General features: G+C 66.0%; 50 protein-coding genes and 2 pseudogenes (2 of these 52 only partly in view). 20 read left to right on the top strand and 32 right to left on the bottom strand.

Translation table 11 applies throughout. The features are described from left to right. Both Q5Z10_RS20040 and Q5Z10_RS20035 read right to left on the bottom strand, forming a co-directional pair. A protein-coding gene (locus tag Q5Z10_RS20040; protein WP_303637089.1) for a hypothetical protein crosses the window boundary here: on the bottom strand, positions 1-66 show its 5' portion. The gene continues 252 nt to the left of window position 1, outside the view; the window shows 66 of its 318 coding nt (coding positions 1-66); its start codon is at positions 64-66; its stop codon lies beyond the left edge, outside the window. Positions 67-186: 120 nt separating this feature from the next. Next, entirely contained in the window at positions 187-795 is a 609-nt protein-coding gene (locus Q5Z10_RS20035) for a hypothetical protein (RefSeq protein WP_303637088.1), read from the bottom strand. 278 nt (positions 796-1,073) lie between these two features. Between Q5Z10_RS20035 and Q5Z10_RS20030 the strand changes: the two genes are divergently transcribed. The 4 genes from Q5Z10_RS20030 (at position 1,074) to Q5Z10_RS20015 (ending at position 7,013) form a co-directional block, all read left to right on the top strand. Beyond that, positions 1,074-2,585: a sigma 54-interacting transcriptional regulator gene (locus Q5Z10_RS20030; protein WP_303637087.1), complete on the top strand. Its 1,512-nt coding sequence runs from the start codon at positions 1,074-1,076 to the stop codon at positions 2,583-2,585. A gap of 236 nt (positions 2,586-2,821) precedes the next feature. Next, positions 2,822-3,757: a ComEC/Rec2 family competence protein gene (locus Q5Z10_RS20025; protein WP_303637086.1), complete on the top strand. Its 936-nt coding sequence runs from the start codon at positions 2,822-2,824 to the stop codon at positions 3,755-3,757. A gap of 353 nt (positions 3,758-4,110) precedes the next feature. Then, positions 4,111-6,429 (top strand): TonB-dependent receptor, encoded by a 2,319-nt coding sequence (locus tag Q5Z10_RS20020; protein WP_303637085.1) that lies wholly within the window; start codon positions 4,111-4,113, stop codon positions 6,427-6,429. Between the two features lie 209 nt (positions 6,430-6,638). Continuing rightward, positions 6,639-7,013: a hypothetical protein gene (locus tag Q5Z10_RS20015; protein ID WP_345783973.1), complete on the top strand. Its 375-nt coding sequence runs from the start codon at positions 6,639-6,641 to the stop codon at positions 7,011-7,013. Here the strand turns inward: Q5Z10_RS20015 and Q5Z10_RS20010 are convergent. Next, positions 7,010-11,356, bottom strand: coding sequence for an AAA domain-containing protein (locus Q5Z10_RS20010; protein WP_303637083.1), 4,347 nt, complete (start codon positions 11,354-11,356; stop codon positions 7,010-7,012). The genes Q5Z10_RS20015 and Q5Z10_RS20010 overlap by 4 nt on opposite strands. A 96-nt stretch (positions 11,357-11,452) precedes the next feature. Next, positions 11,453-11,725, bottom strand: a pseudogene (locus tag Q5Z10_RS20005) (magnesium chelatase subunit ChlI family protein); the annotation flags it as partial. 364 nt (positions 11,726-12,089) lie between these two features. On the opposite strand from Q5Z10_RS20005, the gene Q5Z10_RS20000 reads away from it, so the two are divergent. Together Q5Z10_RS20000 and Q5Z10_RS19995 are read left to right on the top strand one after the other, a co-directional pair. After that, complete coding sequence (locus Q5Z10_RS20000; protein WP_303637082.1) at positions 12,090-12,662, top strand: hypothetical protein; 573 nt, start codon at positions 12,090-12,092, stop codon at positions 12,660-12,662. A 50-nt stretch (positions 12,663-12,712) separates the two neighbouring features. Next, positions 12,713-13,270 (top strand): hypothetical protein, encoded by a 558-nt coding sequence (locus tag Q5Z10_RS19995; protein ID WP_303637081.1) that lies wholly within the window; start codon positions 12,713-12,715, stop codon positions 13,268-13,270. A gap of 320 nt (positions 13,271-13,590) precedes the next feature. Here the strand turns inward: Q5Z10_RS19995 and Q5Z10_RS19990 are convergent, their stop codons facing one another. From Q5Z10_RS19990 to Q5Z10_RS19975, 4 genes are all read right to left on the bottom strand, one after another. Beyond that, the gene (locus tag Q5Z10_RS19990; protein WP_303637080.1) at positions 13,591-15,096 is read right to left on the bottom strand and encodes a YifB family Mg chelatase-like AAA ATPase; all 1,506 of its coding nucleotides are present in this window, start codon (positions 15,094-15,096) and stop codon (positions 13,591-13,593) included. A 145-nt stretch (positions 15,097-15,241) separates the two neighbouring features. Further along, positions 15,242-15,730: a cold-shock protein gene (locus Q5Z10_RS19985; protein ID WP_303637079.1), complete on the bottom strand. Its 489-nt coding sequence runs from the start codon at positions 15,728-15,730 to the stop codon at positions 15,242-15,244. A 46-nt stretch (positions 15,731-15,776) separates the two neighbouring features. Beyond that, positions 15,777-16,133, bottom strand: a complete 357-nt coding sequence (locus tag Q5Z10_RS19980; protein WP_303637078.1) for a hypothetical protein — start codon at positions 16,131-16,133, stop codon at positions 15,777-15,779. 469 nt (positions 16,134-16,602) lie between these two features. Then, entirely contained in the window at positions 16,603-17,463 is an 861-nt protein-coding gene (locus Q5Z10_RS19975) for an OST-HTH/LOTUS domain-containing protein (protein ID WP_303637077.1), read from the bottom strand. A gap of 320 nt (positions 17,464-17,783) precedes the next feature. Here Q5Z10_RS19975 and Q5Z10_RS19970 point away from each other — a divergent pair, with 320 nt between their 5' ends. Next, on the top strand, positions 17,784-18,356 hold the full coding sequence (locus Q5Z10_RS19970) for a DUF998 domain-containing protein (protein WP_303637076.1): 573 nt from the start codon (positions 17,784-17,786) through the stop codon (positions 18,354-18,356). Between the two features lie 293 nt (positions 18,357-18,649). Here the strand turns inward: Q5Z10_RS19970 and Q5Z10_RS19965 are convergent, their stop codons facing one another. The 5 genes and pseudogenes from Q5Z10_RS19965 to Q5Z10_RS19950 all read right to left on the bottom strand — a co-directional run bounded on the left by Q5Z10_RS19965 (position 18,650) and on the right by Q5Z10_RS19950 (position 23,197). Then, positions 18,650-19,384: a hypothetical protein gene (locus Q5Z10_RS19965; protein WP_303637075.1), complete on the bottom strand. Its 735-nt coding sequence runs from the start codon at positions 19,382-19,384 to the stop codon at positions 18,650-18,652. Between the two features lie 199 nt (positions 19,385-19,583). Further along, positions 19,584-19,904 (bottom strand): annotated as a pseudogene (locus Q5Z10_RS21455) (nitronate monooxygenase); the annotation flags it as partial. A 183-nt stretch (positions 19,905-20,087) separates the two neighbouring features. Continuing rightward, positions 20,088-20,981: an arginase family protein gene (locus tag Q5Z10_RS19960; RefSeq protein WP_303637074.1), complete on the bottom strand. Its 894-nt coding sequence runs from the start codon at positions 20,979-20,981 to the stop codon at positions 20,088-20,090. A 25-nt stretch (positions 20,982-21,006) separates the two neighbouring features. Further along, entirely contained in the window at positions 21,007-22,146 is a 1,140-nt protein-coding gene (locus tag Q5Z10_RS19955) for an alkene reductase (RefSeq protein ID WP_303637073.1), read from the bottom strand. 154 nt (positions 22,147-22,300) lie between these two features. Next, a complete protein-coding gene (locus Q5Z10_RS19950) occupies positions 22,301-23,197 on the bottom strand; it encodes a LysR family transcriptional regulator (RefSeq protein WP_303637072.1) in 897 nt (298 codons plus the stop codon). Between the two features lie 147 nt (positions 23,198-23,344). Here Q5Z10_RS19950 and Q5Z10_RS19945 point away from each other — a divergent pair, with 147 nt between their 5' ends. Next, positions 23,345-24,538 (top strand): MFS transporter, encoded by a 1,194-nt coding sequence (locus Q5Z10_RS19945; RefSeq protein ID WP_303637071.1) that lies wholly within the window; start codon positions 23,345-23,347, stop codon positions 24,536-24,538. Between the two features lie 52 nt (positions 24,539-24,590). Here the strand turns inward: Q5Z10_RS19945 and Q5Z10_RS19940 are convergent, their stop codons facing one another. Then, positions 24,591-25,514, bottom strand: coding sequence for a LysR family transcriptional regulator (locus Q5Z10_RS19940; protein WP_303637070.1), 924 nt, complete (start codon positions 25,512-25,514; stop codon positions 24,591-24,593). Between the two features lie 99 nt (positions 25,515-25,613). On the opposite strand from Q5Z10_RS19940, the gene Q5Z10_RS19935 reads away from it, so the two are divergent. Then, complete coding sequence (locus tag Q5Z10_RS19935) at positions 25,614-26,303, top strand: DsbA family protein (RefSeq protein WP_303637069.1); 690 nt, start codon at positions 25,614-25,616, stop codon at positions 26,301-26,303. Between the two features lie 178 nt (positions 26,304-26,481). Here Q5Z10_RS19935 and arr read toward each other — a convergent pair whose 3' ends face one another. Next, positions 26,482-26,916: an NAD(+)--rifampin ADP-ribosyltransferase gene (gene arr / locus Q5Z10_RS19930; protein ID WP_303637068.1), complete on the bottom strand. Its 435-nt coding sequence runs from the start codon at positions 26,914-26,916 to the stop codon at positions 26,482-26,484. A gap of 125 nt (positions 26,917-27,041) precedes the next feature. Beyond that, positions 27,042-27,293: a ubiquinone biosynthesis accessory factor UbiK gene (gene ubiK / locus Q5Z10_RS19925; RefSeq protein WP_012512353.1), complete on the bottom strand. Its 252-nt coding sequence runs from the start codon at positions 27,291-27,293 to the stop codon at positions 27,042-27,044. Positions 27,294-27,429: 136 nt separating this feature from the next. On the opposite strand from ubiK, the gene Q5Z10_RS19920 reads away from it, so the two are divergent. Beyond that, the gene (locus tag Q5Z10_RS19920) at positions 27,430-27,768 is read left to right on the top strand and encodes a P-II family nitrogen regulator (protein ID WP_079223976.1); all 339 of its coding nucleotides are present in this window, start codon (positions 27,430-27,432) and stop codon (positions 27,766-27,768) included. A 108-nt stretch (positions 27,769-27,876) separates the two neighbouring features. On the opposite strand, the gene Q5Z10_RS19915 is transcribed toward Q5Z10_RS19920, so the two are convergent. From Q5Z10_RS19915 to Q5Z10_RS19905, 3 genes are all read right to left on the bottom strand, one after another. Continuing rightward, the gene (locus tag Q5Z10_RS19915) at positions 27,877-28,686 is read right to left on the bottom strand and encodes a S1 family peptidase (protein ID WP_303637067.1); all 810 of its coding nucleotides are present in this window, start codon (positions 28,684-28,686) and stop codon (positions 27,877-27,879) included. 94 nt (positions 28,687-28,780) lie between these two features. After that, complete coding sequence (locus Q5Z10_RS19910; protein WP_303637066.1) at positions 28,781-29,359, bottom strand: hypothetical protein; 579 nt, start codon at positions 29,357-29,359, stop codon at positions 28,781-28,783. Positions 29,360-29,589: 230 nt separating this feature from the next. After that, positions 29,590-30,249: an RIO1 family regulatory kinase/ATPase domain-containing protein gene (locus tag Q5Z10_RS19905; protein ID WP_303637065.1), complete on the bottom strand. Its 660-nt coding sequence runs from the start codon at positions 30,247-30,249 to the stop codon at positions 29,590-29,592. A gap of 439 nt (positions 30,250-30,688) precedes the next feature. Here Q5Z10_RS19905 and Q5Z10_RS19900 point away from each other — a divergent pair, with 439 nt between their 5' ends. Next, positions 30,689-31,594, top strand: coding sequence for an aspartyl/asparaginyl beta-hydroxylase domain-containing protein (locus Q5Z10_RS19900; RefSeq protein ID WP_303639234.1), 906 nt, complete (start codon positions 30,689-30,691; stop codon positions 31,592-31,594). A gap of 114 nt (positions 31,595-31,708) precedes the next feature. Here Q5Z10_RS19900 and speE read toward each other — a convergent pair whose 3' ends face one another. Further along, on the bottom strand, positions 31,709-32,563 hold the full coding sequence (gene speE, locus Q5Z10_RS19895; RefSeq protein ID WP_303637064.1) for a polyamine aminopropyltransferase: 855 nt from the start codon (positions 32,561-32,563) through the stop codon (positions 31,709-31,711). Positions 32,564-32,760: 197 nt separating this feature from the next. On the opposite strand from speE, the gene speA reads away from it, so the two are divergent. Both speA and Q5Z10_RS19885 read left to right on the top strand, forming a co-directional pair. Then, positions 32,761-34,650, top strand: coding sequence for an arginine decarboxylase (speA, locus tag Q5Z10_RS19890; RefSeq protein WP_303637063.1), 1,890 nt, complete (start codon positions 32,761-32,763; stop codon positions 34,648-34,650). Between the two features lie 43 nt (positions 34,651-34,693). After that, complete coding sequence (locus Q5Z10_RS19885; protein ID WP_303637062.1) at positions 34,694-35,014, top strand: DUF6122 family protein; 321 nt, start codon at positions 34,694-34,696, stop codon at positions 35,012-35,014. Between the two features lie 141 nt (positions 35,015-35,155). Here the strand turns inward: Q5Z10_RS19885 and Q5Z10_RS19880 are convergent, their stop codons facing one another. The 3 genes from Q5Z10_RS19880 to Q5Z10_RS19870 are packed head-to-tail and all read right to left on the bottom strand — an operon-like array spanning position 35,156 to position 37,421. Beyond that, the gene (locus tag Q5Z10_RS19880) at positions 35,156-36,475 is read right to left on the bottom strand and encodes a sensor histidine kinase (protein ID WP_303637061.1); all 1,320 of its coding nucleotides are present in this window, start codon (positions 36,473-36,475) and stop codon (positions 35,156-35,158) included. Next, positions 36,472-37,131: a response regulator transcription factor gene (locus tag Q5Z10_RS19875; RefSeq protein WP_303637060.1), complete on the bottom strand. Its 660-nt coding sequence runs from the start codon at positions 37,129-37,131 to the stop codon at positions 36,472-36,474. Before Q5Z10_RS19875 ends, Q5Z10_RS19880 begins: the two co-directional genes overlap by 4 nt. Further along, complete coding sequence (locus Q5Z10_RS19870) at positions 37,131-37,421, bottom strand: PepSY domain-containing protein (RefSeq protein ID WP_303637059.1); 291 nt, start codon at positions 37,419-37,421, stop codon at positions 37,131-37,133. The genes Q5Z10_RS19875 and Q5Z10_RS19870 overlap by 1 nt, the downstream gene beginning before the upstream one ends. 151 nt (positions 37,422-37,572) lie before the next feature. On the opposite strand from Q5Z10_RS19870, the gene Q5Z10_RS19865 reads away from it, so the two are divergent. Then, positions 37,573-38,007 (top strand): PepSY domain-containing protein, encoded by a 435-nt coding sequence (locus Q5Z10_RS19865; RefSeq protein WP_303637058.1) that lies wholly within the window; start codon positions 37,573-37,575, stop codon positions 38,005-38,007. A 152-nt stretch (positions 38,008-38,159) separates the two neighbouring features. On the opposite strand, the gene Q5Z10_RS19860 is transcribed toward Q5Z10_RS19865, so the two are convergent. From Q5Z10_RS19860 to Q5Z10_RS19850, 3 genes are all read right to left on the bottom strand, one after another. Beyond that, a complete protein-coding gene (locus Q5Z10_RS19860) occupies positions 38,160-38,651 on the bottom strand; it encodes a hypothetical protein (RefSeq protein ID WP_303637057.1) in 492 nt (163 codons plus the stop codon). Positions 38,652-38,775: 124 nt separating this feature from the next. After that, on the bottom strand, positions 38,776-39,984 hold the full coding sequence (locus tag Q5Z10_RS19855) for an NAD(P)/FAD-dependent oxidoreductase (protein WP_303637056.1): 1,209 nt from the start codon (positions 39,982-39,984) through the stop codon (positions 38,776-38,778). Positions 39,985-39,996: 12 nt separating this feature from the next. Beyond that, positions 39,997-40,491, bottom strand: coding sequence for a lipocalin family protein (locus Q5Z10_RS19850; RefSeq protein ID WP_303637055.1), 495 nt, complete (start codon positions 40,489-40,491; stop codon positions 39,997-39,999). A gap of 185 nt (positions 40,492-40,676) precedes the next feature. Between Q5Z10_RS19850 and Q5Z10_RS19845 the strand changes: the two genes are divergently transcribed. Together Q5Z10_RS19845 and Q5Z10_RS19840 are read left to right on the top strand one after the other, a co-directional pair. After that, positions 40,677-40,925, top strand: a complete 249-nt coding sequence (locus tag Q5Z10_RS19845; RefSeq protein WP_303637054.1) for a hypothetical protein — start codon at positions 40,677-40,679, stop codon at positions 40,923-40,925. Positions 40,926-41,079: 154 nt separating this feature from the next. After that, entirely contained in the window at positions 41,080-43,482 is a 2,403-nt protein-coding gene (locus Q5Z10_RS19840; RefSeq protein ID WP_303639233.1) for a DUF3772 domain-containing protein, read from the top strand. A gap of 537 nt (positions 43,483-44,019) precedes the next feature. On the opposite strand, the gene Q5Z10_RS19835 is transcribed toward Q5Z10_RS19840, so the two are convergent. Beyond that, on the bottom strand, positions 44,020-46,125 hold the full coding sequence (locus Q5Z10_RS19835; RefSeq protein ID WP_303637053.1) for a phosphoglycerol transferase I: 2,106 nt from the start codon (positions 46,123-46,125) through the stop codon (positions 44,020-44,022). Positions 46,126-46,390: 265 nt separating this feature from the next. After that, positions 46,391-48,082: an ABC1 kinase family protein gene (locus Q5Z10_RS19830; protein ID WP_442758962.1), complete on the bottom strand. Its 1,692-nt coding sequence runs from the start codon at positions 48,080-48,082 to the stop codon at positions 46,391-46,393. 203 nt (positions 48,083-48,285) lie between these two features. Between Q5Z10_RS19830 and Q5Z10_RS19825 the strand changes: the two genes are divergently transcribed. After that, complete coding sequence (locus Q5Z10_RS19825) at positions 48,286-49,212, top strand: DUF808 domain-containing protein (RefSeq protein ID WP_303637052.1); 927 nt, start codon at positions 48,286-48,288, stop codon at positions 49,210-49,212. A 72-nt stretch (positions 49,213-49,284) separates the two neighbouring features. Here the strand turns inward: Q5Z10_RS19825 and Q5Z10_RS19820 are convergent, their stop codons facing one another. Further along, positions 49,285-50,823, bottom strand: coding sequence for a GGDEF domain-containing protein (locus tag Q5Z10_RS19820; RefSeq protein WP_303637051.1), 1,539 nt, complete (start codon positions 50,821-50,823; stop codon positions 49,285-49,287). 105 nt (positions 50,824-50,928) lie between these two features. On the opposite strand from Q5Z10_RS19820, the gene Q5Z10_RS19815 reads away from it, so the two are divergent. The 3 genes from Q5Z10_RS19815 (at position 50,929) to Q5Z10_RS19805 (ending at position 52,740) form a co-directional block, all read left to right on the top strand. Further along, positions 50,929-51,564 carry an NAD-dependent epimerase/dehydratase family protein gene (locus Q5Z10_RS19815; RefSeq protein WP_303637050.1) on the top strand — a complete coding sequence of 212 codons (636 nt, stop codon included), beginning with the start codon at positions 50,929-50,931 and terminating at the stop codon, positions 51,562-51,564. Further along, positions 51,564-52,271 carry a helix-turn-helix transcriptional regulator gene (locus Q5Z10_RS19810; protein ID WP_303637049.1) on the top strand — a complete coding sequence of 236 codons (708 nt, stop codon included), beginning with the start codon at positions 51,564-51,566 and terminating at the stop codon, positions 52,269-52,271. Before Q5Z10_RS19815 ends, Q5Z10_RS19810 begins: the two co-directional genes overlap by 1 nt. 82 nt (positions 52,272-52,353) lie before the next feature. Then, the gene (locus Q5Z10_RS19805; protein ID WP_303637048.1) at positions 52,354-52,740 is read left to right on the top strand and encodes a VOC family protein; all 387 of its coding nucleotides are present in this window, start codon (positions 52,354-52,356) and stop codon (positions 52,738-52,740) included. Between the two features lie 117 nt (positions 52,741-52,857). On the opposite strand, the gene Q5Z10_RS19800 is transcribed toward Q5Z10_RS19805, so the two are convergent. The 3 genes in view from Q5Z10_RS19800 to Q5Z10_RS19790 are tightly spaced (at most 1 nt apart) and all read right to left on the bottom strand, a layout consistent with a single transcriptional unit that may run on beyond the window. Beyond that, the gene (locus tag Q5Z10_RS19800; RefSeq protein WP_303637047.1) at positions 52,858-54,243 is read right to left on the bottom strand and encodes a dihydrolipoamide acetyltransferase family protein; all 1,386 of its coding nucleotides are present in this window, start codon (positions 54,241-54,243) and stop codon (positions 52,858-52,860) included. Further along, a complete protein-coding gene (locus tag Q5Z10_RS19795) occupies positions 54,240-54,593 on the bottom strand; it encodes an SH3 domain-containing protein (RefSeq protein ID WP_303637046.1) in 354 nt (117 codons plus the stop codon). Before Q5Z10_RS19795 ends, Q5Z10_RS19800 begins: the two co-directional genes overlap by 4 nt. Position 54,594: 1 nt before the next feature. After that, positions 54,595-55,503, bottom strand: partial view of an alpha-ketoacid dehydrogenase subunit beta gene (locus Q5Z10_RS19790; RefSeq protein WP_303637045.1) — the 3' portion only. It continues 159 nt past the right edge of the window; only the last 909 of its 1,068 coding nucleotides appear in the window; its start codon lies beyond the right edge, outside the window — the gene reads right to left on this strand; the stop codon is at positions 54,595-54,597.

Genomic DNA, 55,503 nt, shown 5'->3' with positions numbered 1-55,503 from the left:
AATGGTGAAGGTTCCGGGCCCGGTGCGGTCCCAGTAGACGCAGATGCTGGCACCGTCGTGTGGCATCCACATCTGCGGGGGAAGGACAGGCGGCTTGCAGAAAGAACAGTTGGACATGTCGGCAGGCTCACGAAAGCGGACTGCATCGGAAAAACGGGACGGAGCGCACTCCGTCCCGTGCGGGGGTCAGGCCTTGCTCAGGGCGTATCCCTTCCACTTCGAGCCGGTGACCGTCAGCACATCCCCTTCCAGAACTTCGGTCTGGGTGATGCTGATCTCCTCCTGCACCAGGCGCTGGCCCTTGTAGGTGAACTGCGAAACCACCGCCACGTACAGACTGGCGCGCACGTCCTCCATGAACAGACCGCCCGGCCAGATGATCTGCGGCTCATAGATCGCATCCTGGCCACGCAGGATCGACGCTTCCACGCCGATGCTGTAGTTGTTCTTCACGCGCACTTCGTTCAGCACCAGATCGTTGAACGACTGGTTGATGACTGCCCCGTTCGCGCGCCGATCCTGCGACATCACGCTGTCGATGGTGAAGGCGGCCGAGGTTTCGGCGAAGGCCACCGGCTTGGCCGACGTGTCCAGGTGCTCCGGACGGCTCGGGTCGTTGGAGTAGCGCGCGTGCAGGCTGAAGTCGTCGGGCACTTCGACGATGGAGCTGCCGCCCGGCGGCGGCGCTGCGATCTGCCAGGCGATGGTGGCCAGGGTCGGGTTGTTCACCGGCTTCTGGAAGATGGCCAGACGAACGACTTCGGCGGTGTTGTTGACCAGTACGATATTCGACATGAGCTGATTCCTTTTCCTTGGGTGAGTGAAGTGAGGTGCGTCTGCGCCTCGGGGATTCCCTGATCAATTTCCGTGCCAACTTTTCAGCCCACCCGGATCGTGGGTTTCAGCGGGAATATGCCTGCTTGGGGCCTGTCGGTCATGTCGGCCGACACGTCCGACATGTCGGAAACTGCGATCCTCCCCGCAGTCGCACCGGCAGACCTCGGTTACGATCCGCAACTTGGACGAACGGGGGCGGGGACATGCGGTCGAACAGGAAGGATCGGGAAGCCACGGTGGACACACCTGCCGATGTACTGGCAGCGCAGCCACGGAAGCTGCTGGGCCTTACCGTGCTGTGGCATCCGCAGCGCCAGCGCATCGGCGAACAGGCCGTGCTGATGTTCGACGGCGACCGTTGCGAGGTGCACCGCAACGAACCCGATTTCCAGCGTGCGGGCAGTGACGTGGGGCAGGCGCTCGATCACCAGAGCATCTCGCGTACGCCGATAGGGTTGCGCCGCAACCGCGATGGCAGCATCACCTTGCAGCGCGGTGCCAGCGGCATGCATTTCGAGGTGGATGGCAACGTGGTGCCCCCCGATGCCGCTACGGACGTGGTGCTGAGTGAGCAGCGCCTGGCCAACGGTGTGGTGCTGCGCCTCGGCAGCAGCGTGCTGCTCTGCCTGGGGCACGTCGGGCTGGTGCCATCGCCGCAGCGCGACAGCGCGCTGGCCGGTGTCGGTCAGGCGATGGCCCGCGTGCGTTCGGCCATCGCGCAGGTGGCCAGCACCGACCTGCCCGTGTTGATCCTGGGCGAGACCGGCACCGGCAAGGAGCTGGTCGCGCGGGCGATCCATGCCGCCAGCGCCCGCGCTGGGCAGGCACTGGTCAGCGTGAACATGGCCACGCTGGGCGAATCGCTGGCGGCTGCCGATCTGTTCGGTGCGTGCAAGGGTGCCTACACGGGCGCCGTGGGCGCACGCAAAGGTTTGTTTGCCGAAGCGCATGCGGGCACCCTGTTCCTGGACGAAATCGGTGACACGCCGGCGCAGGTGCAGCCGATGCTGCTGCGCGCACTGGAGACCGGCGAATACCGGCCGCTGGGCAGCGCACGCACAGAACGTGCGGATGTGCGGCTGATCGCCGCCACCGACAGGGACCTGTCTTCGGCAGGCTTCAACCAGCCCCTGTTGCGCCGGCTGGAGGCCTACGTGATCGTGATGGCCCCGCTGCGCGAGCGGCGCGAGGACATCGGCGTGCTGATCGCGCAGGGGCTGTCACGCCTGGGCGGCGACGACACAGCCTCGCCCGAGCTTCCGGTCTCGGTCATCCAGGCACTGTGCCTGCACGACTGGCCCGGCAACGTGCGCCAACTGCAGCACCTGCTGCGGCGCCTGCTGCTGGCGGCGCAGGCGGGAGAAGCGCTGGACATGGTCGATCTGCTGGCGCCGGTGGCCGAACCTGCCGCCGTGCCGGACGTCGTCACCGCGCAGCGCGATGTGGGCGCTGCGATGCGCTATCGCACGCCCGCGACGGTAAGCGAATCGGAGCTGCTGGCTGCGCTGGAGACGCATCAATGGTGCGTGCGCAAGGCCGCCGAGCATCTTTCGCTTTCACGGGCATCGTTCTATGCACTGTTGTATGCCTCGCCGAAGATCCGCCGCGTCGAAGCCATCCCGTTTGATGAAATCGACGCCGTGGTACGCAGTGCGCCTGCCGACCCGGCTGTGTGGGCATCGCAGCTGCGCACTCCGCGCGAGTCGCTGCGTCGGCACGTGCAGCAGCTGGGCCTGCTGACGCGCTAGCGCGCGGCAGCGGTGCCGGCAACGGTTGGCACGGATCATGCGTCAAGCCCTGTTGACAGGTAGCCACCTGTCACAACCACACAAGGGGCAAGCACATGATACGGATCGACATTGTCGGTCGCGGGCTGGTTCTGTCTGCGATCCTGCTCTTGAATGCCTGCAGCACGCTGCCGGGGCCACCCTCACACTCTCCACCGCCGTTGTCACCACCGCCTGCATCCACCTCGGAGCAGACGATGGCGGTCAGTGCCATCGACCCGGGAAGACTGGTGATCCACACCCTGCCCATCGGCGCGGGCAACTGCCAGATCGCCCAGTGCCCGGCCGGTAACAAGCTGATCATCATGGACTGCGGCTCCGGTGGTGCCGGCAGCCAGAACTGGAGTGCGGATGACGCCCGCACCTATGTGCATGGCCTGGTGAACGCCGCCACCGAGATCGCGGTGACGGTCAGCCACCCGCATGTCGATCATTACCGTTACCTGCCGCGCGTGCTGGACGACCTGCCGGTGCGCAACCTGTACATCTCCCGCCAGCTGTCCAGCTACAACGCGGATTTCCGCAACTGGGTCCATCAGCAGCAGGTGCATGCAGGCATGAATGTCATCGCCTATCCCGGCTTCTACGCCTCCACCACGCCCGAGGCCGCGCTCGGCTGCTGGGCATCGGATGGGCATGGCGGGGTGCACAACGAGGTGGCCAGCTACATCCTCGGGGTGAACACCGGCACCGGCGCCAACGAAGGCAGCATGGTGGTGGCCATGCGCTATGGCGGCTTCCAGACTACCTTCACCGGCGACATGACCGCGGCCACCGAAGCGCAACTGCATGTACCGGCCGGGCTCGGTACCCTGCGAAGCAGCGTGCTGACCGGCCCGCACCATGGCAGCGAAAGTCACGGCAGCAACAGTGCGACCTGGGCTGCCGCCACGCAGCCGGAGCTGGTGCTGTTCAGTGCCGGGACCCGGTTCCACCATCCCCGCTGCGCGGCGGTGGCCGCTTACTGGGGTTACGTGGGAGCGAACAGTCCCGGCCATACCTTCCACTGTGGCGACAACGGCGGATGGACCAACGTGACCAACACGCGCAATGTCCTGACCACCGATTCCAACGGCCTGATCCGGGTGGTGGCCCATCCGGACGGTACGTTCAATTTCGGTTGGGGCCTGTAACGGCCTGCGGGGCCCCCGCGCTGCACGATCCATCGCTGTGAGGATCGGGTGCGGGGGCCACCGGTGCATCACCCGGCTATACCCGGGGATAGCCAGGCCATCCCTGCGGACAGCGACGCTTTCCCAAGGCGCAATGGCGGCCCATGCAGACAGCTGCAAGAATGCCGCACGTCGAAATCAACGCCATCGCACGCCCCCGCAGATGACCTGTTGCATCTGCCGCTGACAGGCGCACACCGCGCGCCGCCAGCACGCCTCCGCAATCGCATCTCCAGCCAGCGCAGCGCAGCCCGCTGCAGCGCCGCGCTGGGCGTGAGCCTGCGCCACGTTTCCCCCGCAAACCGGATCTGTCCATGAACACCCCAGCCACGACCCTCCTTGCGTTGGCGATCGGCGTCGCCCTCGTCATCCCGCTGCACGCCGCCGCGTCCAGCGATGGCGCGCACGATGCGCCCACCACCCTGAACGCGCTGCAGGTCATCGCCACCCCACGCGGCGCGGCCGTTGCCCCCACCCAGGTGGTCGGCCCGAACCGCTACCGCATCAACGCCACCGACCTGGACGCAATGGTGACCGGCAACAATGGCCTGGCCATGCTCAAGCAGGTACCCGGTGCCAGCTACACCGCCACCGATGGCCTCGGCCTGGACATCTCCGCCACCAGCCTGTTCGTGCGCGGCTTCCGCATGAATGAAATGGGCGTCACCTTTGAAGGCGTGCCGTTGAACGACAGCGGTTTCCTCTCGCTTACCGGCACCAGCGTGGTCAATGTCGGCGTGCCCGATGGTATCGGCTCGATCACCGTCAGCCCGGGTGGCGCACCGGTCAGCGTGTTCTCCAGCAGCGTCAACGGCGGCAGCCTGGAATACCGTCTGGCCGAGCTGCAGGACAGCCCCAGCCTGCGCATCAGGCAGGGCGTGGGCAGCAACAACACGCTGGTTACCACCGTCTCCGGCCAGAGCGGCCAGCTGGGCGAACACGGCCCGAAGCTGCTGGTCGATCTGCAGCGCGTCTCGGCCGACAAGTACCAGGGCGGCGGCACCCAGCACTTCCTGCGCGGCGATCTGAAGGCGCAGCAGGAGGTGGCCTGGGGTGACTTCACCGTGTTCGTGTCCGACAGCAAGGCGGCGGTGTGGGGTTACAACAACATCTCCTTCGATATGATCCGCACGCTGGGCTGGAAGGCCGACAGCTTCTATCCGGACTATGCGTGGGCGTACTACGTGGCCTCGCCGGAAAACGCCGACAGATCCTGCGGCGCCTACACCTGCGGTGAGCTGTCCGAGCTGATCCCCTACGACACCGGCCAGGTGACCCGCGACCGCGTCGCCTCGATCAACCACCGCTTCCAGATCACGCCCGCACTCAGCGGCAACGTGCAGCTGTACAACGCCAACAGCCACACCCAGGCCACCCTGACCGACCCGACCGTGCCGTCACCCAACGGCCCACCGTTCTCCGAGCAGGTACAGACGCCGCATCTCAACCGGCTGGGTGGCATGTTCAATCTGCAGTTCGAGGCCGGTGTGCACACGTTCACGGCGGGCTTCTGGCAGGAGAAAAGCAAAGCCGCGGCAAAGACCGAGTGGTACCAGCAGCCGCTGCTGGGCGAAGGCAGGCCGCTGAAGGCCATCGGCCCGTTCGATGTGTACGGGCCCGCATTCCAGACCGACAATCAGTCGAGCTGGGTGACGCGCTCGCGCCAGTTCTACCTGCATGACGATATCGCGTTGGCCGACACGCTCACGCTGGGCGTGGGCTTCAAGGCCGTGGACTTCAGCACCCGCGGCGGTGGCATCGGCGATGCGCCGGACCGGCCGGTGAACGGCATGCTGCGTGCCAGGAGCAACTTCCTGCCGCATGTCTCGCTGTTCTGGAGCCCGACCGAAAAGACCGATGCCTTCATCGACCTGGCCAATACCATGAACGGCTATCGCGTGGCCCAGCGCGGCAACATCGGCTACACCGCCTCGGCCTGGACCATCACCGACCAGGAAGAATTCGACCGTGTGGCCGGCACGCTGCGTCCGGAGAAGAACTGGAACCTGACCGTCGGTGCCAGCCACCGCTTCGACGGGCTGACGGTCACCGCCGATGTGTTCTACAACGATATCCGCAACCGCCTGCTGTCGGCGGCGATCGGCACCCAGTTCGCGCAGATCAACACCGTGCGCCTGATGCCGAAGATGCATGTCATTGGTGCCGACCTCGGCATCACCGCCGACCTGACCGAACACCTGCAGTTCTACCAGGGCATCGCCGTTGCCCGTTCGTACTACGACAGTGATTTCGTGGTGGGCGATACCGTGTACCCGATCAAGGGCAATGCACAGCCGGGCTACCCGCAGCTCTCGCTGGTCAGCGATCTATCGGCGCACGTCGGTGACTGGCGCTTCGGTGCCACCAGCACCTCCTACCTGCGCCAGCCCTTCACCTATGAAAATGACATCCGCGTGCCGACGTTCTGGCAGGTCAACACCTATGCGGCCTACAGGCTGGGCGAGCACAGCGTGCTGCCCGGGCTGGAGCTGCGGCTGGACGTGAGCAACCTGTTCAACCGCAACAACATCGGCACCGCCACCATCGCCGGCTCATCGTTCTCGGGGGACTACCAGACCCTGCAGCGCAGCGCTCCACGGCAGCTGATGTTCAGCACCTCGATGGCCTTCTGAGCAGACCCCCACCGCCGCATCGCACGCGCGGCCGCCAGCTCCGGTAGCGCCGGGCCATGCCCGGCGGAATCCCTCCGGCGCCGACGCACGCCACCAACCCAGGCCGGCATCCACAACGCGAGGCCCTTCCGCCGCACTTTGCACAATCCGCAGCGATATCCGCGCATCAACGCAAGGTTCCCACAATGTTGCCGGGGCATGCTGTCCCCATGGCCCAACCGTCCCCCCAGTCGATCCCGCTTCCACTGCTGCGCCGGCGCGCCAACGGACGTTCGCGTCCGGTTCCGTTCGCGGCACCGGCGGTCGACCTCAAAGCCGAATACCAGTTCTGGCAGATCTATGACCGCGTGGTCGGCCCGCTGCCCGGGGGCGGGCTGCGGCCGGCCTGGCTGGTGCTGCAGAAGGTGTATCGCGACCGCGTGCGCTTCCCCGCCGATACGCATCCGGAGGCGCTGTCGCGGGTTCTGTTCGGCGCGAACATGACCGCCGAACGCGCCGCCGAACTGGAAGCGCTGTACGGACTGGTCAGCCGGCGGCTGGCGGCAGTGGCACTCCGCGACCGGGCCGCCCGCAATACGGCCTAGCCGCTCTTGCAGGGCATGCAGATGCGGCCACTGCCGCCGGCACCGCCGCGCAGGTCCGGGTCGAAGAATGCGTCCTGGTCGCGGATCTGCCCGCAGCGGCTGCAGACCTTCTTTTCCTTCGACTCCAGCCCCTGCACCTGCTCGATCACCTGATCGACCGCGGCCGAACGGATCTCCGTGCCGGCCACTTCAATCAGGCGATACAGCCGGTCGGACAGCGTCTGCACCGGATCACTGCCCAGGTTGAAGCGGTTGATGCGCAGGAAGCGATAGCCGTAGCTTTCCAGCGTCAGCTGGCGCTCGACGTCGGCCTCCACCAGATAGCGCTCGTGATTGCCCACGTGCACCGCTTTGTCGCGGCGGAAATGGAACTCGAAGCCGTCGTACTCGATGACGATCTGCAGCGCGCCGCGCACGGTCTGCACGGTCACCAGGAAATCCACGCGCCACGCCGGGTGCTGGTAGGTCGGGTCCAGCTGGCGCAGGTAGTCGCCCACCGGGAACTGCGGAATGATCTCCACCGCATCGCCGTGGGCCTGCACGAACGGCGTCTGCTGCAGCCAATGCAGCACCTTGGTCTCCATCGGGCTGCGGGCATCGGTCTGCGCGGCATCCGGCGCAGGGCGGTCCAGCTGGCGGGCGTAGTAACGCAGCGCCTGGCCGATCGCACCGCGGAAGGCCTCCACAGGCATCGAATGCACGATCCAGATCGCCTCCTGCGCGCGGGAGAAGCCGACATTGAGCCGCTGCACCTTCAGCTTGTCTTCCACCGCGTCGACCGCGCCACTCAGGCTGACCGGGAAGATGTAGTTCAATGCATCCTGTCCCGCAGTGGCGACCATGGAATAGAAGATCAGGCCGCGTTCCTCACCCTGGCAGGAATCGACGGTCATCACCTTCAGGCGCAGGCGCTCTTCGAACTCGCGCCCGCGCGCGTGGTTGAACAGCGCCCTGGACAGCAGCGTCTGCTGTTCGCGGAAGGGCGTGATGATGCCAACGGTCGGCGGGGCATCGCTGTCGAGCAGCTCGACCAGCCGTTCGACGATGAACGCTGCCTCGGCATCGTTGGTGCTGCGACTGGTGCGGTGCGCGCTGGCATCGACCTGGCTGAAACGGATCACCTCCTGCAGCGGCCGGCTGCGGATCTTCAGCGCCTGCAGCTGGTGGTTGTAGAAGGTGGATGACGAGAAGCCGATCAGCTCGGCATAACTGCGGAAGTGCTTGCGCAGCATCACCGAGTAGGACGCCGACAGCGAGCAGAACTCCAGCACCGAGCGCTTCACATCGAACATGGCCAGCCGCTCCAGCACGTCGGCCTGCTGGCTGACGTTGCTGCGGAAGTAGTTCACCAGGTCCGACCGGTACTTGTCGTTCAACGCGATGCTGGCATTGGCCGCCTTCACGTTGGAGAACTGCTTGGAGTCGCCCAGCACCACCACCTTGCGCGCACGCAGCAGCGCCGGCAGTGCCTGCGCCACCGACACCTGCGAGCCTTCGTCGATCACCAGCACGTCGAACAGGTCCGGTGCCAGCGGCATGTACTCGCCGAACTCGCGGATGCTGGCGATCATCACCGGGAACGACTCGCGCACGCTCTCGAACTTGTCCACCGGGAACTTCTGCCGATTGGCGATCACGCCGGCCAGGGCGCGTGCATCGGCACGGTGGTGGTCCATGAAGCTGATCAGGCGCGCATCCACGTGCGCGTTCATCACCGAGGTGTTGAGGCGTTCCAGCTTGCTCTTGGTGCCCACGTAGTCGTACTGCGGTGCCTCCACGAAGGCCCTGCGCGTGGCCATCCAACCGTGCAGGAAGCGCAGGGTCAGCGCCCACAGCGTGGGATCGTCCTTCGGCTCGGCCAGCAGGGCGTGCACGATGGCCGGGTTGAGCCGGGTCAGCAGGGCCATGGCCTGCTGCGCGACCGCAGCGCCGGGGCCCGGCGCGGCCGCATGCGCGATCTGCCGGTAGCTCGCGGCCAGTTCGGCGCCCAGGTCCTCGGCCTGCAGCTTCATGCGCAGTGCGTTGGCGTCCTGCACGATGCCGTGCAGGCGTGCCGCATCCTGCCGGAGCAGCAGCGGCCGGGTGGTCTTCAGCTGGTTGAGCTGCAGTTCCAGTGCACGCACCGCGCTGCCGCGCAGCAGATAGCCCAGCACCGGCATTTTCAGCTGCTGGTATTGCAGCAGCAGGCTGCCCAGCAGCCGCAGCTGATCGGCATCCAGCGATTCGAACAGTGCCCAGTCGGCCACCGCACGCTCGGCCAGGAAGGCGGTCACCACCGCATCGCGGCGGATCCGCTGTTCCAGCGTGGCCGGGGTGTAGTCGGTGCTGCCGAACAGATGGGCCAGGTAGGCCTGCAGCACGTCGGCCTGCGCGGTCACCGCCTCCAGTTCGGGCAGCACCTCGGCGTCCATCACCGCATGCACCTGCTGCAGCACCGCCGGCGCGCGCTCGCCCAGCTCTGCTTCCTGCTCATGCATGGCCTTCACTGCGGCAAGCGACACCCGTCCCAGCGTCTGCACGGTACCGTCGATGGCCTGCCTGAGCATGCTCGCGGTGTCCTGGCGCTCGCGTTCAAGCGCGGGCTGGTTGGCCTTCATGGCCTTGGCGAAGGCCGAAATCTGGCTGACCGTGCCGGTGGAGGTCAGGCGCTTGAAGTTGGCCGCCTGCTGGCCCAGCCGCAGGATCGGGTTGGGGAAATCACGGTCGTGGCGGACCCGGCTCATCGCATCGGACAGCTTGTCGTACACCACATCCAGCGCTTCGGTCTTGTCCGACAGCACCAGGCAGCTCTTCTTGTTGAACGCGCAGTCGGCCGCGATGGCGGTGATGGTGTGCGACTTGCCGGTACCCGGCGGGCCTTCCACCACCACGATGCGGCCCTGCGGCTCGCGCACGGCCAGCAGGATCCTGCGCTGTTCCTCGTTCAACGGAATGGGCGAATCGAACACCATGCGGTCGACCAGCGGCAGCGCATCCCAGGCGGACTCCACCTGCTGGCCGATCGGCTCGGGGTTGCGCATCAGCACGCCCTCCACCATGCCGTGGAACAGATCCACCAGCTTCGACCCACCATTGCGGGCCTGGTCGATGATCTCCTCGAAATCATTCAGCAGCGCCTCGTCGGCCCGCTCGAATGCAGCCAGGTGCAGGGCCGGCGACAGCGCAACGGTGGCGGTCGAGGCCTCGCTGGCCGACGAGGACAGCGAGACCTCGCCACCCAGATCGACCGCATTGGCGACCTGCCGGAACAGCGACGCCGCCACCTCGAACAGGCTCTGTGCCGGGTCGATGTACTGGATGCGTTCCTGGATCGGCGACACCCATTCGCGGGCCATGCCGGTCGCCAGTTCCTGCAGCACGAAGTCGATGGCGCGGCGGTTGGCGAACAGGCGGTTGGTCAGGGTGAGGGTGTAACCGGAACCGTCCTTGGTCCGCACCACGTCCAAGGGCAGGTAGAACACCGGGTACTGCACGCCCGCGTACTTGAGCGCGCCCACGTACAGATAGAGCTGCAGGCCATCGCCGGTGGCGACATAGGTTTCCAGATCCCGGAACTCGTGGAAGGCATCGGCCGCCACGAAGTTCTCGAAGAAGGCGATCAACGCGCTGATCGTGCCGTCGCGGGTCAGCTGGTGCTCGCAGGCCTGCTGCAGCGGCAGCTCGTCGCCCGTGGCCAGCAGGCGGGCCAGCACCTCCGGCAGCGTCTGGTGCAGATCGACAACGGCGCGGCTGACCAGGTCCGATTCGGCCGCGTGCAGCGAATCCATCACCCAGTACGCCTGTCCCTGCAGCGGGCCGGCCAGATGCGCGATCAGTGGCCGCACCACCTGCACGCACATCGCATCGACCAGGGCGCCCTGCACCGATTCCACCCAGGCTTCGGGATCTTCCAGTGCGCCGGCCATGCTGGCGCGCGCCTTGTCCAGCACGGCCACGCGCACCGTGGCGATGGCGGTCTCGTTGATGGCGTTGACCTGCTCTTCGACAATCCGGCGCAGCGTCGCGCTGATCGGCCGGGTATAGCTGCGCGGCCCGATGGTGAAGGAAAGCTCCTCGCCCGAGGGTCGGCTGATCAGCTTCCACAGGTCCCGGTCCAGGGCCGGGTACGGCGCGGTGCGCATGCCGGCACGGAAGCCGGAATCGCTGGTCAGTACGATGCGGCGACGCGGTGCCTGCGCGCGCTTGAAATCCGATCCGAGGAAATCGCGGAAATACTGCGAGATCCGTACCGCGATCTCGCGCATGCGGGTTTCACCCAGGGGCGCCTCGCCACGCGTGGCGGGTGACGGCCGCGGGTCCGGCGCGTTGGCGGTGGGGGACAGCGGCGGCGGCAGAGTACTCATCGATCGGCAGGCATGCTGCTGACGGATCAGGCAGCACAGAAGACAGGGGCCTTCATGGTCGCATGCGCCGGCGGTCGCGGGGAGAGGCGTCAGCGCCTACGCGCCGGGCGTACCGCGGTCCAGCTGCCGGTAGCCGATCGCCTCAGCCAGGTGCGCGGTCTGGATGGTCTCGCTCTCGGCAAGATCGGCGATCGTGCGCGCCACCCGCAGGATGCGGTGCATCGCCCGGGCTGACAGCTGTAACCGCTCGATGGCCTGTTCCAGCAGGTCCTGGTCGGCGTCGCCCAGGCGTGTACACGCACGCAGCGCTGCCGGCGGCAGATGGGCGTTCAGCCCGCCGCGTGACTGCTGCCGCGCATGGGCATGCACAGGCGGCAGGCCAGCGGCTGACATTACCCGAGTAGTTCTTCAGAGCATCCCTAGATACGGGGCGACCGATACTTGCCGGTGTGAGAGGACTACATGGCTTGTCGAACTATGCCGGTCGTCGCCGGCTTAGTTGGTGACCAGGAAGGCAGGCATAGTCTGTGCAAAAGACACCAAACTTCCTGCTCTCCCCAGAAGCGTGCACTGCTGCACGAAATCTGTCATTAGCTTGCTCTAGGATTTGCCGATCCTCGGCAGGTCCGGGGAGGAAGTTCGTTCCGTGCATTAGGGATTGATGCCGGACACAGTCCCTTGGCCGGATTTGCCAACCGCTGTTCACATGGAGTGTGCACCAATGGCGTCAGCCATGTCTCTGCGCAGCCACAAGGCTGCCGCGATCGTCTCTTTATGCTTGGCATTGGGGGGGCTATCGACTGCAGATGCAGCCACCTACTACGGTCCTCTCTACAAGGTTCAGTCGTTCCGCGGGGTTGGCTCGTTTGAGAGCGTAGGTGCGGCGGTCAACTTCCTGGTTGGGAAGATCCAAGCCCCTTGCCAACAGGACCCCAAGTGCACCAAGCCGCCCGTGGTCACGGTCCGCTACGGAAACGACAATTGGGCGGCAGTGATCTACGTGAATGGAAAGGCGAGCGATAAAGTTTTCGCCTCCGAGATCAGCGTGGGGCAGCCTCAGAAGAACTTCGGAGGCTGCCAAAAACGTTGCTCTGCAGGGCTTGGCTTGGCCACGGACGGAACTGGCGCCCGTGCCACGAGGAACAGCGCTGCCGCAGCCAATGCCCATGACCCAGGCATCCCTTTCGAGAGGGACCCGATCAACACGGCGACCGGCAACTTCTACCGGCAGGAAGCCGATTACGAGTCCCCTTCTGGACTGATGTTCCGTCGCTTCCCTCAAAACCGATCACCTATCAGAGGATGAACCACGAGCGCCCGGTGATCATTCCATTCTTCTGAGCATTCATAGACCATATGAAGACAAGAAAATTCGCCTTGGTTGGACTTGGACTGCTGGCCGCAGCCGCATGCTCTGCGGCGGGAAAGCCTGGGGTCGACTACGTATCAAAAGTGTTCCGCGACGGAGCGTACCTTCCTCATGCCTATAGTGAACATGAGGTCCTGCGCCGGTATGGAGAGGGCGATAGGGTAGTAGATGCCTCGGGTCTAATCCGGCGTAGGTACCGGGACCCAACCACTCAGCTGGAGGTGATAGTCACCTCCAACCCTGACGTTGAGCCGAAGTTCCGAACAATCGATGAGATTCGCGTCTCATCGATCACCGCCGATCGGCCATCCTCAGCCCGTGTTGAGGGCCTGAAGAGCCTGAGGCTAAAGGGGGTTGCGATCGGTGATCCAGCGTCCAAGGCGCTCAGTGCTGCGCGTGGATACGGCTCGATGGACGCTGCGCGAGCGAAGCTGGGTTCCTTTGACGTTGAACGCGTCTGCGGCTTCGCGGAAGGTGGATCCAACATATGCTTCTTCACCCGAGATGAGAAAGTCGTTTCAATGGCGGTGGGGTTCGGCCCTTAACGCACGCCCGTAGCCGCTTCAAAGAGAGGGCGCTCAGGTGGCCGCCCGCAAGAGGCTGGCGTTGGAGACGACATCCGCTTTCGGCCAGAAGAAGACTCGGCATCGAACTCGATACCGAGTCCCGCCCTCAAGCCCCAATGTTTCGGTGATGCTCGTCGCAGCCCTCTTACGAATTTGCCGGGGTTGCGTTGTTCTGAGTGCAACGTGATGAGAGCTGACCCTTCTAATTCATTGATTGAAAATCAAAACTGAAGTGCCGCCTTCGTCGTCTGTCAGTCGCATGGCTTTGGTTTAGTCACACTGACTTTGAAAATTGTCACCTACGCGCCGGGCGTACCGCGGTCCAGCTGCCGGTAGCCGATCGCCTCAGCCAGGTGCGCGGTCTGGATGGCCCCGCTCTCGGCAAGATCGGCGATCGTGCGCGCCACCCGCAGGATGCGGTGCATCGCCCGGGCTGACAGCTGCAACCGCTCGATGGCCTGTTCCAGCAGGTCCTGGTCGGCGTCGCTCAGGCGTGTACACGCACGTAGCGCTGCCGGCGGCAGATGCGCGTTCAGCCCGCCGCGTGATTGCTGCCGCGCATGCGCGCCCACTACGCGGGCGCGCACGGTGGCGCTGGGTTCGCCCAGCGGGGTGGTTTCGCGCAGTTCCGCCGCGTCCATGCGCGCCACGCTGATATGCAGGTCGATGCGGTCCAGCAGCGGGCCCGAGACCCGCGCGCGGTAGCGGCTGATGCGCTCGTCGCTGCACAGGCAGCGGTTGCTGCGGTCGCCGGCCCAGCCGCACGGGCACGGATTCATCGCCGCCACCAGCTGGAAGCGCGCCGGGTACTGCACGCTGCGTGCCGCGCGGGCAATACGGATGTGACCAGACTCCAGCGGTTCGCGCAGCGTTTCCAACGCGCTGCGGTTCCATTCGGGCAGTTCATCCAGGAACAGCACGCCATGGTGCGCCAGTGAGATCTCGCCAGGGCAGGGCGGGTTGCCGCCGCCCACCAATGCCGCTGCACTGGCACTGTGGTGCGGCGCCCGGAACGGGCGCTGCCGCCAGCGTGTCGGGTCCAGGCCATCGCCGCTGACCGAGGCGATGGCCGCCAGCTGCAGGGCCTCGGACTCGTCGGTGTCCGGCAGCAGGCTGGGCAGGCGCGAGGCCAGCAGGGTCTTGCCGCAGCCGGGGCTGCCGATCAGCAGCAGATGGTGGCCACCGGCGGCGGCCACTTCCAACGCCCGCCGCGCCACGGCCTGACCGCGCACATCGGCCAGATCCGGCAGCGGCAGCGGTGTGGTATCCACGCGCTCCACCGGCGGCAGCAGGCGCGGATTGCCCAGCCCGGCGCAGCATTCCAGCAGCGTGCGCGCCACGCGTACATCGGCGTGCTCGGCCAGCGCTGCCTCGGCGGCATTGCCGGGCGGCACCACCAGGATGCGCCCTGCTTCAGCCGCTGCAATCGCAGCGGGCAATGCACCCGCCACCGGCCGCAGCTCGCCGGTCAGGCCAAGTTCGCCGAGGAATTCGTACTGCAGCAGCGACTGCGGATCGACCTGGCCGCTGGCGGCGAGGATGCCCAAGGCAATCGCCAAGTCGTAGCGACCGCCTTCCTTGGGCAGGTCGGCCGGTGCGAGGTTGAGGGTGATACGCCGCTGCGGGAAGTCGAAGCGCGCGCAGAGCAGGGCGGCACGCACACGCTCGCGCGACTCGCGCACGCTGGTCTCGGCCAGGCCGACGATCTGGGTGACCGGCAGACCGCCAGAAAGATGCACCTCGATGCGCACCAGCGGGGCATCGACCCCGGCGCGGGCACGGCTGTGGACCAGCGCCAGGCTCATGTGTGGCTTCCTGCGGAGGAGCGCTTGATGGTGAGGGGGCAATCTGCGGGGCACCATCGGGACTTGCTGGTGAAGCGACTCGGGAGATTCCGACAGATGGTTGCGTTCTGCCTCACTCTCCTTTGCGGCAAACTGATCTCTGCAATCAACGACGCGAGCGAGGCTCAAACGCGCAACGCTGCCCACCAGGCACCGCCCCACCGAAGCGCCCAAACCGCGCCTCAACCCACGACGGCCCCGCACGCTCCACCAGCAGCCGCCCCCGGCTCTGGTGCAGATCCAGCCAACGCTCGAAGCTGAGACGCAGGCGCTCGATATCCGGCGCCCGCCACCGAGCATCGGCGGGCATGCGGATCAGCACGCGTGAAGGGGCGTTCTCCACGTCCATCACCAGAACACCCTTGCACCGGATCTCGAAGGACGTCACCCCGGCATAGCGCGGGTGCAGCTCAAAGCCTTCCTTGGCCTTTGCGGTCACGAAGCCGAGCGCATCACTGTGCAGCGCCCGGTAATCAGCCGGCTGCAGCTTCTGGTAGGTCCACACCTGATCGCCCGCTGGCTCGGGCCACCCCGCCCATACCGTGCCGATCACCACGATGCACACCGCCGCAGCGGCAAGGCGGTGCTTGCTCATGCATCACCCCGCGCACAGGCAGAACGGAATATCCACGAGCACATCTTCACTCGCGCGGCCGCACGCGTTCGTGGATGAAGGCCGTGAGTGCGATATCGGCCATCACCAACCCCTCCATCACACGATCGCCCACGTACTGTTCGGGATCACCGTTCTGGCGCGTGCGCTCGGCCGCCAGCAGGATCTCCTGCACGATGCGCTGGCCGGTGAGCGCGCAGTCGGCGTCGGACAACTGCATCTGCCGGCTGCGCAGGTGGTGGCGCTCGGGCCACGGCTGGCCGTCGGCTGCAGCACCGGCGCCGATGCTGTGCAGGATGGCGATGAGGCTGTTGGGGTCGAGGGCAGGTCCGGGTAACGGCGCTTCCTGGATGGGGTGCGGGGGAGGGGAGTGCGGCGTGGTCATGGCTGGCTCCGTGCATGCAGGCAGAAGCCGCCACCGATAAAGGTGGCGGACGATGCGTGGCTCGAAAACCGGATCACTAGACAATGCCGGCGGGTACAAGACCCCCACGCACCGTCCGCCGTAGCCGGCAGACGGATTGCCAGCCGGCACCACGCGTGGCGGTACCGGCTGGCAAGCGTAAACAACGTCTAGTGAATCGGGTTTTCGACGCCCGGCCACCCGTTGTCGGTGGCTCTACCAGAGTTGCCTGATGTTGTTGGAAATGCCAAGGGGGTAGGGTCAATGCCGCCAACGCCCAGGACGTTTTTGGCATTTTGGCATAGCGTGGGGTGGTCCAAGATCCTTGTGCTGCGGGAGGAACGACACTTCTGGGACCGTATCGTCAGATCCTTTAGTCAAAGGGGCTTTGTGCGTCAGATGCGACGTCACGCAGTAGGTGACGGCTCGCGGGGCTGGTGGAACTGCCTCTTCAACTCGGCGAGTTGACCCGCTCACGGAGCCACGCCCCGAACTGTCCGTTGTGAGTGAAATGGCGCAAATCGAACTGCTTGGACTCATGAATGACATGCCGCCACCGGGCGCAGCCGTATTTCTTCGGAGTCTGTTCCGGATGATGCTCGGAAACCCAACGAACAGCTGTGTCCAGATTCAACCAGCCGTCGATGGACCGTTCTCGGCAGGCTTGCCTCAGCGCACTGACAACACCCGCGATGGGCCAGTGAATCTGGCCATCAGGCGCGATGCCGTTGACCACAAACTCATGCGCCATGGGTGATCGCAGCCGCTCCGCAAACTCTCTTCTGACCTCGTCCATCCCTTCAGCGATAGGGCACAGTCGCTGGAGCTGTTGGTCGACCCTCGTGTAGGCACTGCTGAGCGCACCCTGCGCCTGCAGGCATCCTTCGACAGTCCATAGGTCGTGTTGCTCGATGAAGTGGTGAACGAGTGTGTTCCTGAGGTTCACCAGCTCACGCAGATCTGTTTGCAGGGCCGCATGGGATTCCGCTGGCAAACTGATTCTCGTGTGCGAACTGATAGAGCATGGATTGGCGTCGTAGTCGGATGGCTCCCCGGGGGGGGCGCTGCCTTCCTTCACCACGCATTCGGCAGTCAAATGACCCACCAACATGCCCATTGTCTTGCCACCGAACTTGGCTTTGCGGTTGTCCAAGGCGACTGGGAGGGTTTTCAGCGTACCGGACCACTCCTGATGGACGAGCATGGACTTCATGAGTTGCTCGCATTGCTGAAGGCGCAGAATGCAGCGGCCAAGAAGCCGTTGCACTTCGTGCTGCGCACCGACAATGTCATTCTGGTCGATCGCGGGCATGGCAGACCTGAGCACGGGATGGGGCAACTTTACCGCTTTAAGATGCGCAGAGCGGAGCAAGATGGTGTCTGGGTCTCCTCTGCCGCTCCGCTGCCTTCGGCACCCACCCGATACGACCTTCGGCGCACGCCTGCCACAAGGCCCTCGTCCGCCTCACTTCCAGGCCAGAGTGACTTTCTACCTATTGACCCCACGGGGCGCCACGCAGAATCTGACTACAGCTGTAGCCACCCAAGGTCGTCCTGCCCGCAGCAGGACGGCTTTGCGACGCTTGAATGGATTCCACCCACTGGCGCAAGCCGGTACAAGGATCACGGTACGTGTCACGCCGCAGCCGACTTCTCGTCTCCGCAGGTCTGGTTCCCCTTCCATGGTTCCTGTTCTGGACCAGCGTTGCCGCAGCGTTTGCGCCGGGCTACAACCCGCTTGCACAACACGCCAGCGAACTGCTGCAGGCGCCAACGCTCGCAAGCGTCTGCGCCAGGATCGCCGCCATCGGCGCTGGCATGGGGTTCGTGGCGTTTGCCATCGGGGTATGGCGGGAGTCCGGCCACCGGATTGCCGTAGGCGCGATCTGCTGGATGGTCTTTGGCATCTCCATGCTGACCAACGGGCTCTGGCCCATGGGCCATCCGATGCACGGGTTCTATACCATCGGTATCGCAAACATCATTGCACCGGCGATGTCGCACATCGAATTGGGCGCGTGGTCTGCCAACCGAAGGGCGTACGCGGTGACTGCTTTGGTGAGCATCGCTGGCATCGTCTATCTCTGGTTGAACCTGGTGGGCGCGGACCCGGACGGCTTCAGAGGGCTGACCCAGCGCCTGTTTTCATCGATCAACTCGCTGTGGCCATTCCTGGTTGCGCTGTATCTGCTGCGCGGGGGTTAAAGCGGGTTGCCGAGGCAGCCTGCACGTTGATGGGCAGCAGTGCGGGCAGGTAGACGGCCATTGAGCGTATAGAACTGAGATGGGCCGGTGCGCCGCGATACGTGGGGCTCTTGCGATCGATGTCCGCTTCCGGCCGCAGGGCGTCATGCGACCCAAACCGGATCTCTGCGCGACCATAAACGTAAAGCCGGAGCGAGCGCCGAGCCAACAGCTGCGCCTGTTTGTGCGAGGGCTTGTTTGTCGGCCCCGGTCGCTCCAAGATCGCGCTGCATCTGTGAGATGCCAGAAGATGGTTACGTAGTGGGTTGCGCGGGCGGCGTAGGTTGGACGGGCTGAATCACCCCGTCGGTCCCAGTCGTCGGTGTTCTCGCTCTATCTTCCTCGTCCTGCAAACGCTTGGCTTCGCGTTCTGCCTCCGCCGCCTCAGCACGCTTCGCTGCTGCACGCTCTCTCGCGAGCGCAGCACGCTCCGCGAGGTCGGGCGCCGCAACCTGCGTCAGTTCGGCATGCACGGGCTGCATAGCGGTGCTCTTTTCGATCAAGTCGCCCACCAGCCTGTCCAATTGTGCAGAGTTAAGTCCGCCGTTCGCGTGGAGCTGGCATAGATAGAAAAGGGTCGTATCAACATATGCAGTGCGCTCAGTGGAGACTGCGAGAGTAGTAATAGCCTTGCTAACAGCCACAGCACCTTGGGCGAGTGGCTCGCCCGTCACTTTTGCTGTGGGATTAATGAGCGCAGCGGCGGTGTCGTTGATGGCGGCTGAGACCTCGGCGGAGACCGCGCCGGCTGTCATAGCGCGCTGCATGCATATCGCAGTCGCATTGATGGCTCCATCTTCGGAGATGGTTCGATGAGGGTAGGCAACTGCAGCTGATACATCGCTATCCCAAACGAAAAGCGTGCCGCGCGTGTCCTCGCTGCCTGCTACTCCCACGGCCGATCGACTCGTCTTGTGAGGATTCAGCGTCTCGCAAGAAGTGCACAGTAAAGCGACCACCAAAAGCGGTAACGTATACGACGCTTTCATGATATTCCCCCCTGGTATTGCCCGGCGGCAACGGGCACTGATGTCCGCTGATACAGAGCTGGCGGACAGGTCGCGCAAGCCGGGTACTTGCCTCGAGCGTACCGCCACGGGGGTTGGCCAGCAAGCGGCAGTCTGCTGTTGAATCGTATCCGGTGGCGACCAGAATGTCAGCGCCCAGCGCCTCCGCCTCCCGCATATTTGCCACCGTGGGGGTCAGAGGACGATGGATGATCGTCCCGCCCAGTCCCTTGATATGTCCGAACGATTGTTCAGTGGCATTTCCGACGCACACAAAGTGTCTCACACCTTCCTCTGCTCCCATCTGGATCCAATCCGACGTGAACGCATCCAACGGCTCTCCGCTGGTGAGCAATACGTTCAATCCGAACGGTTTGCAGGTAAGGCTTCGTGTCTTGCGGATCTCTGCACGCATGCGGCCGATGGTTTCTGCAGGACCGGATGAGAGCGTGTTTTGGCCCGCGCTAGGACCGAGGACGCCCAGTCCGCCGGCTTCAGACACTGCGGCAACGAACGCCGCGCTGGTGATTCAGGACATCGGCGCTTGAATAAGGGGAAGCTCAGTGCCGAGGATGCGAGCGACACGGGAGGTTTGAGAATTCATGACTGTGGCAGCTTGGGGTCGAGTTTGGCGGAACATACGGCCGTTGGATGGCTCGGCAAGATTCCTTCGATGCAACGGATGTCAGCCGCGCTGCGGAGGCGTGCCGATCAGTGGAAGCTGCTCCAGCATTCTTTTCAGATTGATTGCATCCCAAGGCAGGTGCTCAGCGATGCCCAGGCCAACCACATCTGCAACCTCGGCGACGTCTCGCAGCACGCTGATCACCTGTGTCATGGAGAGCTCGCCTTGAGCAACGCCCTGCAGGAAGGGTGACAGGCCTGAAGGGTTTGCCATCAACTGTGCTCTAAACCCGCTGGTCTCCAGGACATCCAGATCAAAGTGGACGGCCACATGTCGGGCGCCTGTGGAGCGAAGCCAATCCAGAACAGGTGCGCTGCCTTGCTCGGCCAGCATCTCAGGGCTGACGTTTCGCAAGCCCAGACGTTCCATCTCTTTCGCTTCCCATGCATTGGGGTCATGGACGCCCACGTACAGAACGTTGGCCGGCTTGACGGGCACTGCGACTTCGGCCGCGAACTCGGGGTCCGCCTGGCCCATGAGGCTCGCCAACACCATTGCATGGGCAGTCGGGAGCTGTTCCGGCGTGGATATATCCGGGTGGCTGTCTACCCATAGCACGGCCAGGTCGCCACCATACCGCTCGTTCAAGTATGCGAATGGCGCGAGATCCACCAGGCAGTCGCCACCGAGTACTACCAGGCGGTCGGGCCTGTGCTTGTCGATCAAGCGACGCGCTTCGCGCTGCTGCTGGATGAGAGCACCTCGCGCGACGATCCCGTTCTCTTTCTCCAGCGCTGTCCCATCGGGAACGGGAACGAACACCTCTTCCATGGGGCCGGAAGACTGTGGCGCCAACCACGCCAGCAACTGCGCGCCCAAGTGGTAAGGCGGATTGTTACCACCCTGCCACTGCGGGAAGTGAAGGCGCAAGGTTTGATTGTCTGGAAGATTCATCTGATTGCAGTCCTGTAGGCACGTGTCAGCGCTGTGGGGTGCATTCGCTGTAGGTAGGGAAATCGATGTACCCGGCAGCTCCTCCGCCGTAGAACGTCGACGGGTCGGGAATCGCCAAGGGCCAGCGATTGCGTAGGCGCTCAACAAGATCAGGATTGGGGATGAACAACCGCCCGAAAGCCGCCATGTCGATCTCACCTTCTTCGAGCAGCGCATTGGCTCGTTCAGCAGTCATGTTGCCGGCCAGCATCAGCGGCGTGCCCGGCATCAGTTGGCGCATCTGGGCGCGCAGGTCGTCGAAGGCGCTTGGAGACGCTTCGATTGGTGCCAAGCCCAGATTGGCCCGCGGATGATCCATCAGGTGCACGTAGGCAATGCCTCTCTTGGAAAGCTCGACTGCCAGTGCTTTGAAGGTCTCGTCGATGTCCTCAAACAGCGGCATGTCAAACGCTTGGCCGTAGGGTGAGAGCCTGATGGCTGTTCTCTCACGCCCGATCCTTTCACAGACTGCGTCAACCACTTCCAGGGCAAATCGGGTACGTCCTTCGATGGTGCTGCCGGTATAGCTGTCCTCGCGATCGTTCACCAGCGGATTGAGGAACTGGTCGATGAGGTAACCATTGGCGCCATGAATTTCCACGCCGTCGAACCCGGCCGTGATCGCATGGGCCGCTGCTTGCGCATACTCCTGCGCAACCACAGAAACTTCTTCCGTCTGCAGAGCGCGCGGCATGGAACTCTGCACAAATCCCGGTGTGCTCTCTTCCGTCCAGGCGTATGCCTTTGCACCATTGGCTCGCCTTGCCGAGGCACTGACCGGAGCCGCGTTTTCGGGATACAGGCTGGAATGTGATACTCGGCCGACGTGCCAGAGCTGGGCAAAGATCGTGCCGCCGGCCGCGTGTACTGCATTGGTCACCTTGCGCCAGGCGTCGACCTGCGACTGCCGGAACAAGCCTGGTGTGAAGAGGTTCCCACGCCCCATTTCCGAGATGGGGGCTCCCTCGCTGACAATCAGGCCCGCGCCGGCGCGCTGGGCATAGTATTGGGCCGTGATCTCCAGCGGCTCCTCATCTGGAGAGCGCGACCGGGTCAGCGGTGCCATGGCAATGCGGTTCTTCAGGGACAGGCCCCGTAGATCGAACGGTTCGAAAAGCTGACTCACAGGACCACTCCAGCGGTTTCTCAGGTGTCGTGACGCTCGGCAATGCCGTCAACGCCGAATCGCTGAGAAGGTGCTGGTGCCCCTTGTGGAAACAAAGGGGGGCTGGCTGGAATGATCTTCTACGTGGATGGACAATCCGTTGCCGCGCTGGTCCTCATGTCCCCTGACCGAAAGTTCGCTGAAGCCACTCAACGAAGACCATCAGCCGAGCACTCTGGTTGCGATTGGGCGGGTAAACGGCGTGCAGCGGAAGCGCTGGCTTGGTCCAGCCAGGCAGAATCTCTACCAGCTTCCCGCTGTCCAGATGAGGCTGCAGCACCGCCTTGAGGTGCTGCCCGATTCCCATGCCCGCCAGCAGGAGCGCGGTGAGACCGTTGCCTTCGTTGGTCGTAAAGGCGGCAGTAGAGAAAGTATGTGACTGCTCGCCTTGCTGAAAGGCCAGTCCTTCCAGTTTGCCGGACGCTGGGAAGAAGTAGGCGACGAGGCGGTGACCTTCTGCCAACTGTTCGGGATCCTCCGGGATGCCGTGAGTGGCGAGGTAATCAGGAGCGGCGCATGTGACAAAAGGAAGCGCTGACACCTGACGGGCCACCAAGCTCAGATCGTCGAGTTGACCTGCCCTGATGGCGCAGTCCACGCCTTCCCCGAGCACGTTCAACGTCCTGTCGCTTATCCCGATCGCGACGGTGATGTCAGGGTATTGGCGATGAAAGTCAGGAAGTGCGGGGATCAACAGAGAAGTGGCGAAAGAGGCCGGTGCATCGATACGAAGGTGCCCGTGAGGCTTGAGCGTATTGCCGGACAAGGCGTTGTCCACGCTGTCCACGTCATTGACGATCCGCCGGGCATGCACCAGGTAAGCCAGTCCATCGGTGGTTGCGGCCACTGTGCGGGTGGTCCTGTGAATCAGCTTGACCCTCAGGTGTGCCTCAAGGTCAGTGACCAGCTTGCTCACCGTTGAGCGGGGAATGCCCAACTGATCGGCAGCCCGGCTGAAGGACTCCGTTTCCACAACACGAACGAAGGCACGCATCGCAAGGAGCTGGTTCATGGCACTCAGTCGTGTTCAGGCGTGACGATTATCCATTCACATGCACAGTGTTTGCAAATAAACGGGCTTTTAGTCCGAAACATGGCCTCCATCTAAAGGCCAGGGCCCGGTTGGGCCAACCTCTTCCAGCTGATCAGCAGGTGCTCCATGACCTCCCCCGTTTCCTCTACACCGCAGCACGTCGCGCTGGGCCCAGCGCGCACCTTCCTGGCCATCCTGTCACTGGGACTTGGCTCGTTCGCCTCCGTCACGGCAGAGTTCCTCCCAGTAGGGGTGTTGCCCGAGGTTGCAGACTCCTTTGGAGTGACTGCCGGAAGCGCTGGATTGATGATGACCCTCCCGGGCATTTTTGCAGCGATTTCGGCCCCCGGCGTGATGCTGGTCGCCGGCCGAATGGACAGGCGTCTGATTCTGCTCATCCTGTCCGCCATCCTCATCGCCGCTTGCGGCATCTCAGCTGGCGCCGGCACTTTCGCTGCGTTGCTGGTTGGCCGCGCGCTTGTGGGTGTGAGCCTGGGCGCGTTCTGGGCAATGGCGTTGGCAGTGGCCACCCGCCTTGTACCGCCGGAGCGATCGCAAAAGGCGACGGCTGCGGTTTTTGCCGGCGTCACCGCGGCAATGATTCTGGGCGTACCGCTGGGCAACTTTGTCGCCGCCCACTCCTCGTGGCGGGGTGCCTTCATCGCCGCCGGCGGCATCGCGCTGATCGCGATGATCCTCCAGATTTCGGTCCTTCCCAAGGTTCCAGGCAAGGGCTCTCTGAAATTTGACGAACTGATTGCTGCAACCACCTCCCCGGAGGCAAGGCGCAGCATGCTGATGATTTCCCTTGTCTTTGCTGCCCACTTCGGCGCGTACACGTACCTGGCACCTCTGCTGCACGAAGCTGCGATCAAACCAGCGGGCATCACCTACGTACTGCTTGGCTACGGCGTGGCGGGATTTCTATCCACGTTCGTCACCAGCCACTTCGTTGGCAGAAGCGTGAAGTACAGCCTGGCAATGGCCAAGGCTATGCTGTTGATTCCACTGGGCGTGATGCCGTTGCTTCTGTTCTCGCCCTCGCTGGAAATTGCCTTGGTAATGGTCTGGGGCATGGCATGGGGCGCTCTGCCCTTGTGCTTGAACCTTTGGAACCAACAGGCCGCACGCGGGGGCTTGGAGGCCAAGTCAGCCGCCTTTACATTTACGACGCAGGTAGCGATCGCCGCCGGCTCTTCGGCAGGCGGGGTGATCGTGGATTCCGCGGGTGTCGGTGCGACCTTCTGGGTGGCAGCAGGCGCCGTCGCCGTAAGCCTGGGTGTACTCGGCGTGGCGCGCCCGCTCCCTCAACGTAGTTAGTTACCGATTACGGCGGCACGACAGCCAAACGCCAACGCGGCCAATTCGACCGCTACGAGAGGGCAGCCATGTCCCAAGGGGCAGGCTGCCCCCCAAATCGTGCAACCAGATGCGCAATCAACATCTGCAGGGCCTTGGGCTGATTCCTCCGCGAAGCGAAAACCGCGTGGATACCCAGAGACGGCGGTGAATGATCCGGGAGGACGTGGATCAATGAGCCTGCGGCGAGATCCGCGCGAATATAGTACGTAGGCAAAATGGCTATACCGGCGTTGGCCAGCGCAAGTGCGCGTACCACGGCCGTCTCATTCGTGGCGATCCTGGTAAAGCCATGTAACTTCTGGCTTGGCGGCATCGTGAGCTGGTCGGTTACCTGATAGCCAGCTGCAGCCAGGCCGTCGTGGCTCACGAAGTGGTGATCTTTCAGATCCGCAACCTGTGCAGGCATCCCTCGCTGGCCCAGGTAACCCGGAGACGCGCAGAGTACGGAATGGCATGTCGCCAGCCGCCGGGCAACCAATCCCTCATCGAGATGGTTTGTGATGCGCACTGCTAGATCAATGCGCTCTGCAACGAGATTGACCGGCCTATCCAGGACGAGAAGATCAATTTCTATCCGGGGATGCTGGTCTTGGAAATCGATGACGGCGGCGGCCAACTGCGCTTCAGCAAATGAGGCTGTGGTGGTGAGCCGCAGCTTGCCACGCAGCTCCACGCCCTGCTGACCCGCTTGTCCACGAACGTCGTCCAGGAGCTCAAGCATGGCGCGAAATCCCGGCACTGCCTTGCTCCCCGCGTCGGTGACAGCAAGTGCACGCGTGGTTCGGTGCAAGAGACGAGCACCGAGCCACTCTTCAAGGTTCTCGATATGTCGACTTGCCATGGCCCTCGACATTCCCAAAGCGGCGGCCGCAGCACTGATGCTTCCTCGATCTATCGCTTCGACGAGGACTTGGGCAGACGTCAGGCGATCCATGGATTGTCAATTCCCAGTAGACAATGTTTCCAAGAATAGTGACTTCCGCACTAATTGAGTAGCGAATAGAGTCACCTTCCCAATCAATTGGCTCCCAAGATGAGAACCCAGAATTCTGAAGTCCCACAGGTCATCTACGTCGGCGACGCCTATTGCGGCTGGTGCTGGGGGTTCGCGCAACGGCTGGAGGAGTTTGAAGCGGCTAATCGAGACCGTATCGCCTTTACCGCGATCAGCGGTGGACTGTTTGTGGGCGACCGAGCGGCTTCCCTGGCCAGCTACCCCCACATTCCGGAAGCAAACGCGCGAATTGCGCGTATTACCGGCGCGGAGTTCGGTCTCCAGTATCAAGCGCTACTGCAAGACGGACGAATGGTCATGGACTCACAGCACGCGGGCGCGGCGCTGGCAGCGCTGCGCCACCAGTCACCAAACCGGGCAATTCACTGGCTTCAACAGCTGCAGGAGGCATTTTACAAGCGAGGGAAGAGCCTTTCAGACATTGCAACGATCGTTGAAGTTGCTGAATCCAATGGCCTGAATGGTGAAGTGACGAGATCGCTGCTGGAGGACGGGCGCGCCGTGCAGGCTGCCCTTGAGGACTTCGCCGCGGCACGTCTTCTTGGCGCTACAACCTATCCCACCTTGCTTCTGGTCAACGGAAATCACGTGGTCAAGTTGCCTGGAACAGGAACATCGCTGAGTGCATTGAATGAAGCGCTTACGAAGGCGCTGTCAGACCAAGGTGCTCATTCCCAGGCTAGCGCCGCTAAAGACGAGTTGGCCTGATAGCCACAGGATGCCAAAGCTGCTTATGCGACGGATGGATGGTCTCTATTCCATGGTATGGGCAATGCTGTTGCTTATGGAGTTTCGCCGGGATGTCCGCTTTTGGCCGAGAGCGGACATCTTCCGGAATGCTGCCGCTTTGCTCGTCCGTCAGGCAAAGCAGGACCCTTCCCCTCCGTCAGTTGATGATCGCCCCACTACCCGACGCAACAAACGCCTTCAACTGCCGAACGAACTCCGGGTCGTACAGCTCCCACTCCACAATCTCCCCAACCACCCGCAACGGCTGCGCACTCCGATACGACCGCGTCGGGTTCCCGGGAAATTTCTTGTTGGTCACGTTCGGATCGTCCTCGAACGGCCCGGTCGGCGCCGCCACATACACGCGCGGCCGCCCCTCGCCGCGGGCCATCTCCGCAGCGAGCCCAGCGCCTTTGGCAATCGTGGTGAAGTAGATGTGGTTCATCACCACACTGTCGCGATAGTTGGAGCGGAAGCCTGCACTCAGCAGCTCGCCCACCGCCAGGTCAGCGCGGGTGCCGTGGTAGAACGGCCCGGCAACCTGGTCGCAGGTGTCGTGCGAAACGGGTGTCCATTCGGTGTCCTGTGCCATCGGTGCTGCGCTGACTGTCCTGCCGGATCGACAGGCCGGCGAGTCTAGGGCGCCCGGCGGGCCTTGCGGCAAGGCCCCATCCGCGAAATACTCTGTAAACGGGAGGCGCGGCGCGCCTCCTTTTTTCATTCTGCGGTGCCACGCCCTTCCAGCTCGCGCACTGCGGTTTCCAGCGCATCCAGCTTCTCGCGGGTCTTCAGCAGCACCGCGCGCTGCACTTCGAACTCTTCGCGGGTGACCAGATCCAGCTTGGCCAGGCCGGCCTGCAGCGCGCTCTTGAAGGTGGCCTGCAGTTCCTCGCGCGACTCGCGCAGGCCCGGCGGCACCAGGTCGCTGAGGCGACGGGCGAGGTCATCGATTTGGTTCAGGTCGATCATGGGGGTACTCCGTGGTGCGGGCGGGCCGTGCAGGCCACAAGGATACTGCCGTGCCGCGCGCCCGCACAGGCGGGGGCGGCTTCGCACGGGCCGCGTTCAGGCGCTATCCTCCACGCCGGAATACAGGAGATCGACAATGAAGATGGTCATGGCGGTGATCAAGCCGTTCAAGCTCGACGACGTGCGCGAAGCGCTGGCCGAGCGCGGGGTTACCGGGATCACGGTGACCGAGGTGAAAGGCTTCGGTCGCCAGAAGGGCCATACCGAGCTGTACCGTGGCGCGGAGTACGTGGTCGATTTCCTGCCGAAGGTGAAGCTGGAAGTGGCGGTGACCGACGACCAGGTGGAACTGGTGGTGGAAGCCATCGTGAAGGCGGCAGGCACCGGCAAGATCGGCGACGGCAAGGTGTTCGTGTACGACCTGGGCAGCGTGGTGCGTATTCGTACCGGTGAGCTGGACGCGGACGCGTTGTAAGTGGGGGTGTGGGCGGCCATCGGGATGGCGGGCTGCTGATCCGCTGGGCCGTACGTGCGACGGGATGCTTGACCGCTCTGCCGTTGCCTCAGTCGAGCGAGCTCCACTCTACGGCGCGGTGCGCATCACGCGGTCGATCCAGTCGGCATAGCGCGAGATGCGCACGTTGTGCACCACTTGCCCGTAGTAGCCCGCTTCAAGCGCATGCTCCGGTACTGCGGTAATCCACGAACCCAGGCCGATCAGCTGCCAACCCCGAGCGTCGCGGATCATCAATGGGCCGCCACTGTCACCGCTGCCGAGTACGCCTTCCAGCGACAGGCCGCCGTCGGGGCCGTCGAATCGATACCAGAGATAGCGATCGTTGCCGCCGGTCACCGCGTTTTCCGCGCGGCGCAGTACGCCACGGTGCGATCCACCCGGCGCCAGCCCGGTCATGCCGGTGCCCGTGGCCCCCTTGCCGACCAGAGTAGCGATCTTTCCCGCTTCGGCCTGTCCGCGATAGAGGCGAACCGGCACAACGTCGCTGACCGGTGCGGCCAGCTGGATCAGGGCAATGTCATCGGAGGCGGCGAGGAAGGCGTGGATGGGGCCTGGATTGCCTGACGCCAGCGCCGCCTGGCCAAGCGCATCGGGCATGCGCCGGTAACCGGGATGCACGAACACGCGCTCGACACGGTACGGGCGACCATTGATCTGCACGTCCGCGTCCATGCCTTCCATGGGCGCGGCGTGTGCGGCGGTGACCACCCAGCGCGGCGCGATCAGCACGCCGTGGCCCTCGCCGGGCAGGTCGGCCAGGGCCGGGAATGCGGATGCCGGTATGCGGTAGGCGCTGTCATCCACATCGCTGCGGATGACGATGGCGCCGGCGGTGAAGGGCAGGGTAGCCAGGGCGAGAAAGAGCCAGTGGCGCATGGTTCGGTGCAGTCCTGTGCGTGGAAGGCGATGACCCTAGCCGGGATCTGGCGGCGCGAACACCCGTGTGCGACGAAGTGCCCTCCCGATGTGATCAACCCGGCGGGATGAGGGGTGACGACCGCCACTCGGGCAGACCGAGCGCGCGACGGGTGCGCGTCACGGTGGCGGCGATCTCTGCCTCGAAGCCGCCACCAGGATGCAGCAGCGGCATGAGTTCGGCACAGCGTTGCTTCAGCACATCGACCCATGGCGCTGGGTGGGTCTCCGTAGCGGCCAGTGCCAAGTGCCTGCGACCCTCGTCGTAAGCGCCCGCCAGCCCTGCGGTGATGCCGGCATAGATATGCTCGCGGATGCCCGGTTTGGGATGACGGCTCATCAATGCACGCACATGCCCCGGGGTGGGGAAGCGGTCACGCAGGGCCAGTACCTCGGCGGCGGCCTGCTCGGCCAGTGCCTGTGCGGTCGAGGCAAAGCTCACGGCATCGGCGAAGCGCTCGAATCCGGCGACGCGGCCGCCCTCATCGAAGGACAGGTAATCCTGCTCGTTCCAGAGCCAGCAGGCGCCGACATTGAGATGGCTGCCCCTGTCCCATGCCGACGGCTGGAACTCGACCACCCCGACCCACCAGCCCTGGTCGTCAAGCCAGGTGCGCGAACGGCCCTTCTGCACGCAGCCCAACGGGCGCAGTACGGATCTGGCGGCTGCAGTCAGTAGACGAGTGTGTTCCGGTGTCGGCATCCCCAGCGTCCTTGCGAGTGGAGTGCCGACGAGTATCGCAGAGCCCTATCGGCGCGTGTGCCTGGGTAGTGCGGGGAGGCTTCCGTAGAGGCGAGCTTGCTCGACTCTACAAATGCAGAAGCAAACCGCAGTCGAGCAGGACATGCAGGGCCGAACAGCGCTTACCGGCGCTTGGCCCACTTATAGAACCGCTTCCAGCCCTGGCGCACCGCTGCCACCCAGCCCGGGTCGGCGACCAGCGCGGCCTGCGCGGCACTCGGTGCCTGCCCGGTCATGCGCTGGCGCATCTTCAGCAGGTTCTTCATGTCGCTGCGGCTCAGCTGCCGGCTCAGCGGGTTGCGGCGCAGCCAGCGCGGCACGCGCCAGGCCGAGGTGAAGTCCAGCAGCACCGGCACGCCGGCGCTGACCACCACGTTGGTGCCATGCAGATCGTTGTGGGTGATGCCGGCGGCATGCAGGCGGGCAATCGCGTGCTGCAGCTGTTCGAACACTTCATTGCCCACGGCCTGGGCGGTGCTGAGCGTCTGCCCCGGAATGAACTCCATGCCCAGCGCCAGGCCGCCCAGGGTGCCGAGCAGGGCAGGGGCATGCTTCCAGCCGCCCAGCCGCTGCAGCATGCGTGCTTCGCGCCGCACCATCAGCCGGGCGACCAGCGAGACGGGCGTGCCGCGGTAGCGGGAGTAGTCCTTGATCACCGCAGGCCGGCCATCCAGGCAGGTGCGGTAGACATCCGGGGCCAGGAAGCGATCGCCGCGCTTGAGCAGCAGCGGAGCCGCGGCGTCGTCGCCGCAGGTGGGGGAGGGAGAGGCTGAAGGGATCATGTGGGGTCTCGGGCGACCCGGTGGGTGGCGCTGAAGCGTCAAGCGAACCGGTACGACGGGGGAAAACAGCTAACTTTCGTTAAGCAAATTTTAGTACCCGCTAGTTCGCTATTCCACGGGTTGTCGGAGAAATGTCGGCGCCGTGGCTGGAACAGTTCGTCGCGCTTTTTCGGACAATTTTGTCTCACTTATCCAGAAGTCGTTTTATTTCAATCAGTTGCGTGGCGGCCGTGCGTGGCCGGCAACACCGTGATGAACGCACTGCACGTCCGGCTTGACCCCGGCCCACGGCCTGCCGACCATAAGCTGTTGACCCGCGACATCGGCGGCCGCCCCTCTCCGGCACGTCCCCGTCTCCTGCCGCGTCCCCCCTGGTGCTGGCCCTGCGGCCACATCGCCCTGTTTCCCTGTCCGGCACGTGCTGGAGGAAAGTGTTTTGATTATCAAGATCGTCCTTGCAGCGCTGTTCGTGGCCTGCGTGCTGTACATCCACTTCCGCGGCAAGGTCCGCGCGCGCTGGTCGCGCCAGTTGCTGGACCACTCCAGCTTCATGGCCCCGATCAACGTGGTCATGTACATGTTTTCCAAAGTGCCGACCACGCCGTTCCTGGACCCGGGCAAGGAGTTCCCGCAGCTGGAGCCGCTGCGCCAGAACTGGCAGATGATCCGTGACGAGGCGCTGGCGCTGCGCGATGCGCAGAAGATCGCCGCCTCCAGCACGTTCAACGATGCCGGTTTCAATTCGTTCTTCCGCCGTGGCTGGAAGCGCTTCTACCTGAAGTGGTATGGCCCGTCGCACCCGTCGGCGAAGGCGATGTGCCCGAAGACCACCGCGCTGCTGGAGTCGCTGCCGGACGTGCGTGCGGCGATGTTCGCGCAGCTGCCCTCGGGCAGCGAACTGCGCCCGCACCGCGACCCGTTCGCCGGTTCGCTGCGCCTGCACCTGGGCCTGGCCACGCCCAACAACGATGCCTGCTACATCGAAGTGGACGGCATCAAGAAGAGCTGGCGCGATGGCGAGTGGATGATGTTCGACGAGACCTACATCCACCACGCGCACAACGAGACGCCCGATGACCGCGTGATCCTGTTCTGCGATATCGCCCGTCCGCTGCGCTTCGGTCTGCCGGGCCTGTTCAACCGTGCGGTGGCGGCCACGCTGCTGGCCGGCGGCGCCTCGCCGAACCTGCCGGGTGACCCGACCGGTGGCGTCAACAAGGCCTTCGGCAGTGTCTACAAGGTGCGCCTGAAGGCCAAGGCGCTGCGCGAGCGCAGCGTGGTGGCCTACCAGCTGATCAAGTGGGGCCTGGTGGTGGCGGTGATCGCCGGTATCTGGGCGATCTGACCGGAAGGCCGCCGGCATGGCCCGGCGCTACCGGAAAACGAAAAAACCCGCGCTGTCACCAGCGCGGGTTTTTTTGCATTGGTAGGTGCCAACCTGGGTTGGTACGCTCTCCGATCAGCCCTTCAGTGCCGCCTTCACGAACGGCGGGGTGACCAGCACGCCGGTGTGCAGCGCGGCGGTGTAGTACAGGGTGTCGAAGCTCTTGGCCGCCGAATCGGCCTGGCGGAAGTCGAAGCTGCTGTCGCCCTTGCGCGCCAGGGTCACGCTCCACCAGCCGGTGGGGTAGCACGGCTGCGGGAACGGCAGGGTCTTGAACGAACCGAAGCCGGCCTTGCCCATCTCGGTGCGCATTTCGTTGATCAGCTCCAGCTGCATCAGCGGCGATTCGGACTGCTGCACCAGGATGCCGTCGTCCTTCAGGGCCTTGAAGCAGCTCTCGTAGAAGGCCTTGTTGAACAGGCCTTCACCCGGGCCGACCGGATCGGTCGAATCGACGATCACCACGTCCACGCTGCCGGCCGGGCAGTTGGCCATGTAGGCCACGCCGTCGTCGAACATCAGCTCGGCGCGCGGGTCGTCGTTGGAATCGCACAGTTCCGGGAAGTGCTTGCGCGCCATCACCGTGACCTGCTCGTCGATGTCGCACTGGGTGACGCTCTCCACGCCCGGGTGCTTGAGCACTTCGCGCAGGGTGCCGCAGTCACCGCCACCGATGATCACCACGCGCTTGGGCGCGGCGTGGGTGAACAGCACAGGGTGGCTGATCATCTCGTGGTAGAAGAAGTTGTCCTTGCTGGTCAGCATGATGGCCCCGTCGATGGTCATCAGGTTGCCCCAGTCGGTGGTCTGGAAGATCTCGATCTTCTGGAACGGCGACTGCACCTCGTCCAGCTTGCCGGTGATGCGGTAGCCGATGGCCGAGCCGGTGCGCTCGAAGTGTTCGATGTACCAGTTGTTGCTGTCAGTCATGGAGCTGTCCTTCTGGGTCCTGTTCGGAGGGTGAAGCCGGGCTGGCGGGCGGGGCCGCGTGGCACAGATGCCACATCCGGACGGATCGGCCCGTTCAGGTTGGAACCTGCCACGGGCGCGGGCGCGCATGATAACGAACCTGTGGGCATATAGGCGTTATCATGCCCCCCCTTTTATTGCCAACAAGGCCGACTGCAATGACCGATTGGTCCCTCGACCAAGCCCGCAAGACCTACTCGATCCCGCATTGGGCGGATGGTTACTTCGACGTGGATCAGGCTGGGCACATGGTGGTGAGACCGACCGGGGCGGACGGCCCGGTGGTGTCGCTGCCGAAGGTGGTCGGCGCCGCGCGCGCGGCCGGCGCCAAGCTGCCGCTGCTGGTGCGCTTCCCGGACATCCTCGGCCAGCGCCTGGGCAAGCTGCAGGCGGCCTTCGCCCAGGCCCAGCAGGATTGGGACTACCCCGGCGGCTACACCGCGGTGTACCCGATCAAGGTCAACCAGCACCGCGGCGTGGCCGGCACCCTGGCCAGCCACCACGGTGAGGGTTTCGGCCTGGAAGCGGGCAGCAAGCCCGAGCTGATGGCCGTGCTGGCGCTGTCGCGCCCGGGTGGCCTGATCGTCTGCAACGGCTACAAGGACCGCGAGTACATCCGCCTGGCCCTGATCGGCCGCAAGCTGGGCCTGCAGACCTTCATCGTCATCGAGAAGCCGTCCGAGCTGAAGCTGGTGCTGGAAGAGTCCAGGGCGCTGGACGTGAAGCCGGGCCTGGGCGTGCGCATGCGCCTGGCCTCGCTGGGCGCCGGCAAATGGCAGAACAGCGGTGGCGACAAGGCCAAGTTCGGGCTGTCCCCGCGCCAGCTGCTGGACCTGTGGAAGTCGCTGCGCGATACCGAGTACGCCGATTGCCTGAGCCTGCTGCATTTCCACATGGGCTCGCAGATCTCCAACGTGCGCGACATCGCCAACGGCATGCGCGAAGCCACCCGCTATTTCGTCGAGCTGTCACAGCTGGGCGCGAAGATCACCCACGTGGACGTCGGCGGCGGTCTGGGCGTGGACTACGAAGGCACCCGTTCGCGCAGTTTCTGCTCGATCAACTACGGGCTGAATTCGTACGCCAGCAACATCGTGCAGCCGCTGGCCAATGCCTGCGAAGAACACGGCCTGACCCCGCCGCGCATCGTCACCGAGTGCGGCCGCGCGATGACCGCGCACCACGCGGTGCTGATCGCCAATGTCTCTGAAGTGGAGCAGGCGCAGGAAGGCCGCGTGCCCGACCAGCACGACGACGAGCCGGCCTCGATCCGCCACCTGCGCGAGATCCACGAGGAGCTGGACGTGCGCCCGGCGGTGGAACTGTTCCAGGAAGCGCAGCATTTCCATGCCGAAGGCCTGGCCAGCTACGCGCTGGGCCAGATCGACCTGCCGCAGCGTGCGCGCATCGACGACCTGTTCTACGCCATCGCCCATGGCGTGCGTGCGCGCCTGAGCTACGACGAGAAAAGCCACCGCCCGGCGCTGGATGAACTGAACGAGCGCCTGGTCGACAAGTATTTCGTCAACTTCAGCGTATTCGAATCGATTCCCGACGCGTGGGCGATCGACCAGGTGTTCCCGATCGTGCCGATCGAGCGCCTGGACGAGACCCCGGACCGTCGCGGCATCATCGCCGACATGACCTGCGATTCCGATGGCATGGTCAAGACCTATGTCGAGAACGAAAGCCTGGACAGCTCGCTGCCGCTGCACGCGATCAAGCACGGCGAGAGCTACCGCATCGGTTTCTTCATGGTCGGTGCCTACCAGGAAATCCTGGGCGACATCCACAACCTGTTCGGCGATACCGACGCGGTGGAAGTGCTCGCCGATGCCGATGGCTACGCCATCACCCAGCAGCGCCGTGGCGATACCACCGACGTGATGCTGGATTACGTGGGTTACCGGCTGGACGACCTGCGTGCGGCCTACGCCCAGCGCGTGGCCTCGGCCGACCTGCCGCCGGAGCGCGCACAGGAACTGTCCGAAGCGCTGGAAGCGGGCCTGACCGGCTACACCTACCTGTCCGACGAACCGCTGGTCTGAGGTACGCGGGAACGCCGGGCATGGCCCGGCGCTACCGGCTGCGATGAGCGCCCGCGCGATCTTCCACCTGTTCCTGCACGCCGCCGTGCCAGCGTTGCTGGCATGGCTGTTCTGGCGCAAGCGGTTCGCCTCGGCCTGGCTGTTGCTGCTGCTGGGCTGGATCATCGACCTGGACCATCTGCTGGCCGACCCGATCTACGCGCCGAACCGCTGCAGCATCGGTTTCCACCCGCTGCACACCGCACCGGCCATTGCGGTCTACGCCGGGCTGTGCGTACCGAAGAAAACGCGCCTGTTCGGCATTGGGCTGATGATCCACATCGCGCTGGACGCGATCGATTGCTGGTGGATGCATCACCGCTAGCGTGACGGATACGCTACGCCGCCGGGCATGGCCCGGCGCTACCCCGGTGGATGTGTGATCCGGTAGCGCCGGGCCATGGCCGGCGAGCGCAGCGTGTGACCCGGTAGCGCCGGGCCATGCCCGGCGAGCGCAGCGGCCGCTTCAACCCAGCGGCAGCCACAACGTAACCCGCAACCCCGGATGCGCGTTCTCCAGCACCAACCGCCCGCCATAACTGGCGGCGATGTCGCCGACAATGGCCAGGCCCAACCCGCTGCTGCCCTCGCGCTCATCCAGCCGCACACCACGCTGGACCACCTGCGCCAGCGCATCCGGCGCCAGCCCCGGGCCATCGTCGCGTACCTCGATGCGCAGCTGCCCGTCCGCCACCGCCGCATCGATGGTCACCTGCTGCCGCGCCCACTTGCCGGCGTTGTCCAGCAGATTGCCCAGCATCTCTTCCAGGTCCGCGCTGGCGCCGGCGAACTGCAACCCGGCGGCGACGCTGCCGGGCCGGAACTGCAGCGCACGTTCGCCATGCACGCGTGCCATCAACCGGCACAACGCCTGCAACACCGGTGCCACCGCCGCGCGCTGGCGGTGGTCGGCGGCCAACCCGGCGGCCAGGTAGCGGTCCACGCTGGCCTGCATGCGCGCGCCCTGTTCACGCAGGGTGCCGCGCCAGTCGTGGCCATCGCCGTCGGCCTCTGCGGCCAGCACGCTCAGCGGTGTCTTCAGCGCGTGGGCCAGATCCTGCGCGCTGGTTCGCGCCCGCGCCACCATGCGCTGCTGATGATCGAGCAGTGCATTGAGCTCGTCGCCCAGTGGCGCCACTTCGGTGCTCAGGCCCTCGCTGTCGATGCGTTGCGCTTCGCCGCGGCGCACGCGCTCCAGCTGCGCGCCCAGCCGATGCAGCGGACGCAGGCCGAAATGCACCTGGCTGGCCAGCACCGCCAACCAGGCCGCCACCAGCACACCCAGCGCAATCGCGCTGCGCTGCCGGAAGGCGGCGACGTCGGCATCCAGTGCGCTGCGGTCGGTGGCGACCACGGCCACGTAGGGCTGGTCGGCGCGCGGCAGGCGCACCTGCTGCACCCGGGCACGCAGGGATTGCTGCAGCGGTCCGGGCACGTTGCGTTCGGCCGCACCGTGGGCGGTTACCGGCAATGTTTCGTCCCACAGCGAACGCGATTGCCGCAGCACCTTGCCGCGGCCATCGGCGATCTGCCAGTACGCGCCGGAGAACACGCGCTGGAAGCGTGCATCATTGGGTTCCTGGCGCAGCTGCAACTGGCCGTCGGCATCGATCTCGGCCTGCGCCAGCAGGGTCAGCATGTCCTGCTGCAGGTCGTTGTCCAGGCGGTCGCGCGCGCTGCGCTTGAACAGCTCGCCGAGCAGCGCGCTGGCCAGCATCGACACCAGCAGTAGGCCGATACCCCCGGCCAGCAGCAACCGGCGCCGCAGCGAGGGTTGCCGGCTCACGGAGCCGCCAGCCGCCAGCCCTGGCCGCGCACGGTCTGGATCAGATCCTGGCCAAGCTTGCGCCGCACCCGCCCCAGCAGCACGTCCAGTGCGTTCGAGTCCGGATCGTGGCCGCCATCGAACACGTGTTCACCCAACCGGTCGCGACCGATCACCTGGCCACCGTGGTGGATGAAGTAGCTGAGCAGGCGGAACTCCTGCGGGCTCAGTGCCAGTGCCTGCCCGTCCAGTTCGAAGCGGCCGGCGTTGACGTCCAGCTGCAACGGCCCGCACTGCAGGCGCGGACTGGCGTGACCGCGGCTGCGCCGGATCAGTGCACGCAGCCGCAGCACCAGTTCGTCGGCCTGGAAGGGCTTGGTCAGGTAGTCGTCGGCGCCGGCATCGAAGCCGGCCAGCTTGTCGTGCCAGCGCCCGCGCGCGGTCAGCACCAGCACCGGGAAGTCGCGCCCATTGCCGCGCCAGCGCTCGATCACGCTCAGGCCGTCCAGGCCGGGCAGGCCCAGATCGACAATCGCTGCCTGCAGGTCCTCCACCTGGCCGATCTCTTCGGCCTGGCGGCCATCGGCCACCACCTGCACCACGTAGCCGGCCTGCTCCAGCAGCGGCTGCAGGCGCTCTGCCAGCGCGGCATCGTCCTCGGCCAACAGGATGCGCATCAGTCGTCCAGCTCCGTCTTCAGCAGCCTGCCGTTGCGCGCATCATAGTCCAGCTCCACCACCACGCCGTCGCCGCGCAGGACCTCCACTTCGTACACGCCATCGTCCAGTTCCACTTCCAGCAACTGGCCCGGGTGACGCTTCAGCGCATCGCGCACCACGCTCTCCAGCGGTACATACCGGCCCTGCTGCACGGCGCGGCGCGCCACCTGCTGCGCCGGGTCCTGTACGGGGGCGGCGGCGGTCGGCGCGCTGGCCAGGGCCAGCAGCAGGGGCAGGGTGGAGAGCATCGGGGCGCAGAGAGGGCTGTAGGAACAGGCGTGAGTGTGCCCCGGGTGACTAACAGCTGGCTAACAGCGCCGGCTAAGGCGCTGTTAACCACGGGGTGCATTGTGGCGTTGCCGGGATGGTCCGGCCACGAACACGAACAGGAGAACCCCCATGTTGAAGTCGCTCACCCTCGCCACCGTCGCCGCGCTGGTCCTTGTCCCCGCCGCACAGGCCGCGCCGCTGGGCATGGCGCAGGTGGAACAGACCCTGCGCAAGGCCGGTTACACCCGCATCCACGAGATCGAACGCGATGACGGCCTGTGGGAAGCCGATGTCAGCCGCGCCGACGGCCGCTTCAGCGAGGTCTATGTCGATCCGAAGACCGGCGAAATCTTCGACGAGCATGATGGCCGCGCGTTGCTGGGCACCGAACAGGTGCTGGCCAAGGCGCAGGCGCAGGGCCTGCGTGAGATCCGCTCGCTGGAACGGGATGGCGCGACCTGGTCGCTGGAAGCCCGCAATGCACGCAACCAGCGCGTGGACGTGCGGTTGAGCGGTCATGATGGCCGCATCCTGCACAGCGAACGCGATGGCTGGCTGGATTGACGCCTGCTTCGGGATGGGGCGTGTCGCTGAGTAGCGCCGGGCCATGCCCGGCGAGCGCAGCGGGCGCATCAGGCCGCCGGGCATGGCCCGGCGCTACCTTCCGCTGTTACCAGTAGAGGCCGGCCCTGGTCGGCCCAGGCCCGGCGCGGGGCTTACCAGCCGTACGGCGGCGGGTAATCCCAGTAGCCGGGGCCACCGCCGTAGTACCCCCCGCCATACGGCCCGAAGAACCCCGGGCCCTTGCCTTCGCTCACATGGATGTTGACGTTGACCCCGCGGGTCTTGCCCTCATCGTTGGTGTAGTTCTTGCTGAGATTGAGCGTGGCGGCGTTGTAATGCGTGTTGCCGTAGTTCTTGGCGTAGCCGATGCCGGTGGTGAAGCTGCCTGACACCTTGACCTTGTCGTCCTGCACATCGGCGATCCGGCCGTCGCCATGTACGCGCGGGCCGGTCTTGTCGCCATAGAAGGTGCCTGGCGGATCCTGCTGCAGGGTCGGGTCGTTGAGATAGCGCATCGGTGCCTGCGGCACCGACAGATCCAGGCCGGATGCCTGGGGTGCGGTGGCGCCGGCAGCGGACTGCGCCAGCACGGTCCCGGGCAGGGCCGCAGCCAGGCACAGCAGCAGGGTCAGGGGGCGGATCATCACGGCTCTCCAGCGCAGAGGGACCGCGCAGCACGCGGCGGTACAGGCCGACGCTAGCAGGCGTTGCTTGAATGATGCCTGTCGCCGGCCCGCAACGGTAGCGCCGGGCCCTGCCCGGCCGGCCTTACAACCGCCCGAACCCGAACAGGTCCTGCAGCGCGTGCCGTCGCCGCTCGATCCGCGCGCGCAGCAGGGCGGCACCGATCATCGAATAGGTAATGCCATTGCCGCCGTAGGCCATGGCGAACTGTACCCGCGGCCCCCACTGCGGATGCGGGCCGAAGAACGGCAGGCCATCGGCGGTTTCGGCGAACGTGCCGGCCCAGGAAAACGCCGCGGTGGGCTGCAGCTGCGGAAACCAGTGCAGCAGCTGCTTCATCAGCTTGCGGGCCTTGCCCTGCACGCGGCGGTCGCGGCGGGCGGGGATGTCGATGGCATCGTCCAGCCCGCCCACCAGCAGCCGGCGGTCGCCGGTGGCGCGCAGGTACAGGTAGGGGCGCGCGCTTTCCCAGACCATCGTGCGCTGCAGCCGGCCCAGCAGATCGGCATCGATCGGATCGGTGATGAAGGCATAGCTGCTGCGGTTGCGCGCCACGCGTGCGTCCAGCCACCGCTGGTTGGCATAGCCCATGGCCAGCACCACGTGGCGGGCACGGATCTGCATGCCGGATTCGGTGCGGGCGGTTACGCCGCGCGCGCTGGGGGCGAGGGTATGCAGCACGGTGCGGTCGTGGATATGGCCACCGCGCCGGCGCACGCGCTGCAGCAGGCGATAGGTCAGGCAATAGGGATCCACGCGGGCCGCCTGCCGGGTCAGCAGCGCGCCACCGGCGTCCACCCCGAACCGTTCGTGCAGAGCGCCGCGGTCGAGCCAGCGGGCATCCAGGCCGATGCCGCGGCGAGCCTCGCCTTCGGCCATCAGCCGTGGCACGTCGCGGTGGCGGCTGGCCAGGTACAGGCTGTCCATGCGTTGAAAATCCACGTCCTTCAGGCCGCGTGCCACGTCGCCCAGGGCCGGAATCGCATCGGCGCATGCTTGGTAGGCAAGCGCTGCAGCCTCCTGGCCATACTGCGCGGCCAGCTCCAGCAGATGGGTGTCGATCTCGTACTGCAGCAACGCAGTACTGGCTGCAGTGCTGCCCCAGCCGATGTCGCGCTGCTCGATCAGCGCAACATCATGGCCATGGGCCGACAGCTCATCGGCGATCAACGCACCGGTGATGCCGCCGCCCACCACCAGCACATCGCACTGCAGGTCCTGTTCCAGCGGCGGGAATGCCTGGATCAGGCCATTGCGAACCGCCCACCATGGATAGCCGCTTTTCAGGTCCATGCGTGCGCGTGCTCAGGCGGTCGGCTGGCCGGTGTGCGGGGTCTGGATCAGTTCGGACAGATCGAAGCCCTGCAGGCGTGCGGCCGCCAGATAATGCTCCTGCACGGTGGCATCCAGGCGCGGCTCCCGGGCCAGCAGCCACAGGTACTTGCGGTCGGGGCTGCCGACCAGGGCCACGCTGTAGTCCGGCGCCACCTGGATCACCCAGTAGTCGCCCTTGGTGAACGGCAGCCAGCGCAGGCCCTTGGGCAGGAAGCTGACTTCCAGCCGCGCGCTGTCGTTGTCCACCGGGCAGGCCTCGCCGATGGCCTCTTCGACCTCGCCGTCCATGCGGCAGCGGTTGTGCACCTGCACGTGGCCGTTGTCGAGCAGGCTGTAATGCGCCGAGACGTCGGTGCAGCCCTCCGGCTCGTGGCGCATGGGCAGGCGTGCGATCTCGTACCAGGTTCCCAGGTAGCGGGGCAGCTTGAGGTCGGGGACGGTCTTCAGGGGCGGATGGTCGGTCATCGGTGTGCGGGTCGGCAACGGGGCGTTTCACGATGCCGAGGGCGGCGCCACGGGCGGGTGAAGCCGGGGCGAGGGCCGTGTCCAGAACGTTCCGTCGCCATGGCGGGGCGCTCGCTGTCATCGGCGCGGCGGTATGCTTCCGGCCAGCGCCGTGTTCCTTCGATCCAACCGATGTGGAGGTGCCGATGTACCAGGTGATCCTGTTGAAGAATGAAACTTCGTTCGCCCGCGAGCAATGGCCGCAGGTCGATGATCTGGTCGACTACGAAGGGGTGAGCTACAGCCTGCGTGCCGGCCCGCGCCAGCCGTTGCCGACCGACCACGCCTGGCACCCGATCGCGGTGTATGCCCCGGACGAGATCACCGAGGAGGAGTTCCAGGACTGGTACGCGCTGCAGCAGCCCAATGTGGAAGAGCTGCGGCTGAAGTACTGAGCCATCCGGCGCCCGCCAGCCGGCGCTGCGGCTGCGTCGCCGCCGGTGCCTGGCGGGCTCCGCCATCGGCTGTTTACCGGCCGTGCCGTATAGTCGCGCGCAGGCGCGGTGGTCCGCGCGAACCGGTGTGGCTGGCTTGTCTTCCTTCTTCCGAATGATCCTGGTACGCGGGCCCTGGCTGGGCCTGCTGTTGTGCAGCCTGCTGCTGGTGGCCGCGCCGGTGCTGGCCCAGGACGAGGAGCCGAGCCCGAAGCAGCAGCTGGCACAGATCGAGTCCACCCTGAACGACATCGAGCGCAAGCGCGGTGACGCCGCGGCCACCGAAACACTGGCGATGCTGTCTGACAACGCCGCGCAGGCACGGCGCGACGCCGAAGCGCTGGACAAGACACTGCAACCGCAGCTGGACCGGATCAACGAGCAGCTGGCGCAGCTGGGAACGCCCGCCGAGGGCACCACCGAGCCGCCGGAACTGGCAGCCCAGCGCCGCACCATCACCCGCCAGCGCGATGCCCTGGCGGCCTCGGTGGCGCAGGCCAAGACCAGTGCCGTGCGCGCCCAGCAGCTGGCCTCCGACATCGATCAGCAGCGCACCGCACAACGCACCGAGGAGCTGGGCCAGAAAGTCGCTTCGCCGTTGTCGCCGGCGCTGTGGCGCAAGGTGGCCGAGCGCCTGCCGATCGACATCGCCCGCGTCGCGCCGCTGGCCGAACAGGGCCGTGCGGCGCTGGTGGCGGGCATCCGCAGCAACGGCTGGGGCACCCTGCTGCTGGGCCTGGCCGCGGCACTGATCATGATGTTCCCGCTGCGCCTGTGGCTGCGCGGGCTGGGGCGGCGGTTCGCAGCCAGCGAACGTGCGCCTGACGGTCGCCTGCGTCGATCGGGGCTGGCCATGTGGCTGCTGCTGGTCGGCACCCTGCTGCCCGGCTACGCGGTGGTGGTGCTGGTGGCCGCACTCGATGCGATCGACGCGATCGCGCCGCGCCTGCAGGTGGTGGCCGAAGGACTGGAAACGGCGACCTTCCGCGCCGCGTTCATCGCCGCGCTCAGCGCCTGCCTGCTGGTGCCCAAGCGGCCCTCGTGGCGGCTGCTGAATCTGGATGACACCGCCGCGCTCAAGCTGCGCAAGTACGCTTGGGGCGCGGCAGCGCTGGCCTGGCTGAGCACGGTACTGGTGGCGCTGGACCAGGCCACGCGCACCAGCGACGTGACCACGGTGGCGCTGGACGGCCTGATCGCCCTGACCTACCTCGGCCTGATCATGGCCATGCTGGTGACCCTGGCACGCCTGCACCGCCGGCAGACCGCCGAGGCCGAAGCCAAGTTGGAAGCACAGGCCGACGGCCTCGGAACGAGCACGCCGGTGCGGCGCAGCAGCTGGCTGGTGCTGGCGCGGGTGGCGGGCAACATCGCGGTGGTGGCGGCCATCATCGCCACCCTGATGGGGTACCTGAACCTCGCCAAGTTCGTGAACCAGCAGCTGATCGGCGGCAGCATCGTGGTGCTGGCAGCGACACTGCTGTTCAAGTTCGTCGATGACCTGAGCACCTGGCTGCTCAACGCCGACAGCCGGGTCGGCCAGACCATCCTGCTCAGCACCGGCCTGAGCGTATCGCGGCTGGAGCAGGCCGGCGTGCTGTTGTCGGCCGCCCTGCGCACCATCGTCGTGCTGATCGCCCTGCTGGCGCTGGTGGCGCCGTTCGGCAACATCGGTGCAGTGGTGGAGCGCTTCTCCTCGTTGTTCACCACCGGCTTCGATATCGGCGGGACCAAGCTGGAGCCGGTGCGGATCGTGCTGGCGGTGCTGGTGCTGCTGGCGGGGCTGGCGGTTACCCAGCTGGTGCAGCGCTGGTTGACCGACACGTACCTGCCGAAGACCGAACTGGATCTGGGGGCCCGCAACTCGGTCAGTACGGTGGCCCGTTACCTGGGCATCATCATCGCGGTGATCTGGGCGCTGAGCGCGATGGGCCTGCAGCTGAGCAAGCTCGCGCTGCTGGTCAGCGCGCTGTCGGTGGGTATCGGCTTCGGCCTGCAGGTGATCACCCAGAACTTCGTGTCCGGCCTGATCCTGCTGGCCGAGCGTCCGGTGAAGATCGGCGACTGGGTGAAGCTTGGCGATCAGGAAGGGGACATCCGACGCATCAGCCTGCGTTCCACCGAGATCCAGGTGGGCGACAAGTCGACGCTGATCGTGCCCAACTCCGAGCTGGTCACCAAGACCGTGCGCAACATGACGATGGGCAACAACCAGGGCCGCATCCAGATCCAGTTCGCGGTGCCGCCCAGCACCGATGTCGGTGGCCTGCGCGAGGCGCTGCTGGAGGCCTATGGCGCCCATGACAGCGTGCTGCAGCAGCCGGCACCGACGGTGTACATCGACAGCATTGCCGGCGGTCAGATCACCATCAACAGCTTCGCCTATGTCGCCAGCCCGCGGCAGGTCTACGCCGCCCGCAGCGACCTCTATTTCAGCCTGCTGCAGATCCTGGCCGAGCGGAACATCCCGCTGTCCACCCCGACCGATATCCACATCACCCGCGACCCGCAGGAGTAGGGGTTTCTCTGCAGGGCTGCGCCCTGCACCCGCTACGAGCCGGAGCAACAGCAAAAGCAAAAGCAACGGCAAAGGCAGCAGCGGGCATTCCGTGGTTTGGCGGGGCGGTGTGGGTTGTCAGGACACGCCGTAAACCCGTCCATGGGGGCTCGATGGCGCCATCCATGGCGCCAACGGTCCTGCCAACCCACACCGCCCCACCTCTGACAGATTCCTGCGGCTGTCGGTAGGTGTCGACCTTGGTCGACACGTTTGTCAGATAGCGAAATCAATATGGGGTCAGATCCGTTTTCCTCCGGAAAACGGATCTGACCCCAATAGTATTTCCGACAGATCGTGGAAAACTGTCGAAGGCGGGGTGGGTCCGGTTGCGGGAGTGTCCGCGGCATGGATGCCGCGGCCAAGCCCCCATGGATGGGTTTACGGCGTCTCCCGCAACCGGACCCACCCCGCCATCCCACGGAATGCCCGCTGTTGCCGTTGCTGTTGCTTCGGCCGTTGCTTCGGCGGGTGCAGGGCGCAGCCCTGCAAAGAACCCTACCCCCGCGGTCGGTTGCGCGAAGGCACCAGCGCGAACGTATCCACCGCCAGCGTCTCGGCATGGTTCAACCAGGCGCGGATCTCCAGATCGTCCACGGCATGGTCCAGGCCGAAGGACACGTTGATCCTGCCATCCGCATCCGGCTGCACCCACTGCTGGGCCAGCACCACCTTGCGCTGCGAAGACACCGCTTCGATCCAGAAGCCGCGATCCGGCCGCGTGCTCGCCACCAGCTGCAGCATGTACTGCCCGGCGCGGGTGCGGCGCCCCTTCTGGGTGATCATGTGCGCCTGGCGCACGCTCGGACGGGGGCCCTGCAGCGCTTCCAGCGGCGCATCCACCGCGATGCCGCCGCGCAGATCGTCATCGCGGTACAGCTTGATGCCGTTGTCACGGTTGACCAGCAGCGCACACCAGTCGCCGTCGGCCGACCCATCCTCGAACGCGGTGCAGCGATCGATGTAGGCCAGGGTGTTGTCCGGATCGGCGTCGTCGAACTGGCGCGAGGTGTTTTCCAGGTACACCGACTTCAGGTCCCAGTCCTTGTCGTATTCCAGCAGCACCGGCGGCTGCACGTGCTGCAGGCCCACCACCACCTGGTCATCGCCATCGATCTTCAGCTGCCGGGTCGGCTCGCCCAGCCACAGCGAACGGGCAAAGGCCAGGTACTGCGGGTAGTCGCGGCCACCGTCGCGATGCGCGGCGACGCTGGCACTCGGTGCACGCGTGTCATCCAGCAGCGAGCGGCCAAAGCCGAGGGTGTTCAGCGCGGGGTCGAGCAGGCTGAGCAGGGTGGCACCGGAGTCCAGCGTCGAAGCCTCCTCCGCCGCCAGCTGGCGCGGGGCCACGCCGTCGCCCAGGAACAGCAGCAGGTTCTCGCGTTTCTGGCTGGCCAGTACATGGCTGAGGTCGTTGGGCATGGCCAGATGGTCGGAGGCGATCACGATCAGCGTGTCCTTGCCGTACGGACTGGCCTGGATGCGTTCGACCAGCTGCGAGATCAGCCGGTCGGTGCACTTCAGTGCATTGAGCAGGCCGATGTTGCCGTACCGGCTCTGGTAACGCTCGCCCTTGCACGACACCGGCAGGTGCCCGGCCGGGTGGTGGGTATCCATCGTCAGCGTGGTCAGCATGAACGGTGCGCCGGCGCGCGAGAGCTGTTCGAAACGCTGGTAGGCGGTGTCCAGCAGCACGTCGTCGTGCACGCCCCAGGCCGAGTAGTGGATGCGGCCGATCTTCTTCTGCTGCTTGAACCAGGCCAGGTCATGCACTTCATCGAAGCCGTGGCTGGACAGGAACTGGCCCTTGCCGGCGAACTGGCCGTTGGCGCCGCCCAGGTAGTGATTGGTGTAGCCCTGCTGTTTCAGGTAGTCGCCCAGGCACACCGCCTTGGGCAGGAAGCTGCCCATCCGGTCCATGCTGTTCTCATCGCCCTGCGCGGTGGTCAGCGGGACGCCACACATGGAGGACACCAGCCCGGCAATGGTCCAGCCGCCGCCTTCGGCCGAAGCCAGGCCGCGCACATCCAGCGATCTGCCGGCCAGGCGGTTCAGATGGGGCATCAACCCGGGGAACACGGCCTCATCCAGGTAGGTGCGCTCCAGGCTTTCGCCGTAGATCCAGACGATGTTGCGCGGGCGCTGCAGCGGTTGCGTCGGCACCTGGTACTCCGGCGCGATGCGTGCGAAATCCACCGGCCGCAACTGCTGGTACAGGCGCTGGCCGTCGCGTGCCAATGGACTGATCATGAGCGTGGCGACCCACACGGCGGCGAACCCGGCAAACCACGCGCCGCCGGCAGAGGGATGGTGCCAGCGCTTCACCCGCGTGGCGAACAGCGGCAGCAGCGAGACCGCGGCCAGCACCAGGAAGCCGGCGATATACCCCTTGAAATCAGCAACGCCGGCGCCTTCCATGTCGGCGCCCAGGTGATACAGGGTGGCAGCGTTGAGTCCGTCTCCGGACAACTTGTCGATCAGCCACCAGGCACTGAGTGCCAGCAGCAGCAGCGAGAACAGGCCGGCCTTCCACCACACCCACTTCGCGGACGCGAGGAACAACCAGGACAGCAGCAACAACGACAGCAGCAGAATCCAGAGCATAGGCAGCTTCGGCAGTGACGGGGTGGTGGCGATGGACGTCGTACCGACGCGTGTCCATCCGACCGGCGCTGCCGCAAGCACATCTGTATGACAGGCCGATGACCCGATAGTGCATGCACGAACCTGACTGAAATGTTTGTTGAAATCGTGCGCGCGCGATCACGCGACGAACGTAATTCGAGCGTGAAGACTTCCGCTGGATTGCATTAAAAACCGCCTGAATGCAGCAGTTCCGCGCATCGCACCGCTGCGCTGCCGCGCGGTGCTAGCGGTGGCCGCGCTCTTCGCGTGCACGTGCGCGGCGATCGAACAGCAATGCGCTGGTCACGATGCCCAGGCCCAGCGCCACGCCGATCAGCAGCAGCACCAGGGCGATGGCCGGATAGCCGAATACGTGCCAGCCGGTGTCGATCCTCATCATCATCGCGGCGGCCATGATCAGTGCCGCGCTGATGATGCCGGCGGCCACGCGGTTGGCGATCTTCTGCAGGTTTTCCATCAACCGCGACTCTTCCAGCCCGGTCACTTTCATCTGCAGGCGGTTCTCGGCCAGCAGTGCCATGATGTCCGACAGCTTGCGCGGCCCATCGCGCAGCAGCTGCTGCAGCTCCATCGCCTCGCTGGCCAGGTTGGCGGCCGACAGCGACTTTTTCAGGCGCGCGCGCATCACGTGCTGCAGCTGGCGCTCGACGATGCGCCGCGTATCCAGCTCCGGTGCCAGCAGCCGGCACACGGTTTCCAGGTTCAGCAGGGCCTTGCCGAGCAGGCTCAGTTCCGGCGGCGTGCGCAGTCCGGAGGACGTGGCGATGCGCACCATGTCCAGCACCACCCGGCCTTCGGAAAAGTTGGCGCTGGCCGCATAGCGCGCGATCAGCTGCCCGGTCTCGCGCAGGTAGCGCTCTTCGTCGAAGGCTTCCAGCCGCGTGCTGATGCTGATCAGATCGTCGGCCACTTCCTCGCCACGGCCATCGACCGCCGCGAACAGGATCTTCAGCAGGCGCTCGCGCAGGCGCGGCGGCATGTGCGCGACCATGCCCAGGTCGAAGATCGCCAGGCGGCCGTCGGGCATCACCCGCAGGTTGCCGGGGTGCGGATCGGCATGGATCTCGCCGTGCACGAAAATCTGGTCCAGGTAGCCGCGGATCAAGGCGGCGGCCAGCGGGTCCATCGCCTGTTCGGTGCGGCGTACATCGGGGATCGCGTCCACACGCACACCGCTGGCCAGTTCCATGGTCAGCACCCGATGGCTGCAGTAGTCCCACAGCGGCTGCGGAATCCACAGCCGGCGGAACGGTTTCAGGTGGCGGCCGAAGCGCGCCAGGTTCTCCGCCTCGGCGTGGTAGTCCAGCTCCTGCATCAGGGTCTTGGCGAATTCATTGAGCCAGTCGCGCAGGCGCACGCGGCGACCGACCTGGGTCAGGTGGTCGGCGGCCAGCGCGAAGCTGCGCAGCACCTCCAGGTCCGAGCGCAGCTGAGCGGCCACCTCCGGCTTCTGCACCTTCACCGCGACCTCGCGGCCATCGTGCAGCACCGCACGATGCACCTGGGCGATGGACGCGCAACCCAGTGGATGCGGATCGAATGCGGCGAACAGCTTGTTCACCGGTGCGCCAAGCTCCTGCTCGACGATGGCATGGATGCGCTCGACCGGAATCTCGGCCACCTTCTCCTGCATGCGCTCCAGGGCGGTGGCGAACTCCACCGGCACCATGTCCGGCCGGGTCGACAGCATCTGCCCAAGCTTGACGAAGGTAGGGCCGAGCGCTTCGAGGTCGCTGACGAACTGTTCGGGATTGCTTTCCGGCGGGACATCGCTGTGGCTGCCGGCCGCGTCCAGGTTCATGCCGGAAAACACCCCCGAATGGCGATAGCGCATCAGCAGGCGCAGGATCTGGCTGCGCCGGTTCATGCCTTTCACCAGTTGAGGGTTGCCAGCGGCGGTGGGCGGATTGCTCAAGCGGAACTCCTTGCAGACGATGGCCGGCAGCGCCAGGCCATGCCCGGCGGCCACGCCGATGCCGGTAGCGCTGGCCCATGCGCAACGGAACGGGTAGCAGCCCCAGTGTCCCTGCAGCAGGGTCGTCACGCGGTGAACCCGCCATCTTCCGCAGCCCCCGCCGGATCGGTCAGAATCTGCCCATTCCCTTTCCTGGATTCCCCATGGCCGGTGCCAGCCTGTTTGCCCTGCTCGACGATATCGCCTCGCTGCTCGACGACGTCTCGGTCCTGACCAAGGTCGCCGCGAAGAAGACCGCCGGCGTGCTGGGCGACGACCTGGCGCTGAACGCGCAGCAGGTGACCGGGGTGAATGCCAACCGCGAGCTGCCGGTGGTGTGGGCGGTGGCCAAGGGTTCGCTGGTCAACAAGGTGATCCTGGTACCGGCGGCGCTGGCGATCAGCGCGCTGGAGGCCTGGCTGCACGGCCGCGGCTGGAACGTGCCGCTCATCGTGCCGCTGATGATGATCGGCGGCGCCTTCCTGTGTTTCGAAGGCGTGGAGAAGCTGGCGCACCGCTTCCTGCATTCGGCCGAAGAAGATGCCGAACACCAGGCCGAACGGCGCAAGGCCCTGGCCGACGCGCAGGTGGACATGGTTGCGTGGGAGAAGGACAAGGTGAAGGGCGCGATCCGCACCGATTTCATCCTGTCGGCGGAGATCATCGTGCTCTCGCTGGGCGTCGTGGCCACTGCGACGTTCGTCAACCAGGTCAGCACGCTGGTGGTCATCGCACTGGCAATGACCGTATTCGTCTATGGCCTGGTGGCTGGCATCGTCAAGCTGGACGACCTCGGCCTGTACCTGTCACGCAAGGGCGCGGCGCTGGCGGCAGTGGGGCGTGCCCTGCTGGTGTCGGCGCCATGGCTGATGAAGTTCCTGTCGGTGGCCGGCACCGCGGCCATGTTCCTGGTCGGTGGCGGCATCCTGGTGCACAACGTGCCGGCCCTGCACCACGCGGTGCAGGCGCTGGGCGGCGAGGGCCAGTGGGGCTGGCTGGTCAGCGCGCTGGGCAACATGGTGGTCGGCATCATTGCCGGCGCGATCGTGCTGGCAGCGGTGACCGGGTTCCAGAAGCTGCGCGGCCGGTGACATTGGCCGCCGGGCACGGCCCGGCGCTGCCGAACGCCCGCTGCCGGCGCCGGGCATGCCCGGCCGATCGCATCATCCCGCCTGCACGCGGTTCTTGCCGTGGCGCTTGGCCTCGTACAGCGCATCATCGGCGCGCCGCAGCAGGCTCTGTGCATCATCGCCGGGCTGCCATTGCGCCAGGCCCGCGCTGAAGTGCACCGGCACGCGCCGGTCCTGCACGGTCAGTACGCGGTGCGCCAGCGAACGCTGCAGGCGCTGCACGGTGGCCATGCTGTCGGCGCCCGGGGTTTCCGGCAGTACCAGCACGAACTCGTCACCGCCCAGGCGCGCGATGCCATCGGTGGCGCGCAGCAGCAGCTTGCATACCGCCACCAGGTGCTGCAGCAGTGCATCGCCACCGGCATGGCCATGGTGGTCGTTGGTCTGGTGGAAATCATCCAGATCAATCATCGCCACCCCCAGCGGTGCGTTGTGGCGTGCGGCGCGGGCCAGTTCACGCTGCAGCAGTTCATCCAGGCCACGTCGGTTCAGCGCCTGGGTCAGCGGGTCGATGCGGGCCAGGTCGCCGGCCGCACGCAGTTCCTGTTCCAGCACGGTGATGCGCTGCTCGGCCTGTTCCACCTCCTGCCGCGCCGCCGCCAGGTGGTCGCGGGCCTGTGCCGCCTGCAGCTGCACCTTGCCGGTGTCCTGCATCACTTCCTGCAGCAGATGGTTGAGGTCGGCAATGCTGCGCGATTCACGCAGCCGCAGCGCATAGCTGCCGATGCGGTCATGGTACTCGCCGGTACTGGCGGCCATGCCGTCCATGCGCTCGATGAACTCGCCCATCAGGCCGCGCATGGCCGCCTTGGATTCATCGATGCCCTGCCGCAGCAGGCCCTGCCTGTAGATCACTTCGCGCAGTTCGGCACGGGTGCGCTCGACCGATTCGGCCTCCAGCGGCCCGGCCAGCAGCTGGCGCACCGCCGCGATCTGGCCCTGCAGCCAGCTGCGGTCGTCCAGCAGTTCGCTGACGTTCTCCAGCAGCAGCGCGAACAGCTCCAGCAGCAGCGCCTGCTGCTCCTGCCAGCTCTCGGCACGCACGCCGATCTGGTGGCCGAGTTCGCGCACGCCCTGTTCGATCGGCTCCAGCGCCGCGCCGGGCTGCCACTGGCGCAGGCGCCCGGCCAGCAGCTGCGCCTGCTCGCGCAGATCGGGATCGTGCTGCAGCAGGGCGACCACCGCGCCGCCCAGCAGCAGCCGCAGCTGCTCGGACAGGCGCAGGCTGTCGGGCTGGCCGTCGGGCGAATGCTGCTCGATGGTGCGGATGTACTTGTCGATCAGCTGCCGCATGGCCCGGCCATAGCGCGGCCAGTCGGCGCTGGCCTGCGCCGACTGCAGGCGGTCACCCATGTCGCCCAGTTCGCCGGGCAGGGTCGCCATGCCGTTGGCGAATGCGGCCAGCAGCGGCTCGGGCGCGTCGGCGCCGGCGAACAGCTGCTGCAGCGCCACGCCGCCGCCGCCCTGCAGGACCACGCGGTCACCCAGCCCATCATCGGCCACCGCGCGCACGCGCGCCGGCGGCCCAAGGGCGGTGCCGGGGGCAGGGCGATGGTCAGGCTGGTCCGTCATGAAGCGAATCCCGGGGTGGCAGGGGCTGGTTCCAGCATATCGGCGCGGCCGCGCACGGCTTGAACGGATAGCATGGGGCCACAGAATGCCGCAGTGAGGGTGGGTATGCGTGTGATGTTGCTGGGCGCGACCGGGATGGTCGGGGGGCTGGCGCTGCCGATGCTGCTGGAGGACCCGCGCTGCCGCGCCGTGGTGGCGCCCACGCGGCGGCCGCTGGAGCTGCGCGATGCCAGGCTGCACGCGCCCGTGCTGTCCTTCGACGCGTTGCCCGAAGCGCCGGACTGGGCGCAGGTGGACGCGGTCATCTGCGCGCTGGGCAGCACCATGGCCCAGGCCGGCAGTCGCGAGGCGTTCTACCGGATCGACCACGACTACCCGTTGGCGTTCGCCCGCATGGCGCGTACCCAGGGCGCGAGGGCTTTCGTGCTGAACTCCGCAGCGGGCGCCAACCCGCATTCGGCGGTGTTCTACAGCCGGGTGAAAGGCGAGCTGGAGTGCGACCTGCGCGCGCTGGAATTCGCCTCGCTCACCCTCGTGCGGCCCGGCCTGATCGGCGGGCATCGCCAGCAGGTGCGACGTGGTGAAGCGTTCGCGCTGAAGGTGCTGGGCGCGTTGGACCCGGTGCTGCCACGGGCCTGGCGGATCAATCCGGCCGAGTGCATTGCCGCCGCGCTGGTGGATGCCGCGCTGGCACCTGCGCCGGGCGAGCACGTGGTGCCCTCGCGGAATCTGGTCGGCTGATGTCGCGTGCGCTGCGCCTGACCCAGCTGCTGCAGCTGCTGCGCCGCCATCGGCGGCCGGTGGCGGGACAGGCGCTGGCCGATGCCCTGGGTATCAGCCTGCGCACGCTGTACCGCGATATCGAAACCCTGCGTGAGCAGGGCGCCGATCTGCGCGGCGAGGCCGGCGTCGGCTACCAGCTGGCACCCAGCGATACCTTGCCGCCGATGACCCTGCCACCCGCAGAGATCGATGCCTTGGTGCTGGGCCTGCGCTGGGTTGCGGCACGCACCGAGCCGGCACTGGCCGAGGCCGCACGTGATGCGTTGGCGCGCATCGCGCACGTATTGCCGGCCGCGCGTCGCGAAGCGCTGCGTGACAGTGGCCTGCGCGTGGGCCCTTCGCGCGCTGCGGCCAGGGTTCCCGCCGCGCGGCTGCGCGCCGTGCGTGAGGCCGTGGGTGCGCAGCTGCGCCTGCAGTTCGGCTACCAGGATGCACAGGGCCAGCGTAGTGCGCGCATCGTCTGGCCGTTCGCGCTGGGCTACTTCGATGACGTGCCGATGCTGGCGGCGTGGTGCGAGCGCCGCGAGGACTTCCGTCATTTCCGCCTGGACCGCATCCGCCAGGTGCGTGTGCTGCAGGATCGCTACCTGGTGCCGCGCGCCACCCTGCTGCGGCGCTGGCAGAAGGCGCAGGGCATCGCGCCCGACTGGCTGGATCGCTCGTAGCGCCGAGGCTGCTCGCCGCTACTGACAGAATCTGTCAGCAAGGCCATACCACCATGAACGCTCCCAACAACGGAGCTTCCCCATGTTCACGCCCAGCACCCTGCTGCAGTACGTACATGACGTCGCCGCCAGCGTCACCTTCTACAGCGGCATCCTCGGCAAAGCGCCGGTCGAACAGTCGCCCGGCTTTGCCCTGTTCCTGCTCGGCGATGGCGCTGCACTGGGCCTGTGGCAGCGCGACGACGTGCAGCCACCGGTGTCTGCGCAGGCCGGCGCCGCCGAACTGGCGATGGTGGTCGCCAATCCCGACGCCGTACAGCAGATGCACGATGCGTGGCACGCACTCGGCGTGCAGATCCTGCAGGCGCCGGTGACGTTGGCGTTCGGCCACACCTTCGTCGGTGCCGATCCGGATGGCCACCGGCTGCGTGTCTACAGCCGCGCCGAGGGCATGGTTGCGCGCGGCTGATCGCACGCATCTTTGCAGGGCCGAGCATGGCGCGGCTCCACCGTGGCGAAAAAAAACGCCGGGCAGTGCCCGGCGTTCTTCCAGATCAGGTGCCAACCCACGGTTGGCAGCCACCGATCAGCTGGCCAGTGCCAGGTCGTCCATCATCGCGCGCAGGAAGCGTGCCGCTTCACCGCCGGTGGCCGCGCGGTGGTCGAAGGTGACCGACAGCGGGATCACCTTGTGCGCTTCCACGCCGCCCATCACCGGAGTCATCTGGTGGCGGGCACGGCCGGCACCGACGATGGCCACGCACGGCGGCACCACGACCGGGGTCGCGTAGCGGCCGGCGAACATGCCGAAGTTGGACAGCGAGATGGTGTAGCCGCTCAGTTCCGAGGCGGCGATCGAACGCGATTCCACCTGCTCGCGCAGTCGGTTGACGCCTTCGCGGATGCCGCGTGCGTCGAGCATGTCGGCGTTGCGCAGCGCCGGCACGAACAGGCCGTCGTCGGTGTCCACGGCGATGCCGATGTCCACCTGCGCATGCAGGGTGCGGGTCAGCGCTTCACCGTCGAACCAGGCGTTCATCGCCGGCACCTTCTGTGCGGCGACCACGATCGAACGCACCAGGCGCGCGGTGACATCGTTGCCCGGCAGCCAGGCGTGGATGTCGGCGTCGTCGTTCAGCGTGGTCGGCACGACCTTGCTGTGCGCATCGGCCATCACCCGCGCCATGTTGCGGCGCACGCCCTTCAGCGGTTCCGGCTGGCCCTTGGCGACCACGCCCGGCGGCTGGGTACGCATCGGCTTGCCGGCGGCAGACAGCGGGGTGCGCGCTTCGCCCTGCACCGGAGCCGGCACCTGTGCCGGGGCCGGCGCGGCATGGGCCGCAGCGGCCGGAGCCGGAGCGGCGCCGATCCTGGCACTGCCATCCGCCGCCGCCTGCTTGACGTCGGCCATGGTCACCGCGCCGTCGGCACCGGTGGCGCGCACGCGGCTGAGGTCCACGCCCAGCTTGCGCGCGGTGGCTCGCACCGCCGGCACCGCCTTGACGCCGCCCACAGCCACGGCCTGTTCGGCATGCACGGCGTTGGAGCTCTGCATCGCGCCGACCACGGTACCGGCGTCATCACGCTCGGCAGCGGCCGGCTTGGCCTCTTCGGTGGCCACCGGGGCGGCCGCGCTGGGCAGTGGCGGCGGGGTGGGTGCCGCGGCCGGTGCCGCATGGCCGTGGCTGTGGCCGGTGTCCTGGCCATCGGCGCGCTGCGGCAGGTTCGGGTCCAGTTCGAAGCTGGCCAGCACCGAGCCGGTCGGGATGATGTCACCGGCTGCGCCGGACAGCTTCAGCACCTTGCCGGAGAACGGCGAGGGCACCTCGACGACGGCCTTGGCGGTCTCCATCGACACCAGCGGCGCATCCAGCATGATCACGTCGCCTTCCTTGACGAACCATTCAACGATGGTTGCGTCCGGCAGGCCTTCGCCCAGGTCGGGCAGGTTGAAGTTCTTGGTCTGGCTCATGTGCAGTTCTCTTCCAGCAGTTCCAGTTCGCGGGCCGGCAGCCAGCCCGTCGCGCCATTGGCGCGCTCGGACCACCACCATCCGCCGTGTTCGTGATGAAGCTTGACCATCTCGCCGTTTTCCACATCCAGCTCGCGGGCGTCGTAGTCGCACAGGGCTTCTGCGCGACCTTCGTCCAGCGGCTGCAACCACGCTACCGGTGCCCAGCCGGCACGCCCATCGCTGGTGCGTACCCAGGCAAACGCCGGCCATTCCTCGTCACGTACACCGACTTCGACGATCTGGCCGGTGCGGAACCGGAGCGGGTTGGAATACTGGCTGCGGTAAGCCCCGAGAAGGCGGGCCCGCATGTCAGCCCGCCGCCACCGCGCGCTTGGCCGCCGCCACGATCCGCTCCACGCTCGGCAGATACTTCATCTCCAGGCGGAACAGCGGAATGTGGGTGTCGTAGCCGGTCACGCGCTCGACCGGGGCCAGCAGGTCGTAGATCGATTCCTCGGCCAGGCGCGCAGCGATCTCGGCGCCGAAGCCCGCCGTCTTCGGCGCCTCCTGCACGATCACGCAGCGGCCGGTCTTGGCCACCGATTCGGCGATGGTGGCGAAGTCCAGCGGACGCAGCGTGGCCACGTCGATGACTTCGGCGCTGATGCCTTCACCGGCCAGCTTGTCGGCCGCTTCCAGCGCTTCCTTCACCTGTGCGCCCCAGGTCACCAGGGTCACGTCGGTGCCGTCGCGCAGCACGAAGCAGACATCCAGCGGCAGCGCTTCGCCGTCGTTGACCACCACTTCCTTGTACTGCCGGTAGATGCGCTTGGGCTCCATGTAGATCACCGGATCCGGCTCGCGGATCGCGGCCAGCAGCAGGCCGTAGGCGCGCTGCGGCGACGACGGCAGCACCACGCGCAGGCCCGGTACGTTGGTGAAGATGGCTTCGTTGGCTTCGCTGTGGTGTTCCGGCGCACGGATGCCGCCGCCCCACGGCACGCGCAGCACCATCGGGCAGTGCAGGCGGCCACGGGTGCGGTAACGCAGGCGTGCGGCATGGCAGACGATATGGTCGACCATCGGGTACATGAAGCCATCGAACTGGGCTTCGGCCACCGGCTTCATGCCCTGCGCGGCCAGGCCGATGGTGAGGCCGGCGATGGTGGTTTCATCCAGCGGGGTGTCGAGGATGCGCTCGGCGCCGAAGCGCTGCTGCAGGCCGGCGGTGGCGCGGAACACGCCGCCGTTGACGCCCACGTCCTCGCCCAGCACCAG

The organism is Stenotrophomonas sp. 704A1 (assembly GCF_030549525.1).
Lineage (GTDB): Bacteria > Pseudomonadota > Gammaproteobacteria > Xanthomonadales > Xanthomonadaceae > Stenotrophomonas > Stenotrophomonas tuberculopleuritidis.
This window is presented reverse-complemented; position numbering and strand designations above follow the sequence as displayed.

Bases quoted from the DNA above. Each gene is read 5' to 3' on its own strand.
- Q5Z10_RS20000 (WP_303637082.1), top strand. From the start codon at position 12,090: ATGTCTCTGCGCAGCCACAAGGCTGCCGCGATCGTCTCTTTATGCTTG.
- Q5Z10_RS19800 (WP_303637047.1), bottom strand. From the start codon at position 54,243: ATGAGCCAGACCAAGAACTTCAACCTGCCCGACCTGGGCGAAGGCCTG.
- Q5Z10_RS19815 (WP_303637050.1), top strand. From the start codon at position 50,929: ATGCGTGTGATGTTGCTGGGCGCGACCGGGATGGTCGGGGGGCTGGCG.
- Q5Z10_RS19870 (WP_303637059.1), bottom strand. From the start codon at position 37,421: ATGCTCTCCACCCTGCCCCTGCTGCTGGCCCTGGCCAGCGCGCCGACC.
- Q5Z10_RS19985 (WP_303637079.1), bottom strand. From the start codon at position 15,730: ATGAGCAAGCACCGCCTTGCCGCTGCGGCGGTGTGCATCGTGGTGATC.
- Q5Z10_RS19920 (WP_079223976.1), top strand. From the start codon at position 27,430: ATGAAGATGGTCATGGCGGTGATCAAGCCGTTCAAGCTCGACGACGTG.
- Q5Z10_RS20010 (WP_303637083.1), bottom strand. From the start codon at position 11,356: ATGAGTACTCTGCCGCCGCCGCTGTCCCCCACCGCCAACGCGCCGGAC.
- Q5Z10_RS20015 (WP_345783973.1), top strand. From the start codon at position 6,639: ATGGCCCAACCGTCCCCCCAGTCGATCCCGCTTCCACTGCTGCGCCGG.
- Q5Z10_RS19835 (WP_303637053.1), bottom strand. From the start codon at position 46,125: ATGCTCTGGATTCTGCTGCTGTCGTTGTTGCTGCTGTCCTGGTTGTTC.
- Q5Z10_RS19940 (WP_303637070.1), bottom strand. From the start codon at position 25,514: ATGGATCGCCTGACGTCTGCCCAAGTCCTCGTCGAAGCGATAGATCGA.
- arr (WP_303637068.1), bottom strand. From the start codon at position 26,916: ATGGCACAGGACACCGAATGGACACCCGTTTCGCACGACACCTGCGAC.
- Q5Z10_RS19960 (WP_303637074.1), bottom strand. From the start codon at position 20,981: ATGAATCTTCCAGACAATCAAACCTTGCGCCTTCACTTCCCGCAGTGG.
- Q5Z10_RS19945 (WP_303637071.1), top strand. From the start codon at position 23,345: ATGACCTCCCCCGTTTCCTCTACACCGCAGCACGTCGCGCTGGGCCCA.
- Q5Z10_RS19905 (WP_303637065.1), bottom strand. From the start codon at position 30,249: ATGATCCCTTCAGCCTCTCCCTCCCCCACCTGCGGCGACGACGCCGCG.
- Q5Z10_RS19980 (WP_303637078.1), bottom strand. From the start codon at position 16,133: ATGACCACGCCGCACTCCCCTCCCCCGCACCCCATCCAGGAAGCGCCG.
- Q5Z10_RS19795 (WP_303637046.1), bottom strand. From the start codon at position 54,593: ATGCGGGCCCGCCTTCTCGGGGCTTACCGCAGCCAGTATTCCAACCCG.
- Q5Z10_RS19820 (WP_303637051.1), bottom strand. From the start codon at position 50,823: ATGACGGACCAGCCTGACCATCGCCCTGCCCCCGGCACCGCCCTTGGG.
- Q5Z10_RS19840 (WP_303639233.1), top strand. From the start codon at position 41,080: ATGATCCTGGTACGCGGGCCCTGGCTGGGCCTGCTGTTGTGCAGCCTG.
- Q5Z10_RS20020 (WP_303637085.1), top strand. From the start codon at position 4,111: ATGAACACCCCAGCCACGACCCTCCTTGCGTTGGCGATCGGCGTCGCC.
- Q5Z10_RS19915 (WP_303637067.1), bottom strand. From the start codon at position 28,686: ATGCGCCACTGGCTCTTTCTCGCCCTGGCTACCCTGCCCTTCACCGCC.
- Q5Z10_RS19810 (WP_303637049.1), top strand. From the start codon at position 51,564: ATGTCGCGTGCGCTGCGCCTGACCCAGCTGCTGCAGCTGCTGCGCCGC.
- Q5Z10_RS19825 (WP_303637052.1), top strand. From the start codon at position 48,286: ATGGCCGGTGCCAGCCTGTTTGCCCTGCTCGACGATATCGCCTCGCTG.
- Q5Z10_RS19975 (WP_303637077.1), bottom strand. From the start codon at position 17,463: ATGCCCGCGATCGACCAGAATGACATTGTCGGTGCGCAGCACGAAGTG.
- Q5Z10_RS19965 (WP_303637075.1), bottom strand. From the start codon at position 19,384: ATGAAAGCGTCGTATACGTTACCGCTTTTGGTGGTCGCTTTACTGTGC.
- Q5Z10_RS19805 (WP_303637048.1), top strand. From the start codon at position 52,354: ATGTTCACGCCCAGCACCCTGCTGCAGTACGTACATGACGTCGCCGCC.
- Q5Z10_RS19855 (WP_303637056.1), bottom strand. From the start codon at position 39,984: ATGGACCTGAAAAGCGGCTATCCATGGTGGGCGGTTCGCAATGGCCTG.
- Q5Z10_RS19875 (WP_303637060.1), bottom strand. From the start codon at position 37,131: ATGCGCATCCTGTTGGCCGAGGACGATGCCGCGCTGGCAGAGCGCCTG.
- Q5Z10_RS19995 (WP_303637081.1), top strand. From the start codon at position 12,713: ATGAAGACAAGAAAATTCGCCTTGGTTGGACTTGGACTGCTGGCCGCA.
- Q5Z10_RS19990 (WP_303637080.1), bottom strand. From the start codon at position 15,096: ATGAGCCTGGCGCTGGTCCACAGCCGTGCCCGCGCCGGGGTCGATGCC.
- Q5Z10_RS19950 (WP_303637072.1), bottom strand. From the start codon at position 23,197: ATGAACCAGCTCCTTGCGATGCGTGCCTTCGTTCGTGTTGTGGAAACG.
- Q5Z10_RS19865 (WP_303637058.1), top strand. From the start codon at position 37,573: ATGTTGAAGTCGCTCACCCTCGCCACCGTCGCCGCGCTGGTCCTTGTC.
- Q5Z10_RS19845 (WP_303637054.1), top strand. From the start codon at position 40,677: ATGTACCAGGTGATCCTGTTGAAGAATGAAACTTCGTTCGCCCGCGAG.
- Q5Z10_RS20035 (WP_303637088.1), bottom strand. From the start codon at position 795: ATGTCGAATATCGTACTGGTCAACAACACCGCCGAAGTCGTTCGTCTG.
- Q5Z10_RS19860 (WP_303637057.1), bottom strand. From the start codon at position 38,651: ATGATCCGCCCCCTGACCCTGCTGCTGTGCCTGGCTGCGGCCCTGCCC.
- Q5Z10_RS19935 (WP_303637069.1), top strand. From the start codon at position 25,614: ATGAGAACCCAGAATTCTGAAGTCCCACAGGTCATCTACGTCGGCGAC.
- Q5Z10_RS19850 (WP_303637055.1), bottom strand. From the start codon at position 40,491: ATGACCGACCATCCGCCCCTGAAGACCGTCCCCGACCTCAAGCTGCCC.
- speA (WP_303637063.1), top strand. From the start codon at position 32,761: ATGACCGATTGGTCCCTCGACCAAGCCCGCAAGACCTACTCGATCCCG.
- ubiK (WP_012512353.1), bottom strand. From the start codon at position 27,293: ATGATCGACCTGAACCAAATCGATGACCTCGCCCGTCGCCTCAGCGAC.
- speE (WP_303637064.1), bottom strand. From the start codon at position 32,563: ATGACTGACAGCAACAACTGGTACATCGAACACTTCGAGCGCACCGGC.
- Q5Z10_RS19885 (WP_303637062.1), top strand. From the start codon at position 34,694: ATGAGCGCCCGCGCGATCTTCCACCTGTTCCTGCACGCCGCCGTGCCA.
- Q5Z10_RS20025 (WP_303637086.1), top strand. From the start codon at position 2,822: ATGGCGGTCAGTGCCATCGACCCGGGAAGACTGGTGATCCACACCCTG.